This window comes from Halogranum rubrum, from assembly GCF_900114455.1.
Lineage (GTDB): Archaea > Halobacteriota > Halobacteria > Halobacteriales > Haloferacaceae > Halogranum > Halogranum rubrum.
This window is the reverse complement of sequence record NZ_FOTC01000010.1, coordinates 1-57,671: the sequence shown is the minus strand read 5'-3', so window position 1 is coordinate 57,671 and position 57,671 is coordinate 1. Positions and strand designations below refer to the sequence as shown.

Genomic DNA, 57,671 nt, shown 5'->3' with positions numbered 1-57,671 from the left:
CGATGGGCTGGTCGTCAAGCCAGCGTGCAGCATCATCCAGTATCGCGACGAGCGTCGCAGCCTCGCCTTGCTGACCGCGACCACGATACTGCGTACTCCCGCCACCACCGCCACTGCCAGTTGTCCGCGTCGAAGCGCTTTGCACCTCGAACCCTGCATCGAGAAGGCTCTCGGTTGAGAATTGCTGGCCACTCATGGCCGCAGACTGGAGGTCAGCAAGTGCGCCGTCTTGGTGGTCGGCAGCGGAGACCGTCGCTTCATCTTCCGGTAGCTCTCCCTCAAGGATATACCGTCGCAGCATTGTCTCCAGATTCGCTGTTTCGCTCGCGATAGCTCCGGAAAGTCCCTCGAGGAAGGGAGTGACGACCTGCGACCGGAACCGATCTTCGGGGGAATAGTAGAATAACAGCTCGCCGTCTGCGTCCTCATTCTGTAATCGGTCGGGGAGTCGGTCAACCCACTGAACGTTTGACTCCGTCGATAAGGTGCGAAGCCGCGACCGCCACACATCGATGTCGTTGAGTTCCGTCGTCTCCGTACGGTCCCAGACGTTCATCACAGCGAGCACACGGACGTAGGCGGACGGAACTGACTGTGGGAAACACGCTGTCGCGTCGAGCGCTCTCGCGTTCTTCGCCAGCCACTCAATCACATCCGATTCGCGGCCGCTGTCGGACTCCAAGATTATCTCCCGCCACGGTCGCCGATCCTCGCCAAAGAGCCGATCGAGAACGAATCTAAGATCGTGAGGAAGACTTTCCCGAACGTCGCGAACGAACGCTCCCTGGGGCGATGTCCCATCTAGAGTAGTGACTTCAAGGCCGCACAAGGCCCGCTTGAAGTCTTTGACAGCGATGTCCTCCTCGCGCTCGATTGCTTCAACGACTTCGTCGACGGTCGGAGCAACCGTGCCGTCGAAGTGCTCGACCAAGGTGACAATAGCGTCAAGCCGTTGCCGAAGGTCTCGACGTCGTCTCGTACCTAGTATCCGTGCGACGTCATCGACGGGGAAGGTTCGCCGCTGCCATCGCTTCGTGAGCTCTGCTGGTGAGAGATCACCGTCGAGTGCCTCTCGGAACGTCGCAATTGTCGTCGGTTGTTCGGCAAGCAGCGAGACAGCGTTCGCGAGCCCGTCGAGGGTGAGTCCGTCGTCGAAGGCTGCTGAATTGAACACGAAGGCTTCCTCACCGCTCCGAGGTGCATAGAGGCCCGATTTCGGGGCGTCGAGGTCGTCTTCGATTACTTCGGGGAACTGTTCAGCCACTCGCAGCTCTGCGATTGCGGCGTCTAAATCATCTGCAAATTCGCGGATTCGATCCTCACTCCGCTGCTCGAGTGATGCAACGAGGAGCACCATCCGATCACGGAGTGCCGAACGGAATTCGACGACCGACTCGTCCGTGAATGTCAACTCGTCCGCTTCGAAGATTGGCTTCGACGCGTCGACTCGCGCAATCCCGAGAGCGTTGGTGAGCCGGGTAAACGGCCCTGACGCAGTTCTGGCTAGGAGCCAGTGTCCGCCCTGTTCGACGGCACGGCGTTCCCACGGCTTCGGTGACTGGTCCTCGTAGTAGCGACCCTTGTCGGCGTTCTCTGCCAGCCACTCTAGCGACGCGACTTGCCACTCACCGCTACGCTTAATCGGGAGGTGAGTCAGGAACGGCAAGTCGACGTCTTCTGCTTCTGGGTCCTCTGCAGGTAGCTGGCGCAGAATCGGTTCTAGGAGCGCCGTGTAAGCCGCGTTCCAATCATTATCCCGGTCGTCAGGGATATCGAGAGCGACCGGTTCCTCGTTTGGGCCGTCGACGGCGAGGACCTCGAGGAGCCGGTGCAGGTGCCACGCAGCTTCAGTAGCATCGAACGAACCGACTGGTTTCACTCCCAGCTTTCGGAGCAGTTCTTCAGAGAGATCGAGGTCATCCGGATCGATGTGCGGGAAGAGTCGCGAGGCTCTAGCCCCACGCGACCCAGTCTTTACGACTGTGTAGGCAAATCGTGCAGCGTCATCTCCCCACCGGTCTTTGAGTTCTGGATTCGTTGTTACGGTCGCGTCCCAGACTTCCAGTTGGCGAAGCTGCCAGTTCAGGAGCGTCGGGACTGACTTCGACCATCCGTAGCCGTCACGCTGATGACCATGCGAGCAGGTCCATCCCGTCTCAAGTATCGACTTGGTGAACTGGCCTTCGTACCGGTGAAGAAGTTCGAGGAGATTCTCTTCGCCGAGCTGCTGAACTGCGTCGAGGTCGTCGAACCAGATCCACGTTGCGAGGAAGACGTCTCTGAGGACACCATCCGTCTTGACGTTACATGCGTTCGAGTGCTCGGCTGTCGTCTGGGGGTGTCTTCCCGGCGCCGTGATCCACTGTTGATAGACGTTTCCTGCATCTGCTAGAGAACGCTGGAGTGCGCCAGCACTCTCCGGGACGCCGTCGCCCGCCAGAAAGTCGCCTGCAGACCACTCGACGGGATCCCAGGATGCGTCGCCTCGAGTTCGTGGATGCCCGGACCCATACATCCATACCGTCCGGATATCGGGAAGTACCGAGACACCGAACAACGAGAGTGTTTTCGCGATTCGCTCGTGAGCGTCGTCAGTCTCAAGCGCACCGGCAATCGGAACCCACGCCTCTTCAGTCGGCGCTGGCCATGTCGCAGTTGCATCCCCATCGAACGTGTCCCAGTCTTCAGTCGCATCCTCTCCGTGGGCTAGCGCCAGGATACGCTGCCAATCATCGTCGAGTATCGTTTCCCGGATGGTATGGGTGCCTCCCTCTCGCGGGAGGGTGAGGCGATTATTTCGGAGATTCAGGCGTCGGCGGAGGTTTTGCCGCTGGTCACCTTCTGACCGCGCAACCGCGGATTTCACGTATTCAGTCGGAACAAACGAACCTTCGTCTGTCTGAAGGTCCGTCGACTCGCTCCCGAGCTTGTTGATCTGCTTCGCGAGGAAGTAGAAGTCCAGCGCCTTCACACGCGCCGAGTCATCCATCGCGAACGTGTCCAGGAGTTCGCGGAAATAGCTCGGCGTGCCATCGTAGACACGGACTCCCCACGGCCGACCAGCGAGGTCCAGAACGCGACGGGCGCGTTCGTTCTGTTCGACCGCTCGATCCAAGAAGTAGACTCGGAAACTCGACTTCTCACGCGGTACTTCTGGCGGTTGGGTGTCTCGTTCCGGAGAGTTGATGTCCCAGATGACTGACCGTGTGCGGCTCGTCCCACGCTCGTTCGGATTTGGCCCCGATCGTGCCTCGATGGGAACGAGGAGGGTACTATCCGCCGCATCACTCTCAGAGCGTGTTTCTTCGGCGACGTCACCGACTACTCCGTTCTCGCTCGTGCGACGGCAGGGGAGGAGGTATACGCCCTCCAGGTGCGAGGAGAGCATGTCGAGCGTTGCTGACAGCTCATCATCGTTCGAGCCAGAGCGGAGTATCGTCTCGATAGTACCGACAAATAGTGCCCGAGCAGTACCGGAGTCACAGACAAGATGTGACGCATCCTGCCCGACCATTTGCCGGTCGAGGTGGCTGCCAAGGATCGCGCCCCATGAGCGGGCAATCTCGGTTGAGAACTGTTCTGCATCGTCAACCCAGAGGAGCGCTTCGATTCTCTCCTCCCATGTGGCCGGGACGGAACGACAACCTTCGAGTGTTTTCTTCGTCGGAAAATGACGGTCGACGACAGCGTCGGAAACTGATTCATCAAGCGAGTCGGTCACATCGAACAGTGCGAGGAAGCCATCGCGCACGGTGCCGTCCCAATGGAGAAGCGACTCACCGGGTACAACAGGTGTCGATACCCCGTCTTCATCGCTAACTGTGGGAACGCACGGCCGCTCACGGAGTTCCTCATAGACTGCGGCACGGAACCACGTGAGCAAGCTCGCCTGTGAACTCGGGTCGTCCGGGTAGCTCTTCGGTGGTGACGGGAGGAGAATCCACGGATAGCGGTCGCCAAAGTTGCTCCCGCCTGCTGCCTCGGCAACTCGAGCAACGAGCTCCACTCCTCGTTCGAGGACTGCCTGGTTCTCATCGAGGCTGTTGAGACTGAGATCTTTCCGATTCGTCTCGACCGTGAAGTGCCCATGGAGACAGAACGGGAGCGAAACATCCCGTGTATTCTCAATCGGATAGTAGAGGTATAGCGGATATTCCTGTGGCCGCTCTCGTTTAGTTCTCGTCTGTGGAACGAGCAACTGCGTGGGTGCGTCGGCGTCAGCAAACCCGAACTGGTCAAACTGCTCGTCCGCGAACGATGCGTCCGTTCCCTCGACAGCCACTGTAACTGTCTCATGGCGCACTGTCTCGCTATCGAGTGGCCCAGGGGTACGGTCGACATCCCACCGCTCCCGGCTTGGTTGCTCCGTGCCGTCGACGCGTTCGAGCAGCAATGACTCTATCCCGCCAAACTGGATGAGCGTCTCGGGTGTCAGCGTTTCACTCGTCGCGCCTTCATCGTCAGCCTCCTTCGAGAGATACGACCAGAGCCGTTCGGCCCGACCAGCACTGCCTCTGTCGGACGATTCAGGCAGTGGAATATCGAACGCCTCGAGGAGATCGCGCCACTCCGTGTCCTCGTACTCAACGAAAACAGCCGTGCGGAAGGGCTCACCGTACCATTCGTCGACATCGCCAGTGAGGAGCGCCGATGCCCGGTCGGCAACGGGATCGTCTGCCCCAGAAGCGGTCGTCAGGGGAACTGGAAAATCGAATAGCGGGAGCTTGCCGATGTCCTCCCGAGCGTCTTGGGTCAGCTCCTCGGTTCGCTGATCAGCATTCGAAGCAGTGGTGAGTGACTGGATCGCTTCGTTCGAGACAGCCCCACGAAGATCGAACCCAGATGTATCGTATCCTAATGACGAGAGCAACGCAGCAGTGACGTACGACCGACTAAGCCTAACGCGAAGCGTTTCATTTGTAGCACTCTCGTGGCGCGTCCAGATCTCGAATGCATCCCCAGTAGCGAGTATTGACTTCAGCCCAACCCCCTTGTGTCCGATTTCCTGGTCGCTATTCCCCTTCGAGGATTCGCCAATCATCGTGACGGCGTCCTCGACATCCGGGTCGAACATATCGAAGGGATGGCCGGTGTTCGCGACGAGAACGCCTTCGTCGTACACTCCAACGTAGACGCGGCCACCATCAGTGTCTCCAGGGATTGCGTCACGGGCGTTCTGGAGGAGTTCCAGGATTTCTCGCCCTTCGTGACCGCCGGCGATTGCCCGCTCTGCATTCCCGCTTTTCACCTTGTCTCGGAGGCGTTCAGAAATCGTGCCTGAGGTCGACACCGCAGAAAAGTCATCGAGGAAATGGTCCCAACGATCGCTCCACCGCTCGAAGAGTTCCGCTTCCGAAAGGTGGTCAACAACCGCCGACTGACTTGCCATGCTATCGACAGATGCGTAAATCGTTAATAAATGCCATGGAGGCATTGTCGAGAACTGTGAAATGAGGCGGGTTGATCTGTTTCCGACGGCTGATTACTTGGGATCGACAGCAGTGAACTCGGTCAGATCCAACTTCCGTGTCTCAGCGAGCTCCCGTCGAATATCTGTTCGATCCCACCCGAGCGGGGAGAGGATGCTTTCGACAGCACGGACGAGCTGGGTTTCGTAGTACGACGAGTCGTACGTATCGAACTCTTCGTGGGCGAGGGCGACACGCTCCCGCGAAGTTTTGTTGTCGTCGACGACCACGTACCTGATATCTTGGCCAGGATGAACTGCGAGGTCCTGGTCGCGAGCACGCTTCAGCGCCGCGACGTTCTGTGTGTTCTGTGTATAGCCTTCGAGTGGTTTGGAAACACGATTCCGCTCGACGAGCTGCTCCACCGGCACCTCACCCGCTTCGAGGCTGGTGATCGCCCGTTTGAGACAGCCGAGGACGGCTCTTGGGGATCGAGTTGCGTCGAGCCGTTCGAGACACTCCCGCTGGACGTTCCCGATGAACGGCGGCGTCGACCGCTGTCGAGCCTCAATGCCACGGACTTTGAACTCGTCATCGCCAGCGACCTTTCCGAAGTACTTCGTCAGCGCGCCGACGTCACTCTCACGTTGTGGTACGAACGCCACCCAGTCGTAGTGAGCTTCGTACTCGAGCCGAATGTCGACTGCTTCGGTGATTTCGGTCGCGAGTTCCGTGAGATTCTCTCGCTGGTTGTCGTCGACGCCCGGATCCGGTGTCACCCAAATCGAATCGACGATGCCGTGGACGACACGCCAGCCACCGGCTTCGAAGCATTGCTTCGCCGTCAACAGAATTTCGCGAGCGAATGCGTTGATTGCCTCATGGCACTCGATTCTCCCATATTTCGCGTTGTTGAATCCTTGATACCCAAAGCAAGCGACGAGGATCCATTTCAGGGCTCCCGACCGCCCTTCAAGTTCTTCGAGGCGTTCCTCGTCAGGGTCGTCGCGTTCTTGTTCGCGACGGATCGCGGCCTTGATCTCGTCACGCGCATCGATGATCGGCTGGAGGACGTCGACGAGATAGCCGCGTTCGTCACAGATCGAATAGCCGAGGTCGGGGACATCGTCGCGGCCGCGATGGCACTCACACCGGATCACGTCGGGAGACACGTTCCTCGTACAGATGATGTTCGGGTACAACGACGAGAAGTCGAGTTCGTGGACGTCCTCGTGTAGGCCGACTTCCGGCGCGAAAATGAACCCACCACGGTCGGCGTCGTGGAGCGTTCCCATCGATTTGTACTCCTCGTGCCGCCAAGAGTTCCACGGGACGAGAACTCCTCGCTTGTGGGCTTCGCAGATCTGGATGGCGGTGAGTATGTTGCCAATCGATGCCCAGGCTGCCTCCTGAATCGGTTTGCGCGACCGCGAGACGAGGTCGAGGACGCCGTCGATGTTGGTCTCACCGAAAAAGAAGGTGTTACTCTTGTCGATAATTGCTCGCCCGGGCACATTGTATCGCGCTGGAGAGTGCCCGACTCGTCCGTAGCTCGCGTAGGTCGATCGGCTCGCAAGCTGCTGGTAGTCAACATCGGCCCACCGGCTCAGCGAGAAGTCGTCGACGCCGGCGCTGGCAGCCATCCCGTACAGGGTCGGAATGATTTGGCTTGTCGAGCACACGAGGACATCCGGGTCGTGTTGGTCGAGCGCCGCCTGTACTGCCGTCAGGATGTCCGCTGGCGGGCCTGTAACCGTCTCGCCGGCGACGGACAGTTCAGTGTACTCGTCGCCGCTCGTCTCCGTCAGCGGGACGCTGAGTCGGAGTGTGGAGAGATCCCTCGCTGGCGTCGGGTTCACATTGTTCTCGAGACAGTACCTGAACTCTCGTGAGAGGTCGACGTTGAAGCAGGCGAGATCCCCAACCGGGTAGTCGGACAACTGGCGTGCCTGCCGAGCAAGCGATGTGACTCGGTCGATGTGGCTGACGTCAACAGCGAGGACATCCTCGTCGCCGCGACGGAAGCCGGGCCGCCGGGGGACGACCTCGGTCGCGACAACATCGGGGTGACGCTCGTAGACCGTTCGAAGGTTCGTGAGGTCGATATCTACGTCGGGGGAGCGCGGGGCGACGTAGAAACGCGGTGTGTAGTCGTCATACTCGGTTACGACGGCACCGTCGGCTCCCGTCTTCCATTCGAGGATGCGGCCGTCATCGAGATAGTCGATTGTGAACGGCATGGCTACTCGTTTCCATCGCGCGGGTCGGCCTCCGGGTCGTATTCGGCTTCGCGTGCTTCCTCGAGATTCTTGAGGCGATCTTCGAGGCTTTCGAGTCGTGCTTCCTGTTCGAGATCGATGCTGAGGAGCGCCGGCAGGAACGGGTTCTGGTGATTCAATAGCCCACTTGCATCGGCGTGCTCGCGAGCGTAGGTGAACAACTGATCGAACCGTGGTTGGTCGCGACGACGAAGCGCACGACGGAAGTCCGCCCACCGGTCCTCGATGGCTCGTAGTGCGTCCCGGTACGTCGGATTGGTCCGCCCCATCGCTATTGGCCTCCAGCACCGACAGTGCCAGTCCACGCATCGAGGAGTGGGTTTGCGGTGAGCGATGCGGTCGATCCGTCGGCCGTCACGCCCAGTCCGATGCCGTCGGTGGCATCTGTCGGGGTCGGGGGCGCGGCCGGTTCCAGTCCGACCTGTTTCGCACGAGCACCGAGCAGCTGCCGCCAGTAGGCAAACGTCGTCTGGTAGTAGGCGCCGCTGTCGACGGGATAGACGAGCGTTTCGAACTCGTCACCGACGAACCGTGGCCCCATCCGCGTTTGCTCGCACTCTAAGTGGTGCTCAGCCGCCGTGGCGACAGATGCCGTGAACCCATCGGGCTTGGTTCGGGTAACGAGAACCGGGATGTCGTAACCTTCGGCGTAGGTCGCGAGCCGTGCGAGCGTACGCGCTTGGAGTGTCGCTGCATGGGTTTCCCCAAGCGTGTCGTCGGCACGGTATTGCGCGTCGACGACTGGGGCGACCATGAGTGAAGGGGTGTACTGAGCTGTCTCGTCGTCGCGTCCAGATGACTGGGAATTCGTCGCGCTGGCCTCTGTTGCCGTGGTCTGTTGGACGTGCTGATTTACCGCCCTTGGGAGATCGCAGACCGCTCCAAAATGCTGATAGGCAGTGAAGCCCCGCGCAACGTGGATACGGTCGAGCAGCCGTTGGCTAGGCGATATCCGCGCGAGCGCAGTCGTTGTAGCGTGCCCGTAAGCATCGACCCAGAAGGCGGGCCCGTCGTGCATGAGCAAATGATCGAGGACGATGGACTGGAGTATCGGGACCCCACGACCACCCTTGATATCTAGAAGCGTGATGCCGTCGTCGAGCGAGGGAAACAGGATGTTTTCGCCCCCCGGATCGGCTTTGTCGACGAGATTCTGATTCCGATCTGCCCCCCGTGATGGTGGACTCACCGCTAGCTGCTTCGACGACGTGCTCGACGTCGACGTGGAGTCTTCGAACATACTCAACTAGATGCCGACCGGGCCGATAAGCCGCGGCGTGTCGCTTCCGCGTTTCAGGAAACGGAACTAATAGGGTGAGTACGGCGGTTCTGTCACCGTGTTTTGAGTTCCAGTGCGACGTTTCCAGGAAGGGTTCCTGAATCATTCCTACCTCAAAACTATTAACCAACAACTGCGGACGAAATGGAGGAATGTTGGTTAAGTCCGATGGGGGATTTTCACCGCTATACAGTCAAAAAGCGAGGAGTACAGCCGAGGTTGCTACTGCTCTTCAGATGGTGTATCTGAGTCGTTTGAGAGTGGCTGGGTCTGTAAACGACCAGCAGGATAGTATTGCCCATCGTCTTTGTTGAAGAGGTAGGTCTGGATCGGCCGGAGTGTATTCGATTGTTGGCCGAATAGAAAGGCAAGCCCCATGGGACCCGCCATGAAGAGATGTATGGTCGATGTTTTTGGCAGCTGTTTGATTGCGTTCCGAACCTCGGTACGGAACACATCGGCAGCATGAACTGCCTCTGCTGGGGTTAATTCTATACCGGGGCCATCCTCGGGTGTCAATTTGAGAACTCCGTTGAAATCCGGAAGCTGATCGTGCATCTGATCTATCTCGGGCTGTACATCGGCGGCAACATTGACGAGAACAGCTAGCTCGGACCCGTGGTTCGGACGTCGTTGAAGAGCGCCTTCCACTCCACTATCCTCTCCATCGATTTCAAGCGTCCATTCTGTACCTCCGTCAGTACCTCTGGGTTGCACCCACGATGCTGGGATACGGCGTGTGGTCGGGAGACAGTACCCGGCTGCGAATGCAGCCGGAAGATGCGTTCGACCGCGGAACCGGAGGCGGCGGCCTGACGCTTTCTGGCTGAGGCAGTCGGTGACCGTAGATAACGCCGGGATCAGACGTTGATTCCACTCCTCTTCTGAAGGCAGTCCTTGTTCGAAGGAACTGGACCAGTCGATAGCAATCGCGGGATCGATATCATGAGCTGGTGATTCGTAGGTGTCGAGTGAACACTCGATAGGCTCACCTTCTGGTAGATATCCATCAATACGCTCTATACGCTCTGATAATACTGAATCGACGATATCTGCAGCTTCGTCAGAAGTGGTCGCTTCAAGGGGGACCATCTTCCAGGCAGAGAAGTCGTGTAGAATCGGGGCTTCATTGAGAATTGATTTGGCTTCACTAACTTTGATGTCGGGACACGGCACGACGACCACGAAAAAGTCGTCATCGGAGTCCCATCGATTTTTGAACCCTGGTAGCTCGTCGTTGAGGATGATGTCAGAGTCAGACACTTCTTCACTGACGAGCGCGATGCCACTGGCCGTTCTCGGGTTCTCCAACTGTTCGATGATCTCATCTCTGAGTGGCTCCGGCTTCAAATCGAAGATATCCCGCCAAATCGGGACACCGTGTCGCTCCAGTTCTGATTGCAGGAAGTTGGCGACGTCCGTCTGTTCGTGCTTATAGCTGAGAAATACACGCCCAGTTGGGTCAGTCATCTGTCATCACCGACATCGAGAGTTGTAGCAGCATCTGGGTTGTCAATCTGTTCTAATTGTTCGTATTCCTTACTATCGTGGAAGAGATAGGCGTTGATCGTGAACTGGCTATCCTCGTCCTGACCAACGATGAAAAGGAGGGGATGAGGGCAGTCGTAGCCGTCGTCGGTAGCAATCTCATTCATTGCTTTGCGATCTTCTCTACTGATCTCGGGCGGGGCGTCGGGATGGAAGTGCCATTCGCCGAGATATTCGATGCCGATGCTCTCCCTGGCGTCTTTGAGCCATTCCTCGACTTTGTCGGTTCCCCGGAGGAATCGCGTTGGTTCTTGAATGGAGTCCCGCGGTGGGTCTCGAGCATTGACTACCAGTGCTGGTCCATCGATCCGGTCGGTTCCAGCGAGAATACCGCCCGTCTCACAGGGATGCTCTTTTCGGCAGCGATCGTACATCGATTCGAGACAGGTGGACGGAATCTGTACGGTGATTGGCGATTCTGGCGCCTGCCATATTATTCCGTCTTGGAAGGGTTGTGCTGCCCGCGAAATCGTCGGCAACTCGTCGTCACCACCGGTCTCGAGCACGGTGAGGTTATTCTCGCGCAGACTCAATGTCGTCGCCTGATCGAGGAGCCGTGTCACTGTTCCAGCCCAGGTCATCACCCGGTCAGTTCGGATAACCGATGCTGGGTGCCAGCAGCCAACTCGCTCGGGAATCGCATCCTCGTCTTCGTCCCATTCGATCTGTTCTTGCAACCGCCATGGATCGAACGCTTCGTTATAATCGCTGTACGGGAAGGTATGTGAGTAGGCAGTGAAGCAGAACAACCGATTTGCTCGCCGTCCCATGGCAGCGGAGCAAAACACGACCGGGTGATCCCATCGAATCTCATCGAGAGCGCGCCGAACTCCCCGTGAAGCAGTACAGTCAATCACTACCTCTGCGTCTTTAACTGGCTCTGGAAACTCCCCGCTCGGTGGAAAGGCGCTATCTACATCGATGACCTGCGCGTACGGCGCAACTGACTGGAGCCGGTCTGCTATTGCTGACGCCTTGTTTCGCCCCACGTCATCAATTGTTAGCGTGTGGCGAGCTACGTTGCCGATCTCATACTTGTCGTTGTCGACGATGGTAAGCTGCTGACAGCCGGCTCGAACTAGATTTTCAGCAACTGCACTGCCGAGCGCTCCCGCCCCGATGAGCACGATACTGCGATCCAGAAACCACTCCGTCATATGTCCGCGTCGGGTGAGCTGCTCATGCGACCAGTTGTCCGAGTCCAGCCACCGAATCTGTTCCTCTCTCGCTTCCCGCCGTTCAGCTATCTCTGGTCCCTTTCCAGTATCTCGAAATCCGCCGGAGAGGTCATTCGGATCTTTGAACCCCTGTATCTCGATTGGTTGCCAATAAATAATCTCAGGATCGCCGTCGACCGTTGCTGGGATGGGGAACCCGATTAGAAGGATCTTGACCGGTTCATCGTCTAACACGGGCTTGATATTTGCCCGTAGTTCGTACGGGTCGGTCTCGGTGCCATCGAAAAACACGTCTAAATCTTCCCACGTTTCCGGAGCCTGCCACGGTGGTTCAATCGGCACCTCTTCTAACAGTGCCCACGCCCCGGAAATAGAGTCATCAGGATTCGCATCGATGTATCCTCCCCATTGTGGCTGATAGACGACTCCATCGTCGCAGTCGTTGAACGTTCCAGTCGCGTATGTCTCTTCGGCGGTCGGCAACGAGCAGAGATTGACCGTACCCCACTGTCCATACCTCTGCTTCCAGTCTGAGAACGCCTCCTGCGTCTCGTTGAACGCGATGGTCGGAGCCGAGTCCGAACTCGTATCGAACGCCGGGATTTCAAACGGTTCATCCGGTTTCCGAAGTTCCCCTTGGGCAGCATTACTCAACCACCGCAATGCTCGGTCCATGTGCCAGCAGAGGCGATCACGACCTGTGCTGGGTTCGCCGGTGGCTCCCGTTTGACTGAGAGTGTGTCCATACCGAGCAACGCAGATATCTCCTCTTCGCCACGGGGTATCGTCACTTCCAGCAACGTTCAGCTTCTGGTGGGGGAATGTGGCGGTAATGGTGTTCTCTTCTTGATCCGCAGGATAGATCCCAATTGAGCCAGCGGGGTACGTATCCCGCAGATGGAGATACCACTCCGTCTCGCGTGGCACCTCCGGATGGGGTTCTAAGTCGTCTGGACAAAGCCGGATCTTAACAACCCACCGTTCGTTGCTATCGTGTCGATATGGGTCATTGAGGACGGTGACACCGTCCTGTTCGGCAATGGCTGCGACTGCTTCTGTAATTTCGCGGGGAGGCATTTATCGAGTCAATTGTCCGTCTCGGCGAACTGGTGGTCCGATGGGTCGTCTACTTGCGACGACGACCCCAATGACATCGCTTTCTCCCCTCCATCGTCAGAATCGTCGTCACTCCCGAATGGAGGGAATTTCTCACCGAAGAGCTGAAACCAGTATTCTCTCGACGTTTCTTTGTCCTCCTCATTCAGTGCCGTTCGCGCTAGCTCAGCGGCATCCTCTACCTCATCGTAGAACGCCGCGAAATCTCCCCCGTCGATTTGCTTGAGGGCGTTATTCTCTGGAGTCTTTGGGAGACCGTGAGCAGGCAGGGTAGGGGTTTCCTCAGTCAGTGCTTCGGTCTTGAACTGCCGTGTGATTGCTTCGAGCGTTCTCGTCACGCCCTCGGCGACGCTGTCGATATCATCAGGACAGCAATGGCCAACGATGTGTTCGAGGGGATAGCTCGTCGGTCCCTCAACGTCGGGAGTCTTCGTTCGCCGCCACCATTTGATGGCCTTGACGACGTTCACGTAGTGACCATCCGTGATATCGTTCTTATTTACAGTGAAGGCGATAGTCGCGAGGGGATGGGTATTCTCCCACTCGTTCTCATCTCGATGTGGGATCTTGAGCGGTTCGTCCTTCCACTCGTCGTCGCCATCTGCCGAGATATTGAGGGCCTCTGCAACCGTCGAAAGGTCGTCCGGACTCAGTGCTGTTCCTACGTCCAGTGAACCCAGAGATTTCACGACTTCGCGTGTTGCCTCGCTGGGTGCGGCTGTCAAGACGAGATCGATTTCAACCTCTTCTTCCTCGATCTTGTAGGAGTGCGCATTTGGTTCCCACTGTCCCTCATAGTGCTCCTTCAGGAACGGTTCACATTTTTCCAGCGCTGCGTCGGCATCGATGTCGCTGTTGAGGTCTGAGACGAAGACGACGTCAACGTCGGATTTCTCGTCTTCCTGGGGTCTGAGGGCCGTCCACCGACGATAGCTCCCTTGGAGGAAATCTGCAACGTAGAACTCGTCGATGTCGTCGTCATTCTGCAAGCGATCGCGGAGAGTTTCGTGGCCCTCCTTGTAGGCGTCTTTGTGATTCTCCTGCGGCCGGATGTCTGACAGGAACGTCTCGAACAGTGTGGGGAGTGTGGTCATGATGTTGTTGATGTTCTGTGATCTTTTAAGCGGTTGCTGAAGCAACTGAGGTCGTTACGATCGAGTATTCTCTATCTCGACTCGTGCCCTCCGCCTTGAGGAGATTGTACTGCGCCATCTTCGAGAGATACGTCCGGACGGTCCGTTTCGTCCGGGGGTCATCGACTTCCTCAGTGTAGCGGTCGTGGATGTCGCTTGGCCCAAGCGGACCGTGTTCGCGAACGATGTCGTAGACAATCCGCTGGTGGGGCGTGAGCGAATCGAGGCTCTTCTGCTTGATCTGGGCCCGAGCATCGGTTGCAGCATCGAGGAGAATGTCGTCGGTGATTCTCTCACTGTTCTCGCGGTCAGCCTTACTGGCCGCCGAGCGGAGAATCCCGATGGCGAGACGGGCATCACCAGCGGCCGCGTCTGCAATCCGGTAAAGCTGATCGTCGGCGATGACGTCTTGGTCGAGGCCCCACTTTGCACGAGCCTGCAGGATGTCGTACAGTTGCTCGTCGTGGTAGCTGTCCATTCGGACGTGCTCGCTGGAGCGGAGCCGACTCACAAGGCGATCGTCGACGCGGCTGAACAGCTCTTGTTCCTGATTGGCGATACAGATGATCGCAAACTGAGGGAGACTGTGCAAGTCGTAGATGACGCTGGCATCCTCGAGTTGGTCGGCCTCGTCGAGGATGACGACTCTCCGGGGACCGTCGTACTGCTGGAGCCGGTCGACCAGTTCGTCGTGGGGTGTCGACTGGCGATGAATGTCGATGGTTTCTCCGAGCCCATCGAGAATCTGGTAGAGAGTGCGGAATCTAGTGTAGTTGCGCCAGCAGTTGACGTAGGTGGCTTCGACGTCGAGCACCTCTTCACGGAGGCGTTCGGTGACAAACTGGGAGATGCAGGTTTTCCCGGCTCCGCTGGGGCCGGTGACGATCGCAGTGTCGGCAGGCTCCTCGTTCGTGATCGGTTCGAGAACGCTGGAGAGGTGGTTGACCTCCTGGTCGCGATGCTCGACTTCTCTGGGAACAAACCCGGCACGAAGGACGCGAGCATCGCGAATCATGCGGTAGTGACAGACTGATTTCTCGTCAAGACTTATAAGCATGACCGGGTCCTTTCCGGAAAGTAGCTAGTGTGTCTTCTGAGAGTCGTGACGACCGTACGCAGTCGAGCGGTTTCCGTCTCTGCACCCGCCTGTTTCCGGAAACTTCCAGAATCACCTTCCATCCCGACGGCTGAGAAATCGAATACCGCTGTGAATTCACGTAGTGCGGCCTGAAGACCGCCTTTCTCCAAATTAGACTCATTCTCGATCCCCACTCAGACACTCACTTGTCAATCAGCGATACACTCAAATCCATCCTTTGAGTGACTTTCAACAACGTGCCCTTCCGTGCGCTGCAGAACGGTACCGTCGTCGTACCGGCAATGATCCCGGATCAGGAGGCCGTCGAGTGTCCGGAATGCCGGGACGTAATGTATCCACGCGACGGCGACGGACGTGCTCGCCACTTCTACCATCCCAGTACAGACGCTCGGACATCTTGCTCGATCGCCGCGACAGGAGAGTCAGACACCCATGCTCGCTGTGTCGCCCTCGCAGTCGCAGCGCTTACCGAACAGTTCGGCGACCAGGCCGCACAGTGTGCGCCGGAGGTGACACTCGACGTCTCCGACAGCGGGAGTGAACACAGTACTCGACGGGCCGACGCACTCTTAGAGTTCAAAACGCCGAACGCTTTCTTCGGTAACGGCGTCATCATCGAAGTTCAGCACAGACACCACGAGAAGGATATCCGAACGACGACCCACGACTACCTGACCGCCGGGTACTCCGTCGCGTGGCTCTCCTCCCAAGACTTCGGAACTGAGCAGCTCGACTACTCAATCGTTAACGACGCCTTCGCTTCGAAGGACGCCCCCGGATACAGCGTTCGCGACTACTCGGCGAGGCGATTCATCGAGTGTGAGAGCTACCAGTATTCCGGCGAGCACACCTGGGGAACTGTCCCTGGGTACGTCCTCACCTGCGAGGAAGACTACGAAATCTGTACCAGCCGTCCCTGCACCCTTCGCCGTCAATACGATGAGAACGCCGGCGAGTACGTGTACAATCCGGAGTCGATTACGACTCCAGACCTACCATTACGCGTGCTCCAGAATACGCTGGTCGTCGAGTACACCTCCGATTTCGAGGAGCCACTGACCCAGCGCTATCATGATGCAGTCTTGGAGAAGGCACTTGCTGACCGGCCTGAAATCGATCGATGCCGCGGTCCGAAAGGGTTCCACGAGTGGGAATCAACGGAGGCGGTTTGGACGAATTTCGATGATCAACCGAAGATCGAGCTTCGGGAATGTCAGCACTGCCCGGTTCGCCTCCTCACGAACCTTCGAGGCTACGCAGACGAGCGGACGGACATCTTCTTCGGTGGACCGCCGGATCCAGACCTGAATCTCGTGACACTCGAAGAGAAACCAGAACGCTGCCAACACAGAAGTCACAAGGAAGGAGCGTGGTTCGAGTATTGTCCGGATTGTGGCGAGACGAATCCGTGATTCACTCAACGTCTGCTATCTGAATCGCCAAACCTCCAATAGTACGCTATTCTTTTTCTACCCGGAGGAAGTTCAGCATACATTCCTGTGGAAGGATCCCACCGTGGTAATATCTGGCGTCGGTTAGCCCGCTTTTGCTGTTGTACTGCCGAGGTTTGGCGAGCAATCGAACTGACGTATTCAGATATTCTGTCCCGGGTGTCTGACCCGTGACTCGGACGCCTGTCCCTGCGTCTTCAATGTCGTCTCCAGCGATTCGTCGATATTTCACTTCACCATCGCCGTTGTAACTGGAAATCGATTCCATCGTAGTCCCTTTCGGTAACAGGACAAACCCGTGATCCGTCACGACGTAAATTCGATCCCTGTTCCCGTTCTCAAGTTCCTCAGTGATCAGATCATAGAGTTCGTCGATGTAATCGGTGAAGTGGCTCTCTGGGTTGTCGAGTTCGTTTTCCCCAATGTCGTCGATGTCTTTGTCGTAGTAGGCGACTTGGTTACGCTGCCACCCCGAATCGCTGTCCTCCGGTACGTCCCATCCCTCTCGCTCGAGGACTTTCACTCGATTCCCTTTGTTGTCGAGGCGCTGGCCACCCCGTTCGACAGATAGCTTCCCGTTCCGGAGTTTGATACGGAACCTGTGAGCTCGTCCCGGCGTGAGTGCAGCCATTCCGAACTTGGTTTCCGACGGAAGCGTGCTAACCCTGGTATCTTCGGTGATCGAATAGTCTTCTCGAAGACGGTTAGCCAGCTCCCGAGCGAGGTCTAACCGCAACGCATCGATTAGGAACAGGGCGACTGTCTCCCCTGTTGCGAGCTCATTCTCGTTGTCAGTCCACCACTCGTAGGCAGCGTCTTTCCCCGCCAAAGGAGATCCAGTACTGAACGAACTGATTACGGCCTTACTCATCTCCTCGAGATAGTTTAGATACCGCGTCTCTAAGAGCTCGGAGCGAAGCTCGGGGAGTGTTCCCGTCGCCGGATGAGAGTTGAGCAGCCTATCTTGTTCGGGTTCGCCAGTTATCTCGAGTTCCAGTACACCGTAGTCGATCTTCCAGGTCCCATCATCCTGTGCGGAATACTGGTCGAAGGGGTCGAACGATTTGGGACGTTCTTCCCAAGCTGTAAACCGCGATTTCAACTTGGCCACTTGTTCGGCCTGTTTCCAGAGCGTCGTCCACGGAATATCGTCCGGATACACCTCAAGGGCTCGTTGGCGCTCGTTCGCTCTTTCGATACATTTCGTGTACTCCTCCTCTTCTAGTGATTCGAGCCACGCATCCCACAGTGCTGCGTCAAGCGCCCCATCAACTGGACACGCTGCGAGTTCCCAAGCATCGTCGTACGCTCCGATTACGCCTTCCCAGTAGCTCTCGCTTAGATAGCGTTTTGCCAACCGCGTGCTCTGTCGGGTATCGACAATTCGTTTTAGCGGGTTGATGTCGCCGAGAGTGCTACCCACGTTTCCATATCCCTCGGGGAATGCGTCGACGTCTATTCCTTCGGCGACGAGCCAACGGGCAACGGCCCACTTCCAGACGACGTCCTCGATCTCTTCCGGTGTCTCAGCACTGTCTGCAGGAGCGACGTGCCTGTCTTTCAGTGATTTTTGTACCCGGGCGATCGTCTCGTCATCCTTGTCGATTTCTGGCCATCCTCCCTCGAGGAGGTGCTCTAAAATCTGGCCCTCTCCCTTGGTGATGATCTCACCGATTAGATCTCCGTAGCGTGGGATTCCACCGCTCGCAAACTGATTCTTGATTACATTCGCTGCAGTTTCGCGATCGGACTCCGTTCCTCGTTCAACATCGTAGATGTCCCAGGGATTCACCTCATACAGCTCGGCAGTCAGCTGTTCGATCGTGAGTTCGATTTCACCGCCAGTTTCACGAATGTCTCTGAACCAGTCCCGCTCAATCAGCCCCTCCTCTGAATCTTCGACTGTTTTCGCTTCCGGGATGTACCAGACGTGGGGTGATTCCGGCTCTTTTGCTGCGGTTCTCCTCAGTTCGAGAGGGAACCGTTCTGCCTCCGAGAATCCTACTCCAATCTGATCGGCAGCAGCACGGACAACCTCCCGGAGGTGCCCGCCCTCGTCCCACCAGACGACCCGAACAGCCGTTGCGTGTTCATCAGGGAATTCATCCTCGAGATGGGCTTTCGCTTGACTTTCGAGTGTCGTAGTCGGTTGCGACTTCATCGGTCTCTCTCCTCTGTATCGATAACCACGATAGTTCCGTCACCTGGTTCTGTTACCTCTGCCCAGAGCTCGTCGACTGATGGTCCATCGTCCTCTTGATCATCATCGTCTTCGTCGTCCTCGTCATCGTCTTTTGACTGGAGCTTTGCATCGGCCTGTTTTACCAGCGCTTCTGATCGAGACGGTGTGACGAGGTCTGGCCCGCTTAGCGCACGCTTCACCTGCTTCGTAATGAACGCATCCGAGTGTTCTGCCTTGAGTTTCTCGTACCGAGATTCGAGCTGGTCGTAGAGTGACCCGTCTGGTTGGTCCTCGAGTAGTCCTCGTGCTTTCTCAAGCTGGCCAGCTTCGCTGACTGCGTTCCCCGATGCGATATCTGATTCGGAGATGTCTTCCGCGGATGCCGCAATCTCCTCGAGTTCTCTGAGCGACTCGAAAGTCACTCCTGAAATCGTCTCGGTGGCAGCATCGATATCCACGATTACATCGTGATCCAGGAATACTTGCTCGACCGCTGAACAGAGGTCAGAGATCGAATCTGCTTCAGGTGTGGTTCCCGTGAGAAGATGATGGAGTTCACTAATCTGTGACGCGCGGAAGTCATGAGCCTTTGCCTGGAGTGTAGCGAGGCTCTCCTTGGACGGGATGCGTGACCCATCGACGGCGTCCTCCATCTTGTAGGTGATCGCAGCATCAGGGTACAGTGACCGCATCGTCTCGAGTGAACTTGTGAACTCGTCCCAGAGCGGCTCATCGCCCTCGAATAATGGTTCTGCTTTGTGGAACCACTCTGCCTGCGTTGGTACTGGTGATTCAGTCAATACTGCATCGTCAAGCTCGCCACCAGCCATCCCTGGTTCTAACGCGTCACGAAGTGCATCCAGCGTGATTTCCTCGTCGAATTCGAGATCCACACGAGCACAGGTATTCCGAATGTCCGAACTATTCTTTTCTGCCCAGGATGCTAGATTGGAGAGCCAAGCGGTTGGATCATTCCCTTGCGGTGCGAATCCTCGGAGTGATTGATAGACCGCTTTTAGATTGCTACTACCCTCAATGTCCACCGGATCGAATCCAATATCGATGTCACGGATATCGGAAAGGCGTATCATTGAACGACCGATCTCACCAGGGTCCTCAATGCGGACACCATCGCGTCTGATTTCGATTTTGTTTGCCGCGGCGAGCGTGATCAGAAGCGCGGCAAGTGCTTCGCGTGGCGTACCAAGATATTTCCCACGCCGACCCGCGATTTCTTCGAGGACAGTCTCTCCGCTCACTAATTCCTCTCCAGCGTAATCGTTGAGGAACTCTTCAGCCCACCCATCGCTAATCTCTCTCGGAACTGTCTTTACTCCGAGCCTTTCTGCATCGTCGGCTGAGAACGGCCACGTACCGTTCCCATTGAAGAACTCGAAGAGGGTGCGAGCGTCGTCGACTTCCTGCAGCCGCGTATCGAGCGTCTTCCTGTTCTTGAACTTATCCCTGACCGCATCAGCGAGCACACTATCGATGTTGCTTAGATAGGTCCCTCGCGTCGTGTTATGGTCTGGCGTATAGAGCTTCGCACCATAGAGGAGCTCCTCGATCTCGTCTTCGACAGTCTCCTCCTCTTGTTGTTGCTCGATCCGGAGCTCTGCGCTCGCCCCTGGTTCCAATAACGAATCCAACGCAATCAGATGCCGAATACTTTCGCGAAGCCCCTCCGAAAGCTCAATAACGACAAGGACGTCTTCAACTCCTTGTTCACCAGCGTTTGCTTCCTGCCATGTCGTTCGCGATTCTTCTATTGTATCCGAGTCTGCTGCGAGTACTCTGGCAACCACACCATCGAAACGAGGTTCCGGTGATGCGTCGACTTGATCTAATACGGTGTAGCGGAACGTGTACGGGGCGTCGGAGATCCCGTCGATGTTCCGCGTGCGGAGCGAATCATCGGCGGTCAACCGACCACGGTCCGCCTCTCTAAGAAGATCCTCGATATTGTAACGAACTTGGTGTTTGGGGAGTCCTGCGGCCTCTCGATGGACCTGATCCCAGAATTCGACGATCTCCTTCGACAGAATTCGGTACGTCTGCGGTTGGACACTCTCGTCAGTTCGGACGAAGTTGTCCTCCATCAGCGCTTCGAGGGCTTCCTCGACATCGCTTTCGAGCTGATCGATGTCAGTATCTACTGAACCAACCAGAAGTCGCGTGATGTTCTTCTTCGTTGTCGGGACGGCGTCGACTTGACCAAGGAGATAGAGGACCTTCGCGACGCTCACTCCCATCTCGTTGGTCGTGTTCTCGACTTTCTGGATTTGGTCCTTTGCCCACCCCGGAATGTCCGTCGTTTCACGCTCAATTAGGTCATAGATTTCATCCCACGCAACGACCGCTCCCGGTTCCTTCTGGGCCCAATCGAAGCTCGTGAAGAGAGAACGGACGAGAATCAGCAGTGCGCGTCCCTGAACATACTCCCTGTCCACTTCCAAGTCTTCTTTCTTGAGGCTCTGCATGACCTCGCGGAGCAACCAGAGGTCGTGTTCACGGAAGGGGTACGCCTCTAGGGGGTCTCCAACGTCGGTGTACTCGGATGCGTCGGCAAGTTCTGGCTCGAAATCCGGAGTTCGGTCGAGCAGGTCGTGCACCGTTTCAGTACCGGAATCTGACTTTCTGAGCCACCGCTTTCTGACGATGATCTCGGTGTCAGCACCACGGAGCGGAATTTCGTTCGTGTACCACGCTTCAGGATCGACCTCTCCCATGAAGTCCTGCTGCATGTCCCGCAGCGACCACTGTCCTGTCCCCAGAATTGGGGGATTGATGTCGGCGATGAGCGTATCGACTGTTTCTAAGAACTCTCGATAGCGGTGTTGCTGGTCACCAACGTAGATGGCGACTTCGTCGAGTCCAATGAGGAACTCGTACGTCTCGCCCGATTCCTGTAAGTAGCGCTTCGTTCGGTCCAGTCGTTCTACGAGTTCATCGGGCGTGAACGCTTCAGTACTGATTTGGCCCGTGGCTTGCTGGATCGATTCCTTGACGCCCTCTTCCGTTGCGTAGGGCGTGCCATCAGTCTCGTCCATCTCGGGAAGAGCTTCATAGAGCCAGGGACGAAGCGCAGCCTTGTCTTGTGCAGCTTCCTGCAGCGACATACCGTTGTGCTCTACTGAGCGTACGGCTTCCCAGAGCCCGTGCTCGATTTCTAAGGTCCATATCCACTCGAGTAACCAGAGCGGGTCAGTCGGGTAGTTGAGCTGATTCCCCAGCTCCTCGTAGATCAGGAGCGAGAGCGTTGAGTCACGAACCTTGTCCCGGTCGAGGAGGTTCATAAACAGAGGAACAAGGTGGTCAATGTGGGACGAATTGAGTCGGTCTCTGAATTCCTTGAACCCGGAGAATTGACTCGAAAGCTTCGGGGCTACGGTTCCGAGTCCCTCGATCTCGCCAGTCGCGATTCCGATTAGCTTCAGGAGGTGTGTTTTCCCAGATCCGAAGGTGGCATGGACGTACCGGAATCGAGGCTGTGATCCTGTGCTGTTGACAATCTCTCCAAGTTCTGTGAGGACCTTTCGAGCGCTATCAGTCTCGTAGAACTCGTCGATGTCGCGTTCGGCTTGGCCGACTTCGTTGACTTTCTGTACTTCCTCGAGTTCTCGCGTCGGCGAGCGAGCAAACAGTGATTCAAGTGTTGTATCAGTCATCGAGATACACCTCAGTGATTTTCTCGTCAATTCGGTGGGCTGGGTAGTAGTGGCGTGCGTCCTCGTTGAAGAAGCTCAATTTCCCTCCTCTGATCCGACCAGGGAACGGGATTCCGATTGTGGAATTCACGTTTCGGCGATCCATCTCATCGAGCAGCTCTGAGGCGCGGGTGAACGGATAGAGGCTTCCGAGGTTCAGCAGCAGGAGGATATGTTGCTGCGCATTCTCACCTTTGAGTTGTTCATCGACGAGTTTCCCGATGAGTTCGTCAGCAAGACTCGTTTCGAGCGTCTCCGTCACTGCTTTGGTGGTGGTTCGCTCAAGCGGCCCGAGGTCGAGGGTGGTCTCGAAAACGTGCGTTTCAGGCATCAGATGGTCTAGCCGAACACACTCGACTTTGAGTTCGTTGCCGGCCTGATCCTCGACGTCAACCCAGTTTGTCAGTGTATCTGGTGTCTCGGGATCCGCCCATCGAATCAACCGTTCGGTCACGCGATGTTCAACGGATGGTTCGACCGGAACCATGACGAAGGGATTTCGAATTCCCCGTCGTTCGCCACTTGCGAAGTCGACCAACTCTTTGGTGAATCTCTTGAGCGGGTTTCGCGTCGACGTCATTTGATAACCACACCTCCATCGACCTGCTCGATCGTCGGCTTCCTCGACTTCACGATACGCTCAAATTGTCCCTTGAGTGCAGACTCATCGCCGAACAGCACTCCTACCCCTTCAATTTCGTCGGGTCGAGTTCCACCGACTAGCTGTTCTACTGTCTCGTGCTTTTCTCGATATGTGTCAACTCGGTCTTCAGTAAGGCTGTCCCAATCCGTCGTCGAGGATACCGTCCCGAGTGCTCGTTTCAACGCGCGCTCATCATGGGTTCCAGGCTCTCGGTTCGTTAGCGCACTAACGCAGGCTTGGATATCATCATGGGTATCCCTGAAGTGCCGTAGTGGGCGGAGATATCCGGACTGAAATCCATCATGAACGCTATGCTCTGGAAGCTGTAACGGCGGAATCAGCCATTGATGCCCCTCGAGGTCTGTCGCTAGTGATTTCGCGTCGGTCTCCGCTACCTGAGCTGACCAATCCTCTTCAAGTGCCGCGATAGCAGTCAACCGAGCGTCCAGTGACTGATCAAAGGACTGCCATCCTTCCTGTGTCCACCACTCCCGACCAGATTCTTCGTTGAGTTGTTGGGTTAGTTGGTTCAGTGCGTCGTAGAACGATTGGCTAAGCCATTCAATCTCCAGTTCGCTGAACCGTAGCAGACCGTCGAGTTGTAACAGGTAAGGTTCTCTGGATTCCCATCGCTCTTCCACTGCAGATATCCATTCTTCGTCACTCGCCACCTGGTCGATTACGTCCTCCCAATCCGTATCGTCTGCAGTGATTGCTTCGGCGCGAGATTCTGCAGCATCCGCCAGTTCGGAGAGGGTATTACTGAACGCCGCTACCAGAGAGATGAGCGCATCGTTCTCCAGTTCAGTCTCTGTACTGACTTCTGTCGTCTCTGTTAGCGTTCGTGCTCGTCTCTTTATCGACTCGTTCAGTTCTTCGAGGGCAACAATTCCCTCGTCGACCGTCTGAATCGGTTCGATGATTCCAGCATCGATGAACTGCTCTTTGAGCGACGTGGACGACGGTGCCGTGCGCAACTTGATTTCCATCTGCTGTGAGAGCGTTAGCAATTCATCCGCAGCAAGAGCTTCTCCGTCTTCTGCTACGGGACGGAACTCTCCGGCTCGACACAGCCCCCAGAGGACCGCCGTTACTGCGGGTTTAACTTCTCCATAGAACGGCGTCTCCTCCGTGATTTTCTCGAAGAGCGCTGGCAGCCCCATCTCGTTGTCATGGGCGACTAGCGTTCGACCGACAGCGCCTCGAACCTCTTTCGCAATCGTCCCCATCGTAGACACCTCCGCATCTGGTCTCGGGACATCGATTTTCTGTGCCCACTCTGGATACTCCTCGTCGTCGCTGAGCCGCTTAAGCTCTGTCAGGTAGCTCTGGTCCACCTCAAGCATGACGGGGTGGAAGAACGAGGGATAAGCACGGTTGATGCACTCTTTGACCGCAGACTCTAGTCCACGTGGTTCCTGAGATTCGACCTTGAACGAGCCATCCTTGAGTGCGCTCGCGAGTTTACTCTTTACCCTCTCTGCTGCATCGTCGACGTCTCGGGCTATCGTATCAGGCGTCTCCGTCTCGGCCGTGGCTTTGTGGAACGACCACCATTCGATGAGCTGGCTTCGGAGATCATCCAGTCCATCCTGCTTGACCGACCAGTAGATGGTTCCCTCGTTGATTTTCTTGGAGTCGATATCAGGTCGCACTCCTCGGATAACAACGGATGCTTCGAGCGCACTCTCGTGCTCGTCAGCCCCATCTAGTGATTGCCCATCGATGGAGAAGCTGTACGAGATGGGGTAGTTGTCGCCGTCCCCGCCGTAGGGAACCGACGTTGGCAGGTTCAGGCGAGGACGGATGTCTGCCCAAAGTTCGTTGTCGAGAGCGGCGATAATCTCGTCCCAATCTGGGTTCTCGCGGTTTTTGCGTGCCTCTTCGATGATCTCTCGTTCCTCTCGATCCGTGATTCGGAGTAGAGGCCCGTCCTCGGCCGTGTTTGGTCTGATGTACTTGTCGAGGTTCTCCAGTGAATTCTGGACTTGGTTTCGGACAGTCGTCCGCGGCTGGCCGTTGAGGTCGTCCATCACCGCAACCGCGATGTTGGCGTCGTTCTGTGGGACTGAATCGGGCACGTACGAGAGGAGCAAGACTGCTTTTGCGACCTTGAGGTCGAATTCAGTCGTGTCCTCGTCGTCTTCAATCTCTTCTAGAACTTCGATCTCGTTGGGGATGATGTCCTCGAGTTCGTATTGAATCAGGTCATAGAAGTCGACGAGACTGATGAGGGACAGCTCGTCTTTCTTCTCGTCGCGCATCCAGCGGTCCCGGAGTCCGGCGACGATGGCGAGAATTGCTCTCGCTGTTCCTGAGAAGATCGACTTCGTCGAGTCGGCCAACTCGTTCCGAAGATTCGAGAGAATCTCTAGGAAGAGCGCCGGCTGATAAGGTAGGAGCGGATAGAACTTTACGAACTTGTCTTCGTCTACTCGATTGAGAGGCGGCTCTGTGTTCTGTCCAACCTCTGAGTAGACGAACGTGGAGGTCGGATGCACCCGCGCCGTTAGTGCTTCTGACTCAACCCAGTCTACGCCCTTTTCGGTTTTCTCGAGAAGGCGACGCTGGACGATTTCCCCGACGTGATGACTTGGCAGGTGGTACTGGTGTGGGAACCGATCCTTGAGAATCCCGAAGTCGAGTTGCTTCGCGGCAAGTCCCGGTCGGACGTCCTCGATTTCGGACTGCGCCGTCGCGACCATCTGGATGTCTCCATCGCCGATCGTATCGATACTCTCCGCGAGTGCGTTGAGTTCCGAGAGACGCTGGTAGTTTCCACCAATGAACAGCGTCACCTCGTCGACGAGGAGGACGATCTTGACTGGTTTCTCCGACTTCGCTTCGAGTTCTTGTCGATACGCCTCGACGGCTTCGACAGCCATCCGCTGCCCGATATCCTGCCGTTGGATGTCTGCCAACCCATCTGCGGTGCCCGTCTCTCGTTCGACGAGTTCCTCCAGGACGAGGTCAGAAAGGATTCGGTACTGTTGGACGTCGTCCCACGAATACTGATCCGCGTTGGGAACGTCTTCGGCTTGGAGGATCTCTTTCGTGAGGTCATCGCGCTGGCCCCACGTTCCCTGATTCTGGTACCACTCCTCGAAGAATGCAACGTCAAGTCGGTTCGAGAGGCCTCGTGCCTGATAGACTGCTTGGAGGATGATCTCACTGAAGCTCTGCTCCCGGACGCTCTGGTACTTCAGGAGGTTGATCGGGAGGGGGACGAGACGGTACTCGTCGAGCATCGAGGACCACGTCTCGAAGAGTTCGGTGTAGGAACCATCCGAATCCAGCCGATTCCAGACCTCCTCTCTGTCCTCCTCTTCGAGATCTGCAGAGGCTGTGAGGAGGTTGAGGACAGTCAGCAGGTGACTCTTCCCGCTCCCGTAGTACCCGTAGAGCCAGTGATTGGCTCCCTTCCGCATCTCTTCGTCGTGGCCGTGGATTCGAGTGAAGAAGTCCTTGAGATAGTTTTCTGAAGCTTTTGTGATGTGGTAGGTGTCGAGGTAGTGGCGGTAGAGCTGGTCGCGATGAGCGGCTCTGTCTTCGTCCTCCTCGAACTTCCGGTCGATGCGAATTGATTCCTCGAAGGTCGCGTCCTGCTTCTCGAACAGGTCCTTCATGGAAGTCATGCCGACCCCTCCGCGAGATTCGTGTAGAAGTCGTCGACGGGTTCGAACCAGACGCGACTCCGAGCTTCGTGGTGCGTCCAACCCTCATATCCGGCCAGCCGCTTGCTCTGCGGTTCCCAGTACTCTTCGGACTGGAACAGATAGAGCCAGCCAATCGGCTTCGTGAGCCATTCGTCGCCGTTCTGTGCCCAGGAGTAGTAGGCCGCGACCTGGAGAGGTACATCGCCAACCTTCGGCGGTTGACCTGATGTCTCGGTTTTCCCTTCGAGGACACCGATATCCCGGAGTGCAGACCGGAATCCCTGTACCCATCGCTTTTGGGTCGACTCAGAGTAGTCTAGTGGTTCACCAGCTTTGTCACGGAACTCGTCGAGTATGCTAAGAACGGTGTCCATCTCAAAGTCAAGCATAGAAGGTCCTTGCTTCATCAGTCGGCGGAGATACTCGTGAACGACATAACGGGCCAGTCCATCGTGGTTGATGAGATAGAGGAAGAGGACCTGTGCTTGGTCGCGTTCGTTTCGACACTGATCCAGAATCGCTGGGAGTTGCGGGACTGATGGGAGTCCGTCTCCGGCTGATTGGAGACGTGCTCGAATTGCGATGAGCAGGGATTTCGAACTATTTCGACTACTCCGATTCGCCACGCGTTCGTCGTACCATATCTCTTTCACCGAAGTCCAATCGAGCTCGTCCGCGTAGAGAGAGGAGATCTCGTGCGTTCTCTCGGTCTGGAGACCACACCGAGTCAAAGCCATCGTGATTTTCGATTCGGGGAACTTCCCAACGAGAGATGGAAGCCATGAATCTAATTCCCCGTTTCGACCTGTAGCCATACTATGACGAGACTGTGGTATCTACTTAGAAGTTCTTGTGGGAGATTTGGGAGTCATTGCGGGGAACTATATGAAATTGGTCAATCTATCCCCGATATTCCGAAACCCTAATCTGCGTAATAGGAAAGGACCACGGCTGGAATTTCCAGCCGTAGTGCCGCCCTGAATTGGTCCCCGCTGACGCTTCGGCCCTCCAAAGCGAAGCGTCAATTAACGTGTTGCGCACAACACTGATAAACCTAATGGAGGCACTTCGGAGTATCTGGAGTTCATTCCCTGGCTTTGGGTCGGTCATGGATCTCGGAATTAGTGAATCCAAGATGTGGCTGAGGTATCAAGCCTCTCCCACCGAGTAGTATATGAGGGACACGCAACTACTCTGCTACAACGAATACACTACCATGCTTTCGATTGCAAACATCGTTGCATCTGGGAAATTTGACTTAGAGCTTGAATTAGCAACATTGTCTAAAGATCTACGGGCTCTTAGTATGGTGTCGGAAGTAGAACATAGTAAAAAGAACGGAGATCGATTACTGATCCGATTTTCTGAATCTAATACCAGAGGGATTCTCACTCGAACTGGTGTTTATATATTCACGGGCGCAAATTCGTACGATGATTTAGAGACAGCGAAACACCATCTATTTAATTCTCTTCGCAGTCTGGGAATCCTTTCTGATCGGTTCCCTACCGATTCTGAAGTTTTGAAACCACTTAGTATACAAAACATCGTTTTTACAGCAGAACTTGATACTGAAGGACCGCTTGATTTGAATAATGTTTGTATTCTTCTCGGGATGGAAAAAACAGAATACGAGCCAGAGCAATTCCCGGGTTTAGTTTACCGGCCTGATGGAAGTAGTTGCACGATTTTAATCTTTTCTTCCCGAAAGGTAGTATTCACAGGAATAAATACAGAGCAGGTTGCCCACGATGAATTCGAAAAACTACAGGATGAATTATTGGTTTAAATTTTCTATAATTAGCTTTCAGTTGCTCATGAGACTGACTTCGGGAGACAATAGGGCCAAATCGGGAGATGATGTAGCAGGTGGGAAGTTTGATGTAGGTTCATTTTGAGGTAGGAACTAGAGCAACGGATATCATGTCGAATCAATCTACTCCTTTGACGAAGGCTCAACTAGATAAACCAGAACGCGAGCATCTAGAGAAAGTTGTTACTGAATTGCGTGAAATCGTCGAATCAGACATCCAATATCAACTTGAGCACGCGTACGAGCTAAATAGTGCCGATGGGGGTGATGAGCTCTCTGGAGAAGTCAAGACTAAGCGAAGAGATCTCGAAAAGGCCGTGGAGCGAGAGGACGATGATGGTACGTGGGAGGAGAAGTTTGAGCGGTATGTGATGGGGGTCGGATATACGATAATCAATCGGCTTACTGCTATTCGATGTATGGAAGTGCGAGGATTCATCGATCGACCAGTGACTCAATTTGGAGCTTCCGGAACTACTCCTGCTGCGGAGAAACTTGAGAATGAGAAATACCTTAGTCCTGATGAGGCAAAAATTGAAGCTTACAATAAGGTGTGCGACAACCTTGCGAACGAAATTGAGATCTTGTTTGATGCAGATTCTCCCTACAGTATCATTGAACCTGATGTAGATATATTCGAGGAACTTTGTCGGAAGCTCGATAAGGTACCCGAAGAAGTCTGGCGTGCTGACGATGTTCTTGGTTGGATTTATGAATATTATAATTCATCTAAGCTAGAAGAACTGCGCCGAAAAGGAGACTATCAAGGTCTGGACCCAGAAGACGTGCCTGCGGCTAACCAATTTTACACTCCCCACTGGGTGGTGAGGATGCTGACTGACAATAGTCTCTCCAAGATGTATCTAGAATCTAGAGGTGACTTAATATCTACAATTGAAAGACAAGAATCCCTTACTCCTGAAGAGAGAAAATCACGTGACCCGTCAACCTCGGAATCACCATCTCTTGCAGATTTCAGTACTTATCTGGTACCAACTGAAGAACCAGAGTCTACACCAGAAATTAAATCCCCTGAGGATATCCGAGTTATTGATCCAGCTTGTGGTAGTGGGCACTTCCTTCTATATGCTTTTGATGTTCTTGAGCGAATCTGGCGTGAAGAATATCCCAACCTAGACAAAAAATCCATCCCAGAGAAAATACTCAAACACAATCTCTATGGTGTTGATTTGGATCTACGCGCCTGTCAACTTGCTACGTTTAATTTATATCTCAAAGCTCGTAGCCGTGCAGAAGCGGAAGGAATTGATGAGTTCCATATGCCTAGTGTTGGGATCGTCTGCGCCGATGCTAATATTGCAAATATTGAGTCAGCACCGGAAGTCTTTGATGAAATTGCTGGTGATCGACCGGATGTCCGAGCGGCTTTAGAAGAAATCCTTGATGCCTTTGAGGAGGTGCATGGGCTAGGTTCCTTACTTGATGTAAGGGGCACATTGAAGGAAGAGTTCACTACCAAAGAGCAGCCAACAATTCAGGAGTCAATCGATGGTCCCGGGAGTCTCACCACGTTTCTGGAAAATCTCCATTCTAAGGTAGCAAATCGCCGGAGCGGTGATTCATTTATTGCACGCGATTTGAAAAGTTTCCTCCGAACTCTGGTAATTCTATCCCAAGATTATGATGTCGCACTTATGAATCCTCCTTATGGTTCTGGGAATCGGATGCCAGATGAAGTCCATAACTATGTTGAAGACCATTATAAATACAAACCCGAGTTCTACATCAACTTTTTTGAGGTATGTGAAAATATAGTGAGGGACAATGGACGAATCGGAATGATTGTCCCCCGGACATTCATGTTCAAACGGACATTCGAAGATTTCCGGGAGGACTTTATTGGCGATCGTGGTTCCTTTGATTTCCTCGCGGAATACGGGATTGGTGTGCTGGATAAAGCTACGGTACGGACTGCTGGTACTGTTGTCAGAACGAAACAAGCTCAAGATGCCACGGCTGATTTCTACCGACTTCATGATGTGAAAAAAGGGGAAAAAGAATCGAAATTCACCGAATCAGCATTCTCACAATCTAACGGAGATTCTGAGATTCAACGTAGATACCGTCGTGACATCAATGAGTTCTCTATGGTGCCAGGGGCTCCATTATCATACTGGGTTCCGAAAGAAATCCGCTCGATATACAAACTGGATACGTCCTTCGATGCTAGTAACGCAAGAACAGACCAGAAGAGTCTAGGAGCGGTCAAACAAGGGTTAGCGACCGCGAATAATGCTCGATATCTTCGACAATTTTGGGAAACATCGGGGGATGGGTGGGTCCCATTTGCAAAAGGGGGCAGCGATGCTTGGATCCTTCCCCGAGTCACTCGAAATGTATGGTGGGGTGAGAATGGAAAAGACGTCAAGAGATATGATGGATCATATCCGCGAAGTGAGGAATATTATTTCAGTAATGCATTAACATACACTAATATAAAGGAAGGTGGGAAAAGATTCGGTTATCTTCACGAATCTTCGATATTTGGGACCGCTGGCCAAGCGTTTTTGCCGGATAGAGCAATCTGGGAGGCATTGGCATACTCAAATAGTAATCTCGCCACTTATCTAATGCTCACACTCACCACGGGACGCCATTGGCAGGTGGGGGAAGTCTCAAAGATTCCGTGGGATACGGAACTTGAGCAAGTTGATCGTCTTGGTGACCTCGCCAGAGAAATTCTCGGTCTACTGCTGACCCTTCGTGAAAATGATTTCATTTCCCCATATTACACCGGCCCACTCTTACTCAATCTCTTGGGTCATGAGGAACCGCTATATGCCGAAGACCACCCACATCGAGCGCTGAAGGAGGAAATCACGATTAGTCAACCTACGGTGAGTAGTAATAGCCCATCTATTCCAGAATTGGGTGTTTCTGCGGCTAAATTCGAATCGAAAATTGAGAAAGAGATACATCAAAAGGCGAATCAGATCGATGACCTCCTATTCAATCATTTCGGTATAAATAAGAACCGCAGAGAGGAGATTCTCAGAGAGATTGCCCTTAGAACAAACGAAGATCCCAGAGAATCTTCTGACTTTGATCCTGAAGCAATAACGGAGCCTGGAGACAACTTCGAGGAACTAATAAAAGATCTATTGCTGCATATTGTTCTTAAAATCGTTCGCGAGGACGATGACGGGATTGTTCCTTTGAGTACGGAAGATAGTCTCGAAACCCCGCTTATCTCTCGTGTTGAGGATGAATTTGTACAAATATTTGGAGAGAAGGCAGAAGACAGGCTTGCAGAGGTTGATCAAGTATTGGGTGAAAGACAGCCAGATGAGGGGGCATACCCAAATGTGAAATCCTGGCTGAAAACCAATCTCTTCGAATATCACCTCAAAAAATTCAGCAACCGTCCAATCCTATGGCGACTTACGACTAAACGGCTCGTCTCAGACCCGTCAGTCGAAGGGTTTGCTTGTCTAATTGACTATCATCAGCTTGACTCGGGTGTATTTGATAGGATTGAATCGAGGTATCTTGAACCGCTTAAAGCTGAATACCGAGATCGAAGGAACGTCGCTGATCAACGAAGGACTGACAACAATTTAACGACCACCGAACAAGCAGAGGCTGCGGAAGATTATGAGCGGTACGAGAGTGCTCTTGCACAAATTAGCGAGTTTCAGGAAGCTGCACTTGAACTGGGGTCGCCCCACAGTCCCGAACGGGATGAGGATGTTGCATTGTTAGCAGATGAGTTAAAACCACAAGTTGTTGAGTTTCGAAAACGAACCACTGAACGCCTTGAGACGCTCGATAAACTCGTTAAAGAAATGGACCGGGAAGACGTAGAAGACCATTTCAGTCCAACATTCCTTGAACGAGTAAACGAGAATCGAGACGAATGGCTTGATGCCCTTAAAGAATTAGAAACAGCGTGCAAAGCTTATAGTCAACAGAGTGATGAAACTGCAGAGGCTCATCTCTACGATCTCTTCCCGTACTTCAACGATCTAGTTGGCTCTACTCACTACGGAAGCAATGGTATATTCTTTATGAACTACTATTTCAGCAAGGGGGAAAGCTTCCTTGATGCTGGCGAACCTCGCAAAGGACTCGAAGGAGAGGCTCGTCTCTTAGCTGAACTTGCTGCTGAGACTGACAATGACGTCGAATTGGGTGAAGAAATCATGGTGAGATGTAACGAGCTTTCGAAGGCCCTACCATCGGAATGGCAAGAACGAGCCCTCGAAGAAGTGCTGTCATCGGGATACTCCCCCGTTAAAAACCATGGTGTTGTGATTAATATACGGCCTCTTGCGGAACAGAAAATAGTTCCTGAAGTGGTTGAAGACAAAGTTCTGTAGGTCAATATAATCATTGCTAATTCCCTCTCTCACGAGTTTGAGAGTAATACCTAGGGAACGTTTAAAGAATGCACTACGACAATACACTAGGGAAATGAGAGCTGGCATATTTACGGAAGGCTCGACGACGACGAGTGAGTCTATGGAGTCATATTCGGACTACTTTGAGGGTTCTTTTTTACCTGTGAGTACACTCGCAGACGATCTCTCAGACTATTGCAAAACTGAGATTCATATCATATCTGATAAGTATGGATATGTTAAGGGATCAGACTCAGTGAACATAAAGCGACCAGTCGACTATGAAAGGTCTACTGAGAGCTTTGAGGAGTCTCTTCTTTCTCAGGTCGGTAACCTGGACGTTATTGTTGTTCTTCTTACTACTGATAGATTCAAGCAGATTGTAACTCCAAACTGGAACGAGATACTTCGTCATTCAAAGACTGATTCGATATGGTGTCTTGGAACCTCCCGTAGTGCTTTGAATTCAGTAGATCTTGAATCGCTGGAGAGTCAGCATCCCGTTCTGGTTTACCAACGTCGGGGTGTTGCACGCGTTGGAACAGAAACGCGGGAAGAACTAATGGACTACGTTCGAACTCGATAGATGAATAGAGAATTCGAACCAGGTGACCGCATCAGACTCAACGGCGATCCAGCAGAAGTCATCCGTACGTACGAGGTCGGGAACCTCCCGTACCTCCGAGTCTACGTCAAGGGCGGTGGTGCGAAGACGGTCTGTCTCGACCACGTCTCTGTTGAACCAAGCAGCGATGCACTCGATACTCTCGAAAACCGGGTGGCAGAGCTCCACCCCCGACACGAAGCAGTCTCCTCGGAGTGGTTCGACCTCCGAACCGAGGCCCTCCAGCTCAAGATGGCCCACGAGCAGGGGCAGCTCCTGAGCATCTCGAACTCGCTCGTCCGCCTCGAACCCTACCAGCTCGCCTGTGTGAATCAGGTGATGCAGAAACTCCGCCAGCGAGCGCTCATCGCCGACGACGTCGGTCTCGGGAAGACCATCGAGGCGGGCCTCATCCTCAAAGAACTCGAAGCCAGAAATCGAGCCAACAGCGTCCTCTTCCTCGTTCCTGCACACCTCCAGAAGAAGTGGATCCGGGATATGGAGCGGTTCTTCGATATCGACCTCACCGTGGCAGATCGCCAATGGGTCGACGCCGAACGCCGACGCCTTGGTGAGGAGGCGAACATCTGGGATCAGGAAGGACTCCGTTTGGTCACCAGCATGGCGTTCCTCCGTCAAGACGAGTTCCAGTCCGAGATCGAGAACGCCTTCTGGGATGTCGCCGTTATCGACGAAGCTCACAAGGCCAGCAAGCGGGGCGAGTCCCCCAGCAAAACCTCCCTCATGGCCGAACGCGTCGCCAATCACTGTGAGTCCCTGCTGTTGCTCAGCGCGACGCCGCACGACGGCAAGGGGGAGGCGTTCCGGTCGCTGGTCAGCTATATCGACCCGTTCCTCGTCGCTGAGGACCAGGATCTCACTCGGGAGACGGTGAACCGCGTCATGATTCGGCGTGGGAAGGAGACCATCTACGACGACAACGGCGAGCGCATCTTCCCCGAACGAGATGTACAGACGGCAACCGTCTCGATGTCCCCCGCAGAGGAGCAACTGTACGAGCGCGTAACTGAGTACGTCCGCGAGGTCTACAACCGATCTGACCAACTGAACGAGCCCGCTGTCGGCTTCGCGATGGCCCTCATGCAAAAGCGGCTCGTGAGCAGTGTGGGAGCCATTCGAGAGACGCTCCGGCGTCGACTTCACGGGCTGCTCGAACCCGACGAGCGGAGTCTCTCGACCGATGCGACGGCCTATCTCGAAGGTGAGGACTTGGAGGACTCTGACCGCGAACAGGCGGAACAGGAACTCGAACGCCTGACGGTCGCCCAGGGTGACGAAGCACTTCAGAAAGAGATCGACACCCTGCAGGAACTCGTCGCCATGGCTGAGGACCTCCCAGTCGACACCAAGGCCCGGAAGGTCAAACGCTACATCGAACAGCTCTTCGAGGAACACCCGGACGAGAAGCTCATTCTGTTCACCGAGTATCGCGACACACTGGACTATCTCCTCGATCTCTTCGCCGACGAACCGTGGGCAGACGAGATTCTGACCATCCACGGGGATGTGAGCAAAGACGACCGAGCCCAGATCGAAGACGAGTTCAACTACGGGACGTCGCGACTACTGATGGCGACCGATGCGGCCAGTGAGGGGATCGACCTCCAGCACAGCTGCCATATCATGGTCAACTACGAACTCCCGTGGAATCCCAACCGCCTCGAACAACGTATCGGTCGGATCCATCGCTACGGCCAGGATAAGGAGGTCAAGGTCTGGAACTTCCAGTTCGATGGCACGCGGGAATCCGAGATCTTCGAGCTCCTCCAGGACAAGGTCGAGGAGATTCGATCGAAAGTCGGCGCGACGGCGGACGTCCTCGGGATGCTGGACGACGTCAACATCGACTCCCTCCTGATGAAATCCGTCCAGAACCAGAAACCAGCCTCGGCCACGAAAGAGGAACTTGAGGAGTTGATGGAAGAGCGTGAACAGACACTCCTCGAGTGGTACGAACGGAGTCTCATCGACTGCAGTACGTTCGACGCCCAGAGTCGACAAGAGATTCAGTCGATCGTCGACGACTCAGAGGACGTCTTCGGGAGTGAACAGGAGATCCGCGAGTTCTTCACCCGAGCTATCGAGGCGTTTGAGGGCTCTGTCGAGAAACGCGGAAACCAGCTGTACGAGGCAGAAGTCCCACCTGAAGTGACTGACAGTGGACAGCCTGAGACGCTGGGTCCGTTCACCTTTAGCCGCGATTTCGCCATCGATCACGACGGAATCGAGTACCTCTCTCCGGACGCGGATGTTCTACAGGCCCTCCGTGATCTGGTTCTCCAGCAGGAACAGCACGCGGGGAAGACCGGAATGAAGCTCCTGCCGTTCGTCGATCAACCCGGCATCACATTCGTCTACAAAGTCGCCTTCGAAGATGCGACCGGCAAGACGATTCGTGAGCAACTCATCCCCGTCTACGTCGACCTCGCTGGACTCGACGCCCAGCGTTCCCTCGGCCAGCGCGTCCTTGATGCAGAGACGATTCACGCTCGTCCAGATGAGAGTACGGTCTCTCGCCTGCTCAAGCAACGTGATGAACTCGAAGACGCCGCTGAAAGGTACATCAGTAGTATGGTCGCCGACATCCGTGAGGACCTTCTCGAAACCCGCCAGCAGGATGTCCAGCAGGAACTGTCTGACCTGGAGGCATACGAGCAAGCAGAGCGAGATCGAATTCAGTCGTTCATCGATTCGTACGAACAAAAAGCGACTACGGGGTCGGATATGCGTATCGCGATTCGGAACCAAAAACAACGTCTTGAGCAGCTGGAAACCCGAATCGCATCTAGGAAGACGGAGCTACGGAAGCGAGAACAGGTCATCTCTCTGGCGCCTGATATTGAGGCCTACTGTCTGACTCTTCCCGTATAGGTGAGAATGACGGTTCAGTGGCTTCGATCCCCGACACTCTCCCGGAGGACGGCGGTGCGGTGTATCATGAATATGCTCGTGAAGAAATGCCATCAGCACGAGAAGCGTTCTGGACTAGCCTGTTCGGATAACAGATTTCAGTCCTCTAATGCAGTTTGGAGCTCTGACCCTGGGGAGCCAAAGATTTCGTCGAACTCATCAGGCTGTATCTCCGCAAAAGTTCGGAGGTCTTCTTTGGACGTGATTCCGTATTCAAGAGCGAGATAATCCTTAGTCGCTGCACCGATGTGAGGTAGTTGCGCGAGATCGTCCTCGTATTCCAGCTGGTGGTTCTCTAACCAATCGTGAGCCTGTGTGAGCGCATCCTCTGGTGTGAGTTCATCTTCTGGCCCAGCCTCGATTGAGTAGCCCTTTCGATACCAAGCGGTTCGGCCGGCGTCTGGGGCGTTACACGAGACCGTCGTACTTCCGTCTGGTGCAGGGCTAACCGTGAGGTTGAATCGTCCTGCAGAGACCCACCGGATGCGGTTCGACGATGACTCCACAAGTTCCCATCCTGCGAATGAATCGCCGGGAGTGAGATCTGCAAGCGGCCCCGTGTTTCCGAACGAGCTGCCGGTCGAGAACCCATCGAGATGGTTCGTCGCGATACTGGAGACGACATCGCTGTCAACACCGGTCTCTTTGGCGATATCCATCGGGTCTGCTGTTCCGAGAAAGTCCTCTACTGTGGTGTAGTCCGCATCGGCAAAGGCGACGAGCCGCTCGCGGTTCATGAGGTTCTCGTGATGGAGCCGATCGTCAATCCCCGTCTCTGTAAGATGGTGGAGGTAGTCGCGGGCGGTCGAATCAGCAAATCGGACGTGCCCTGTCTCTATCGTTCCGTGTTCGAGCGCGTCAATGAGTGTCGAGAGCGAATACGATGTCGTGAAGAGGGCATTCCACTCCTCCTCGTCGCCATCGAACAGCTCGAGGTCGGTTCCCGGTTTGAAGTAAGGGGGCCGTTGCGTGTCCGCAAATTTGAGCAGCGAAATGAGCGTCATTCTCAGTATTACCTGACAAACTAGTGGATAAATAGGTGCGTGTTGCTCGGAGAATTCACACGCCCTGCACAGAGAAAGGATATTATTCTGCACTTTCACTCACTATTCAAGAGATAGTCAATGCCGTTTCTGGCGCTACATCGTGGGGAGGAGGTGATCCCAAATCAGGTTCAGCGAGAAGACGCGCTTGAATGTCCGAAATGCGGCGATGCGTTGAAAATTCGCCGATCCCATCACCGGTCAGGGTCGTTCGTGGCGCGGCATTTCTACCACGCCACGGAGGAAGAGACGGACTGTGGAGGCGAATCACCGCCACATCTGCGGATGAAGTCGATTGCGTACTCGAAGCTCACAACGGAGTATCCAGACGCGACAATCGGGTTAGAGCAACCGCTCGGAGATCGCCGAGCAGATATCCTCGTTGAGTTCTCGGCCCCTCAGTTTCCCGAGGGGCGGGGAATCGGCGTTGAGGTTCAGCACCGTCACGAAGACAAGGATATTGAGGCGGTCACCGAGGAATATCTCGCCCAGGAGTACAGCATCCTGTGGCTTGACCAGAACGACTTCTCTGGCTTTGACGTCGATCTCTCCGGTATTCTCACAGTCTGGCCAAATAGCGTCCAGCACGACTTTTCAGACGGGTATCATGGCATCATTTACTGGCTACGGCAACCCAAGCCGGCGAATCCCTCGGTTGAGGTTGTCTTCCCGGCAGAGTATCTCGCTGAGATTAGTGGTCTTCTCCGTCGCTCATGGGAGTACGGGAAGTTCGAGCATGGTGGGAAGTCAGACTGGAATGATCTGGGATTCTGGTGGTTGAGTGCATCGTATGACCCGTTCCAGAAATGGGTCAAGCTTGTCGAGACGCCGGACGGTCGTACAATGCTCCAGTTGGGGAAGCAGGTGCGCGGAACAGAGCGTGTTCTCGCACCGGTTCAGACAAATCATGGACGAAACCGTGGGAAAGTCCATAGCTTGGCGTACGAGGTCGAGTCGGCCGAGGTCACGCCTCGTGGATGGCAGGACGTTAAGAAGGTCTGGCTTGAGAGCGGTCTCCAGAATACGTCCGTGCTGTTGAAGCTCGTCGGGACGCCGAGTGGGGATCTGGCGCTGTCGCTGGGGAAATTCAAGCAGCACAGTGATTCGAAGGAGTTCATCACGGTTTCGACCGAACACGAGCACAACCTGCAGGAGAGTCTCCACGAACTCGCGAATCTACTCGGCTGAGATGCACTACAGATCGGAGACTGGGTGCTCTTCGAGAGCGACTTTTGTTTAAGTAGGTGGGGTTAAGAGTCAGTAATATGGACGAACACGATTTCGAGATGGACGAGAGCGATTTGGAGGTCGGTCCTGCGCCGACGGAACCCGAGGCCCCGATGATTACTGACGACTACCAGATACGGCTCGCAGACGGCTGGGCAGAGGAATCCTTTGAACGCGGGACGTACGGGTCGGAGGACACGTCCGGCGTCGAAGCACGGTTCACTGCAGCCGAGAACACCGAGATCCATATCGACCCGGTCGAGTACGAAGTAGTCGGCCGTCGACGACGTATCCAGGGACTCGAAGCTGACTTCGAGTCGCGTCTACACAGCGACGACGTCGCCGCCGAAGCGAATGAGGCAGGTGGACGCGTCTACGACCCCTGTCTATTTGCAGTGCGTGCGTACTACGCGCCAATCAGCTCCCCGGAGATCTCCACGTACACTCTCACGACCGACGCCGACGACGCTATTGCAGCAGCCTGCTGGCTCTCCCACGCGACTGATCCGATGAGTCTCGGACAAGCAATCGAGCGGGTAATGCAGGCACAATCGGGCGACGACCCCGACCACTACGGCATCGACTATCCGACTGATGAGGAACGCGTCGAGGACGTACTCGTTGCGGATCCGAATCGATGTTTCTACTCCGGGAAAACAACCCGTAGTCATCTGCTTCGTCTTCCGTTCCGATACGCACCACTTCTTGAGGACTACCCGGAGAACGCTGAAGCGTTGCCCGCAGTTCCACCACAAGTCGCCGGATTTGAGGTCGCAGTTTCCCATACCGAGTGGAGCGAACGATCGCTCTCAGAGGGTGCGCTCGAAGCACCGATGGAACGAGTGGAGGGCGGAGTCTACCAGCTACCAACCCATGTCGCAAAACAGGCCGACGGGTTCCCAGTTGAGGCGATCGGATTCTCGCAGTGGTAGCTCCATCCAGACATTAGACAGTCTGGTCATCTCCTCCGTAGTCATGATACAGCACTAGGTTTATACTGATCGGAGCGCTTCCTTCGCGTATGAGCCTCGAAGAGACGGTTGATTACCTCGCTGAGGAACTTGACCTTGAGCGAAGTGCCCACGTCCGAGAGGTCGGTCAGTCGGTCGCAGAGCTTCGCGACTGATCAAAACAGGTCTTTGAAATCCCGTTCGACGAGCCCAGACTCCAGATAGTCGATGAACTCCTGCTTTGTCGGCCCCGTTTTCTTGAGGAGATCGTCTCGCTCTGCGCGCTCCAAGACTGCGCGAGCAAACTCCGTACAGTGGTCTTCGTGCCGAGTGGCGTACGTCGACAGTGCGTCACGCCAGTGCATATCCAGCTCGAACTCGTCTAACTGGATTTGAATCCCGTCTTTTCGCTCCACGCAATCGACGCAAAGCTCTTGCAGTTGCTTGAACCGAATGTTGTTCCGTCGAACCGTGATGAGGCGCTTCGAGTCGACGATATAGGGATCAACCCACTCCTGCCAGGTTTCATCATCGAGGTGAGTGCGAGGCATCTCGAAGTTTGGATTCACACTCTCGATACAGAACTGCAGCATCGCAATCCCCGTTCGATGATTCGCATTCGGCAGCGAATGCCGGAGAATAAGGTTCGACATCACCTCGCCAGCGACCCGTGGGAGTGGTGCTCCCCACGAGACGTGGTCGAGTGCCTGCCGAATCTTCTGTGGTTCAAACTCCTTGTAAAGGCGGAACTCCTCTTCTTCTCTCACGTCTACAGCCGCTTCGAGCAATTCCACTAATCGAAACGCGACGACCTGCCCCTCACGGGGGAGCTCGGCAATTCGGTCGCTGAGCCACTTCTGGTCGAAGTCAATCTCGTTTGCGTCTTTGATTTCCGTGCCGCTCTCATAGAGGACGTAGACGGGGGTATCAAACGGATAACCGATGAGCTTGGTCGCGCCGTCTGAACCTTCACGACGGGAAAGAATCTCGGATTGAGAGGCCGAGCTATACTTCAGCGAGAAGTTCTCGGCTTGGGGATGGTGATAGTAGACGACACGAGCCATCTGTGCAGAGGTGTTGGTGACACGTGCTTAAATCAACTCGGCGTTCGCGCTATCAGGATCCGGATGTGGCTTCGCATTTCCACCACCAGATCTGGATGCATGTAGTCTGGAGATGTCGAAGACCGGGACTTCTTGGGGCGGTTGTGATTATATCCACGAACGTAACGAGAAATACTGCTCCAACGGTCGGAGATTAACCAACAACACAGGTCTCTCTCGCAATCTGTTGGTTAAGAAGGTGCAGGAGAGATTCCTGTGAAGCCCCGGTCACTCGAAAATCATGACTTGACTATCGCGTCGGCAAACAAATTTGATTCACCGGTTGCTCATTCACCATGAGAAGCAATCATCTCCCGTACGAACCGGAGATACTCCTCTGCAACCCATTCACCTCGGCCAGTGAGGGAGTACTCCTTCCGACGCTTGTCGCTTTCCTTCGTCTGTTTACTGATTAACCCTGATTCGACCATCCGGTCGAGACTCGGGTACAACCGCCCATGATTGATGTCCTCCGGGTAGAGATCTTCGAGCGCATTCTGGAGGGTCACTCCTTCCACTGTCTCAAATCGATAGATGAGACAGAGGAGATAGGTCTGAAAGGCGGTGAGGTCGGTCGGGATATTATACGTCGAAAAATCAATCGAACCGGCCGGCGGGGGGTCCTGGTCGCTTGCCCCCTCCTCATCCGGTGGATCTGAATCAGCCATATTCACCCATCCTAGCACCGATGCTTAAAATTCTGTGCTTCAATTAAGACTGGACTCGATAGTTGTCATATCTTATCTAGCAGAAGCCAGGCGATTCACCGGAGTTTTTCAGCCGACTAGCTATGCTTATACCACTTCTATCTCGATCTAAAGCCGATGCGTCTGCGCTTCCCAGTGAATCCGGGCAGACTAGCGAAAATAGGCCTTTTAGCGGCAATGAGCCGGATTTTGATTCCAACGGGTCGGTCTCCTTGTAATCCGACCGTCTGAATACCAATGGCGAGATGGTACTGAATCGTCTCGAAACTCCCGCCTGAACGCAGTCTACTTGCTATTTTTGTGTGTTAGAAGCGCTATCTGTCGTCTAAGATAAATGCATCAATAGTCTTATCTAAGGTTTTTAGTGCCGTCACTATAATGAACTAACCATGCGCCATCGTCACGGTGTCGCACGATCCCTGGTCGTCCTGTTCGCGTTCACCGCAAGTACAGGCGTCGCTGCCGCCCAACAAAGCGAAATAAGCAGCTCACTCACGCAGATCGAGGAGTTCGTCGCCACAACCCTCGGTCAGATCGGCGTGATCGTCTTCCTCGTCGGCGCTGCCGTGTGGTTCGTCTCCAGACGCAGTGCCGACCGCGCCCAATGGGGCTGGCGCGGCATGTGGGGCGGCGCCGGGATGATCGTCCTCTCGGTCAGCTACAACGTGTTCGTCGGCCTCTTCGAGAACCTCGCCCCGGGAATGATCGTCCCAGTCCTACCCTGAGCAGTGTCCTCGGGTGAGGCGAGAGCGGGCTACCGCTCTCTCCACCCCCATCACTCTGACCTATGACGGACAGTCTCCCCCTCACGGGGCTGGTGGTTGTTGCCCTCCTCGCGCTCCCCGTCGTGAGTGCGGTCACAGCACCGACTGGCACCGCGCCGAACAACGGGACGCGTGCGTTCATCTCCGACGACCGCGATCCAAACGCCGGGACGCTTCCGCCGTTCGTGCTCTCCACTCTCGACGATGTCGTCCGTGCGGAGAACGTCTCTGTGGCGAACATCAGTCGGATGCGCGATTTCTCCTACGCAACGACTCAACCACCGTATCGCGTCGGGCCGAACCAACAGACGCTTCGTGAGTATCGGCTCGCCCAGCTGAACTCGATTCAGCGCAACGATTCGACGAGTCTCTGGCTCCCCGACTCGCAGCGCTCGAACGGAACCGTCGTCAAAGACGCCCATATCACGATCCTCGGGACAAACGAGGGAGTGCGTACTGGCATGGGAGCCAGCGAGGGCAATCGATCTGAAAACGCAAGTGGCCGACTGCTGATTCCTCGGAATGGCACGGTTTTGACGCAACTCGATTACTCGACGCTCCTTCCAAATCAGACGTGTACCGTTGCCGGCGACACCAAGACCTGTCTCTCGTACGATCTCCTCGAGCAGCAGGTCGACCGAAGCGTCCGAATCGGGAATCAGACCTGGGAGAGTGATTCAGCACCGCCTCGCCAACTTGAGTACGACGGGGCGAGCGCAACCGAGCCGACGACGATGCAGGTCCGCGCGACAATCAACTCAACCGTCGCTGTCACGACGAAGACCTACGTCCGCGACGGCGGTGGCTGGCAGCTGTCGAATACGACTGCCGATGAGACGCTCACCCTCTCACACACGGTCCAGGACAGCGCTCCTGTGGTCGTCACCACGAATCAGGACCTCAGCGTCACACAAACGATCGTCCGCTCCGAGGACGGGATCGACCGAATCATCCTCCGGTTCGAAGGGCCACAGACGCTGTCTGACCGCCGACTCTGGAGCTATGCTCGGTTCAAGGGGTCGGCTGGGCGCGTTCAGAACGTCTGGGGCGTCTATTCCCAGCGCCGGTACACGAATGCGACACGGGGTCGACGGCTTCTCACGACGTCGAACACCACCCTCTCACCAAGTAACACGACTCGACTCAACCAGACGCTCGCACAGCAACTTGCGGTCACAGACGGACGGCAGCGTACCGTCCCATTCCCGAACGTCCTCGAACTGCGGCTCACCGCTCGCAGTCGGCAGCCCACGCTCCGCTGGACGCAGAACACGAGTGTCACCGCTGCTCCAGAGATCACGAGATTGAACGGCTTCAATATGTCTGGCAGCGCGGCCCCGCTCGACCGGCGTGTGAATCTCTCTTCGGCGCCGCCTCGTGGCTACACGACGATCGTCATTACGAACGTTGACCAGCCGATTACGGAGGTTCGCGACATCCACAACGACTCGATTCCGCTGACCACACAGACCGTTCGCGAGCAGAACGCGAGTCTCTCCGCGACGACACTCAACGAGACGCACGCCCGGATCCAACTCACCGACTCGAGTACTGGCCAACCACTAGCGGGTCGAACCCTCTGGCTCAGCGGGGCTGCCCAAGGACGAGTGATGACGAACGTCGACGGCGCAGTCGTCGTCGAGCGGCGTGATCTCTACGTCACTGCCTCGTTCACGGGCGCGACCAACGTCTCCGAGAACGTCTACTACGGGCCCGCACAGACGCGAGTCGCGTTCCAGCCGGAGCCATTCAACATCTACCAACTCCTGACCAGCCTCGCAGGTGCGCTCGTCTCGGTGGCGGCGTTTCTCGTCTTCTTCGCACCGTTCGCGTACATGCGGAGGGGAACAGGCTAGTACTCGTGATGCACTTACTTGGGTTTCCACTCTGAAGCTCACGCACCAAACGCACACCACCAAACTCAGAACAAACGATGACTGGATCGAGATTTCACATCCCGTTCGACGTCGTCCACGACAGCATCGGTCCCGATACACTGGCGTCCGTCCAGCACGGCATCGCGACGCTGCCGACTGACGCCACGCTGGTTCCGCTCGCCGCCGTCTTCACCGACTGGATCGCGAACTTCTTCACCTACATCCTCACCGGGATTCTCGGCTTCATCGGCGAGCTCATCGCCAACGGGATGCGGACGTTCATCATCTTCGACAGCCCCTACTCCGACCCCACCATGCAAGCGGCCTTCCAGCACAATCTCGATATCTTCCCGCAGCTGCTCGTGATCATGTTCATGGCGGGGGTCGCAACGAAACCGTTCGCCGACCAGCGCGAGGTGACGAACTTCATGCTGGTCTGGAAAGCGCTGAAGGTGATCATCTTTGTCGCCGTCGCCCGTCAGATCATGCACTTCGGACTGCTGCTGACGAACGCGATCATTCGCCACATCTTCACCGCCAACTACGGCGCCGCATTCGGACCTGAAGTTCTGAAATCCAGTCTAGACGGAGCTGCGGCGTCGGGCGCTGGAGTGATCATCGGCGCGCTCATCCTGAGTATGGTGTCCGTGGCAGGTATCCTGCTGGCGCTCGGGGTCTTTGTCCTGCGGGAGTTCCTGTTCAATGCGACGTTCATCCTCCTGCCCGTCCTCGGGGCGATGCTGTTTCTGGACTTCGGGCCGCTCCGTTACACCTCGGAGATTGCGAAAACCGCCCTCCGGGCGACGGCGTATATGCTCCTCGCCGGAATCGTGATGGCCGGTCTCTTACAGACGGGCGCCGCGGCTGCCGGTGCGTACGCGGACATGGCCGGGCAGGGAGCAACAGCAGCACAGGCTCAGCAAGCTGGTGACCCTGGCTTCGGGGAAGTCCTCGAGGCGTACCTCTTCTGGCTGATCGGACTCGTCGCACCCGCACTCGTCGGCATCAAATCAGCAGCGATGGCCGGGCTGTCGCCGCGGCGGATCTCGGGTCGTCAAGGTGCGAAGAGCAAATCGAGTTCTCAGAGTTCGTCGTCAACTCAGTCTGGCGAAAAATCGACGCGCACAGCCCTGATAGAACAGGCAAGGCATGGAGCATCTGGCGTTGACAGGTGGGCAACTGGCGGGAAGGGTGGTGCTGCTGTTAACAAAGCTGGGTCAGCTGCGACACGAACGAAGGGAGCTGTTGGAAGCGCAGCTACGACTCTCCTTTCAGAAAAGCGGGTTGACGACGCAAAGAAGGGAGGTCAAGCTTTCAAGAAAGGTGGAAAGCGTGCGGTTAAGGACGCCAAGTCCGGCACAGACTATGCGACACGGAACCTTCACCAATCGCCCGTTGATTGGGCTGAGGCGGGTTTAGAACGCTATCGGGAGAACCCCGTTGTGGATACGAGCCAAGAAACTAGTCCGAAACAACGGGATCTGAGTGACTACGCAGACGAGTCAGAGAGCAGAGGTCGATCCAAATGAATGTCCGCTCGGCCAGATGCATATATTGGAGGATACCTTAATCTGGGGCAACTATGGACGGTAAAGAACGCACTACGTCCACTACTACCCAACGAGGTAGAGGCATGTTTCGAGCCGGAATTATTCTGGCTGTCTCTACGGCGGCATCCTCAGCTTGTTACCTACTTGTTCCAATTGGGGTACTCCTAGTGGGTGGTGAATTAGCATCTCACCTTGGTATGCTCATTCCCGCGCTTCTCAGCGTAGTTGCTGTACCCCTCGCCCCACTGGTAATCGCCATTTCAGTATTCACGGTTATTGACAAAGTATTCGGCGAAGATCACGAGGGAATTGATAGTGGATGGACCTTCGGAATTATTATCGGAGCGGTTCTCCTGACCCTCGTCTGGTTTCTCCCTCTCTGGGGACAGAGCTGGCCTATCCTTGCAGAGAAGCTACGCCCACTTCGAGCGTCTGTTCCGTTCAACGATGCGTGGGTGATGGGCCTCACTTGGATCGCATATGTTCCAATGATGCTATATGCCAATCTCGGAGCTATAGCTACTGATGGCACCAGTTCCTCTGTTAAACAAGAGAAACAACGCGCTGGCTCAAGTTCCGTGAAGGATTCATCTGAAACCACCAATCAGCCGACTCTCGATAAAGAAAAATTCTCGAGAGAGGATGCAGATTTCACCCACAACTGGAACACAGCACCAGAGACGCGATTTACAGATATTGGTGGGATGGAGTCGCTGAAAACGAAGATCGAACGATCGGTACTCCGACCACTTACTCGAATCGACGAAGCCTACGAGCGATTCAACGTCTCACCACCGAATGGGATCCTCCTGTACGGCCCACCCGGAACCGGGAAGACTCTATTCGCCCGAGCAATCGCCGGTGAACTCGGCCATCCATACCTCGAGCTGTCCGCAGGGGATATCAAATCCCGGTGGATCAACGAGTCGACCGAGCAGGTCAACCGACTGTTCGACGAAGCCCAGCAGTTCGATCGGTGTGTCATCTTCATCGACGAAATTGATGCGCTGCTCGCTGGTCGCGGAAACGACCTCCATCGTGAGCACGCCCAGGTCGTCAACGAGTTCCTCGCGCACTTGGACGATGAAGAGCCGAATTTCCTCGTGATTGCAGCGACGAACCGAGCTGACCTCCTCGACGAGGCCGCCACACGCCGCGGGCGGTTTGATCAGCAGTACGAAATCGGCCTCCCTGACCACGACGCTCGTGAGGCGATCTTCCGCGTCCGACTCCGCGAGCTTCCGACCGCCCTCGACGAGGACGACTACCAAGAGCTAGCCGACCGCTCTGAGGGGCTCAGTAGTGCGGACATTGTGGGGATCGTCGACGACGCCGCAATGCATGCTGCCGAGCGTGATGCAGAAGCGATCACGCTCGATGATCTTCACGAATCGTTCCCGGACCCCTCTACGGACACAAATACCTAACAAATCACGAATACAATGGAAAACCGATACCCCGGGAAAACTATTAACTACCTATCTTTGTAAGGAAATAATTACATGGAGACCTTCCCCATCGCAGGCCGGATCATCAACACGAAGTTGGTATTTGGTCTCACTGCCCGCGAAGTCGGCGAGGTCCTCATCATCCCATTCCTCGCCCTCGGCATCGCCCAGAGCCTCGGGTTCACCGGCACGCTCTTCCTGATTGCTGGCGGCATTGGTCTCACCCTCGGCATCCTCATCCTCCTCGTTGCGCCCGCTGGCCAGCGACCGATCAGCTACGCCCGGGCCGCAGCAGACTACTATCTCTCATCGAACTCGTACTACAATCGCCGCACTCGACCCGAGGCAGAGACGCCTGTCATCCAGGACGTCGTCGGCGTCCGGCAGGATGGACTCGACGTCGAAACGATCGAAGCCGAACAGGAGACCGAATCGAGGTGACCGCGAATGGGCTCTGCCTCCTCCGACGAGACCAACGACGGAACAACCGCCGACAGCGACGGGGAACACGAAGTAGACGAGACAACGAACGGGAACGCTGCACCCGATAGTTCAACCGGACAATCGACGACGAGTGTATCGGCGGATGATTCCACTTCGCCGCTGAGTTCCGAGTCACAGAACGGTACCCAGCCGACCTCGGCGACTCAAAACGGAGCCCCCGAGTCCGACCTCGAAGTCCTCCGCGCACTCGATAACTTCCTCGACGACATCGACGAGGATCTCCCGACCGCTCGCGAACGGGCTCGGGCTCGCGACCACTTTGACCTCGAGAATCGACTCGGCGAGTCTACGACCACGCAGGAGAAACTCGGCTTTGACTACGTTCGTGACGACGGCATCGCTGTCGACGAGAACAGCTACATCGGACTGCTGAAAGTCCACCCCCAGAACTGGCTCTCGCTCAGCGACCAGGCGAAACGCGACACGATGAGTGCGTATATGTCGTTCCTGATGTCGCTCGAGTCCAGCGTCGCGGTCCCCTGCTACCCGAAGACCTTCGACCTGACCGGCCACCTCGAACGTTTCTATACAGCCGGCGCGAGCATGGCCTCACGCGGCCAGACGCCCATCCTCCAGTACGGACGCAAATTCTACATCCAGTGGGCCAACACGAACATCGAAGACGAGGACCTCAAACAGCGCGATTTCTACATCGTCACGCGCGTCGATGCTGACCAGGTCCACAAGGACCTCGATTCGGGGAGTGTGTTGAGCCAGCTAGGAACGCTTCCGGTCATCGGGACGGTCTTTTCGGGGATCGTCGATCGAACACCACTGGGCGACTCCCATGAGGGGGCTCGAACCGAACTCTGTATCCGCGAAGTCCGGCAGCGACAGCGCCGAATCACGAACAAACTCGGCCGGACAGACGTGTCCATCGAACGTGTCACCGACCGCCAAGAGACGATGGAGATCCTCTATCACTACTACAACCACGTCGACCCGAAGTTCGAGAAGTTCTCTCACGCGACGAAAACGGAGGGTGAGCACTAATGGCGGGGCGTTTCGACCGCCTTCGCTCGTGGCTTCCCGTGGGGAGTAGTGAGCCAAGCATCGACGACATTGACGACGAGACATTCGACCGCGCTGCGGAGATCCTCGAAGCGAATGGGGACGACCTCACGAAGGAGAACATCCGCGAACAAGCCGAGTACCTGCTTGAGGTCGAGGACGTCGACGAGGGAGAACTCCGACTCGGCATCGTGCAGGACGAGACCGAGCAGACGCTTGCCGACCGGGATGTGATTGCTCCGCGCCAGCTCCAGGAAGTCTCGAACCTCTTCGAGTCGGGATATATGGTTCGCAACGACCAGTTCGTCCGCACCCTCACCATCCACGGCTATCCCGAACGCGTTCCCCTCGGGTGGCTTGAGAACCTGTACACGACGAACGACCACGTCCGCGTTACCCAGCACATCGAGCCTCGCGACACGGGATCGGTTCTCCGGAAACTCCAGAAACGTCTCACGCAGTTGCGAGCCCGTCTTCACAAGAAACACGAGAAGAACCAGACCGACACCCACGAGGCTGAGGCCGACCGCGACATGGTCAAAGACCTCATCTGGGACATCATCCTCGGTGAGACGAAGCTTTTCGACTTCGCGATCTACATCGAGATCATCGCCGACACCGAGCAAGAACTCGACGACGCCACCGAACGCGTCGTCGAAACGCTTGGCGCTGCGAATGCCAAAGCGGTCACCCTCGACAAACGCCAAATCGAATCTCAGGACGCACTCGCGCCGCTGGGTGATGACCCGATCAAGGCTACCCAACTCATGCAGGAGACCGCGGTGGGAACGATGTTCCCATTCATCGAGCCCGCGGTTGCGGACCCTGAAGGCGTCTTCTATGGGTTCGACGGGACAAACACGCCCGTTCTGCTTGACCGCTACCGGCTCTCATCGTACTCGAAGGCGATTGCCGGAAAGATGGGGTCTGGGAAGACGTTCGCCGAGAAGCACGAGATGTACCATCGGCTGATGATGGACCCCGAAATCGAGATGCTCGTCCTCGATCCACTCGGGGATTTCGTCGACTTCGCGAACGACCTCGGCGGGCAGGTCATCCGCTTCGGCGGGCAGAACACGGTGAATCCGCTCGAGATTCGCCGTGGCATCGACGACGTCGCCGACGACCCGTTCAAGAAGAAGTTCCGCTCGGTGATGGAGCTGTTCCGCACGCACTTCTCGGCCGTCGCCGACCAGTCGCTGAGCAAGGAACAGGAGGGAATTCTCCGTCGGGCTGTTCGGCTGGCATACCTCAAGTACGGAATTACCCCCGACCCGGCGACGCACGAGAATACGAGCCCGACGATGCAGGATGTCCTCGACATCCTCCACGCGCTCACGGACGGTGACCAACCGTCGGAGTTCATCGAACTGCACGAGGATGCAAACGAGGAGCGCGTTCGGCCGGAGATTGAACAACTGGAGATGCGATTCAAAGAGGCCGACGAGAAGTACGCCTACCAGCTCCTCCTCGGTCTCGAAGCGTTCCAGCACGGCGGCGAAAACGACAATCTGAACGGGCGAACCAACGTCGAACTCGACAATCGGCTGGTCGTCATCGACATGTCGATGTTTGCCGATACCGGGCAGGCGCCGCTGTTCATGCACGTCATGTTCGACTGGATCTACCAGCGCGCCCAGAGCAGTGACCGACGGACGCAGGTCACCATCGACGAGGCCCACTACCTGTTACGGCGGGCAGCAACGACGGACATGATCGACCTGTTCATCCGCCACAGCCGCCACTTCAACACGGCAATCACGCTCATCTCACAGACGGTCGACGAGTTCATCGCGAAGTCCGACAAGAAGTCCGAGGAGGCCGTCGAGAAAGCGCGGAACGTCTACAACCTCTGTGACATCAAACAGATCTTCCACCACGAGTCGGTCAGCGACGCCATGATCGACTTCCACGGCCTCACACCCTCCGAGCAGAACTTCATCGCGACCGCGCAGACCGGCGAGGACGGCGGTTACTCGGAGTGCCTACTCGCCGTCAACGACTGGACGAAGTCGCTCGCTCTCCACGTGAACGACTACGAGATTCACGTCCTCGACGACGATCTGGATCCGTGGGAGTATCTCGTCGACCAGCGGTACATCGACGCCGGCGACGTCGAGTATCTCGCCCAGGAGGGTCGCGTCGACGACTACGACATCCCGGACTCGCTGCTCGCTGAGGCCGGGGTCTCGACAGCACCGCAAGAGGCCGATGACTGAGACTCGTCGCTACGTCCGCATTGAGCCAGCGCGGGAACGCGTCGACTCAGCCGATATTGTATCCCGACTCGCTGGGTTGCGGAAGCTCCGCACCGGCTGGAAGGTCAAATACGACCCACGGAAGAGTCCGCCCACATTCGAGTTCCTCGCACTCACGCAAGGCGAAGACGCGCCGGTACGGTTCTATCTCGGTGTCGACGATGAGGAGATGCTGCCGACGGTCGAATCCGAACTGCAGACTGCGTACCCAGCAAGCTACGAGATTTACGAGGAGACGGTCGACCTCCCCGCAGAACTCTGTCGTCCAGACACGGACGAGGAGGAGTCCCAACTCCTGGCAGAGGACTCCGACACAGAGGAGCAGGAGGTTTCACTATCTGAGCGCACGCCATTCGCTGCTCGCTGGAGCGGCGTCGGTGAGCGGAGCCGCGACTGGATGACGCCGATCAAGCAGTACTCGCAGGTCCAAGAGGAAGGTACCAGTTCGGGAAACCCAGCACGAGCGCCACTCGCGACGGCCGTTGAACGACTCACAGAGGCCACAGCTCCCACCGCGTTGCAAGTGTTGTTCACACGGTACAGTAGCTGGCAGAAGCTCGCTGAAGGCCGGAAAAAGCAGATCGAGACGAAACACGATGGTGCTCTCCAGTCCGCGCGGACTAGCCTTGCCGACATGGTCTACGGCGCCGACCAAGAGCGTATCCGAGATCGGCGACGTGGTCGTGATCCGCCTCACGTCGGCGAGAGTACCCGGCAGACGTCGAGTGCGGCCAGCGGGGAGGTTGCGTCACGGCAGGCACTCATCGACCAGAAAGGCCCCTCACAGACGTTTCTCGTGAACGTCCGGACGGTCGCCGTCCTCTCGAACGAGCCTGATGAGGCAGTCAAAGCACAGGCGGCGAACAATATCGAGACGCTGGCGAACGCGTTCAATCACCTGGATGGGTACTTCTACCATCTCGACGGTAGCCGCGTTACGAAGAGCCTGACCAACATTCGAGACCCCGCCAAGAAAGAACTGAACCGATTGGTCAACCGTTCGTTCAACCAGTCCTCGATGGGAAAGCGCCGGCCCCAGCTCATTCTGAACGCGGATGAATTGGCGAACTTCGTGGCGGTGCCGAGCGCACAGACACTAACCACCGAGGGCTCACGTGGCGCTCGCGGGAAAGAGCGACTCCGCCAGCCACTACCGCTCCCGGATCCCGATCTCCTCGAGGAGTTCGCCGGAACGGGCATGACGGTAGGGAAGCCCCTCCGGAACCGGAACGAACCATTGGACCAACCGATTCGTATCCCGCCGGACCTCCTGACGACGAGCTACATTCGGGCAGCGTCGACAGGGAGTGGGAAATCAACAGCCGTGCAGACCGAGATGCTCTCACTCCACGAGCACGTCGACGGCCCGACCGTCTTGCTGGAAGGGAAGGGCGATGGAATGGCCGAGAACTATCTCCACGCCCACTACGCCAAGAACGGAAACCTGAACGACGTCTACTATTTCAACGCGCCGGAGACACTCCCGGCGGTCTCGTTTTTCGATATTCGCCCCGCACTCGCGATGGGGCGTTCCCGCCAGGATGCCGTTCAAGACAAGGTCGAGCACTTCCACGAGATCATGCGGCTCATTCTCGGCGAGGAGCGTCACGAACAGGCGTATGTCGCCAACGAGATTCTCACCTTCCTCATCAAGGCGCTGTTCGACCGGGAGTACGGCCAGGACGCGTTCAGCCTCGAGGACCTGATTCAGGCTGTGTTCCGGATGAGTCGTGACCGGACGCTTCCCGAACTCTGCGAGGCGAACTCGCATATCGAACAGTCGCTGGTGCAGAAGTGCCAGGTCGACGACCACCAGTTCCAGCAGACGATGGGGGCCGCAGCGAATCGCCTCGACAAGATCGTCGAGCACGAGCACCTCTACCAGATGTTCACTCACGTCCCCGAGTGGGACGACGAGGCCGAGGAGTACGTCGGGAACGCCTTCGACTTCCGCGAGTTCGTCAACGATGACGCCGTCATCCTGTTCGACCTTGGTGAGTTCCGGGCTGAATCTCAGCACGCCCTGACGATGATTCTGCTGAGCAATCTCTGGGACGCCGTCCAGGGCCGTCGTGGCGGTGGGCGGTCGCTGAACGGTGGGGCTCGTCAGAGCGAGAGCGACGCCGACGATTCGATTGTGAATATGATCATCGAGGAGGCGGCAGCTGTCGCGACGTCCTCGCTGGTCTACGAGCAGTTCATCCCTCAGGGCCGAGCCTTCGGTGTGAGTCTCGGTCTGATCCTGCAGTACCCCGAACAGGTCGCGCAGTACAGCACGTCGGACCGGGCGTACACGGAGATTCTGAACAACGTCAAGACGAAGCTCATCGGGAATATCGCGACGGACGCGAAGCTCGCTGAGTCGATGGCCCACGAGAATCTCAGCACGACCGAGTTCCGCAATCGCGTGAGTCGCCTGCCAGCCGGTGAGTGGATCGCCCAGTTACCGAGTCCACAGTTCGGACAGACGGGTCCGGCGCCGTTCTCACTTGCATCGCTACCGATCCCCGACGGCCACCCCGAGAGCGATGCACCACTGTCGGGTGACGACCGGCATCTCTTCGAGGAACAGCAGATTCCCCGGGTGATGCGACGAACGCAGGACGAGTGCAGTTTGCCGGGCCGGACGAATCAATTTGCCCGCGAAGAGGTTCGGGAGACGCTTGACGAGGTGGGCGATGACGCTGACGCGGAGGCGGCATCGTCGAGCGCGAGCACAGCGGGCGCTGGAGCCGCCGACGGCGGTAGCCCATCGGATGCACCATTCTTCGGTGCGAATGGCGAGAGCGACGACACAGGCGTCTCTGCGAAAGACGAGGCAGCGAGCACAGCCGACGACACCGGCACCTCATCGAGTGACGAACGAGATATCGGGAGTGCGCCCATGTTCGGCGCTACTGCAGACGAGCAACAGGAAGCCGAGGGAAGCCAACAACTCTCGGCTGCGGGACAAGCAGCGTCAGAACACCGTGAGGAGCGCAGCGAGGCTTCAGGAATCCAAACTACGGACAGCAACGAGGACACAGAGGATTCGGCGGAGACGACAAGTGGGAATTCGCTGCCCGAGCACGTGAGTTACGACACGGACACCGAGTGCTACGTCTGCGACATCTGTAGGTCCGAATATACTGCGTCCGAGGAGCGGAAGGCCAGTGCGTGCTGTCAATTCGCGTCTAAAGACGACGTGTTCGTGGCCGCCAAACGCGCTCGTTCCACCGCTTCGACATCCAGTGAACTCTTCACTCGACTCGGGACCATCACCGAGCACGCCGAATCGTACGGGATTGAGGTAACTATCCAGGACTTCGCATCGCTTGATGACGCTTCTGAGGAGTCCGTCGCCGCTGCTCCCAACGGTGGGTCAGAGCACCAACAAGATTCAGAGGTGAGTCAGAATCCCGATGCGTCACACTCGACCCGTTTCAAGGACGCGACGACGAGCATTCCGGATGAGACGCTCCGCGAGGAAGGCATCACGCGTGACGAGGCCGCCTTCCTCGGTCTCGTACTGGATGCGATGAACCACCAGGTCGAGGAGTATTCGCTGCTGGAGAGCATGACCGTGCTCAAAGAGCCATTCTCCAATCTCGACCTCGAGACGCTCAAAGAGAAGGAGTTCATCGAAGAACACCGCTCGTTCTGGCAGACGTACTACACAGTCCTCCCCGCCGGGCGACGGTTCCTCGATCGGTCGCTTGACGCCAGCCCAGGTATCGGCGATCTCGGTGAGAAAACGCCACACAAGGCTGCCGTTGTGTTCCTCGAAGCATGGCTCACCCAGCAGGAAGACGTTGCTCGCACGGCCGTCTACCATCAGCATACGGAGGATATCGTGTTTGACGTTGCTGGGTTCGACACCGACGACGACCTCATCTGGGTAGGGGAAGTCGAAACCCCGAGCAACAATCCCGACGCGCTGCTCTCGGATTACGAGAAACTAGCGAGCGTCGACGCGGCTGCTGTCTGGGCGTGTGAAGACAAGGACCTCATTCTGGAGATCATCGAGTCGCTCACAGACACTGACACAGTCGATATCTCGTTGACGTCCACGCAAACCCGGACGATTAGTTCGCTTCGCGCAGCGATCAACGACCACGGCCTGCAGGGAATGGACGCTCTCCACACGTTCCGGAGCCTGAAAACGGAGGTCGACCAAGAGCCGTGACTGGAAAATGGCGAGAAGCGACTCGCGAGGAACTGCACACCTACTACACAGAGACGTTTCCGGACCACCTCGACGCCCTTCCGTCATTCCTCACAGCCAGTGGCCCTAAGCAGTACGCCATCGCCTTCCGCGAGGCATACCCGATCCGGAAGCAGAACGCTCCCGATCGATCGTTCATCCGCCGCAATACCTGGCAGACCAGCGACTCCGGCGAACGAGCCATCCAGCAGTTCGGCTCGGTGGAGGACCTCGTCGAATTCATCCAGTACCCCGCACGCTACGACCCCGCTCAAGGGAGCAACTACGCGCTCGCAGATCCGGATCTATTAGAACGACCAGAACCACGCCCTGATGCAGTCTACTACGCGCTCGAGCACTGGGAGCAACCATGGGTCCTCGCGGTCGATATCGACGCGAAGGACATCGCCGCACAGCGCGCTTCCAATGAATCAACCAATGGGAGAGCCGACGATGTCGGGACTGAGCAACTTCGTGCCACAGGTGTCCTTGACAGCCCACCTGAGGGATATCCCTACGCGTTCGAGGATATCGAGCAGGCTCTTGAGTACGGATTTGCCGTCCGGGACATCTTCGAGGACGACTTTGCAGCCGACGAGACGATGGTCGTCTACTCGGGGCAGGGCTGTCACGTCTACTTGCTCGATACGGATCTCGAACACCACTACGACGAGCAAAGTCGCGAAGTCATCAACGATCTGCTCCTCGACGAGTACGAGATTCCTATCGATCCAGTCGTTACGGCCGACCGGCGTCGGGTGATGCGGCTGCCGTACTCGATACACGCCGACGTCTCGCGTGTCGTCCAGCCCATCGACGATCCGGGATTCGACTTCCGAACCGAAGCGACGCCCAACTTCCTCGAATCATGAGCCGAGACACGCCCACAGACGACGAGTACACGGCGTATCGAGTCGCGGCCCTCCCCCGAGACAAAGGAGAGTTACAGCTCACGCAGCTGTTCGAGCGTGGGTATCAGCGCTGGACGGTCGATGGCGAGCAGCAGACCAAGAAGATGCTCGCAGATATCGAGCGGTTCACTATCGATGCGTTCGCGCCGAGCACACGGGAGGAGGCGGCGGAGCGCCCCTATGTCGACGATCCGGGAGCGCTAGCCACCCTCACGACTCTCGGGGCGGTCTGCATCATGGACCATCCGAAACTCGAGGATACGCCGCCCCGTCATCTCGCGCTCCTCGGTGATCTCCGCGAACTCTACGTCAACAATATCGCCTCACTCGTTCGCGAGTACGAAGACTGGTCGCTCCACCAGGAAATCGCCGAAACCCTCTACGCGAAAGATCCCGGCGAGGACGGTGTCCATCCGGGGCGTGTCTGTACGGACATCACCGAACGCCCCGAGTTCGGAGAGGGGTATTACCTCGAAATCCCGCTCGTCGCCGCCTCACGAAAGTGCCTCGCTCGTTCGGAGGGGGATGAGAACCAGCAGGGCGAGATCCAGGCCCACATCGCGGACAACCACCTGTACGTCCCCGTCTCGGATTTTATGGCGAAGTACCGCGAGTACGCAGAGGACGCCTTTGGCCGGCTGCTCGCAGTTCAAGAAGAGGTGCTGACCGCAGACCAACGAAGCTGGCTCACCGCGAACGAATCGGCGATCACTGACCGTATCGACCGGTTCTTCCAGGCCGGACAAACCCATCGCGTGTGGGAGAACTGGAGCCGGCAGAAACGTGACCTGCTGACGATCATCAACGCTGTCTCCGACGCAGACGACGACGTCGCCCAACTCGGAGAGACGCAGACTGCACGCGACCTCTACGAAGCGGTTGACGCATACGAGCCGGACCGAACGTGGGAGCGACAGGTCTGTGAGTCCATCTCCTCGCCGCGAAGTCTCGGGACGGTGCTCTCGCGGAATCGCGATCACGCGAGCGTCACCGTTGAGAACGCGCGCTTGAATCGGTACACGCTCACCGAATACAGTGACGGTGCGCAACCCCTCTACGTCGATGAACTCGAAGATCTGTTCGAGTTGCCCTGCATGGCGGCGATGGACGAGCGCCTGCAGGAGAAGAAACCCGTTCGGAAGGATCTGTTCAATCTGGTGCGGATGGCGTGGTGGCTCCCACAGTACCGGGACGCGAGTACGGAGGAATTTATCAGCGACGTGAAAGACCTGTTCTCGCGGTGGCCCTGGTACGACGACGAGGTGACTGAGTACCAGATTCGGTACGAACTCGACAACGACATCGGCGGCGAAATCCCCCTCCCGATGAATTGTGCGAATGATGATATGCAGCGGTACTGCATCGGGCGCGACCAGTGTCCGTACTCGATCTATGGGAGCCTCCCCTTCCCCGACGAGATGTACGAGCAGATCGATGACCAAGGAGCGTCTCCTTCACAGTAACTGACCGGGTCGAGTGGACACGCGGTCACGTTTGACAGTTCGCGTATCTATTCCTCGTCGGTATATCGTGAGTGTTCAGGACTGCGGTTTGCAAATACGAATGAGGGCTTTTCCGTGGATAATTGAGCAGTCTTAGCGGTTCTCCCCCTCGATTTTCATTTATCGTCTGGACTTGCATTCATATAGGATAGGTAACCTTATTCGCCTAATTTCCCGTTTCGCCGATATTCAGCGGGTAGCGGCCGTCACACGTTGCATATATCGACGAGAATCTCGAGTCTCGT

General features: G+C 56.2%; 32 protein-coding genes (1 of these 32 running past the window's edge). 16 read left to right on the top strand and 16 right to left on the bottom strand.

All coding sequences use genetic code 11. The features are described from left to right. The 8 genes from BM083_RS21620 to BM083_RS21585 form a co-directional block, all read right to left on the bottom strand. Positions 1-5,389: the 5' portion of a sacsin N-terminal ATP-binding-like domain-containing protein gene (locus tag BM083_RS21620; protein ID WP_089872554.1), read on the bottom strand. The gene continues 584 nt to the left of window position 1, outside the view; the window shows 5,389 of its 5,973 coding nt (coding positions 1-5,389); its start codon is at positions 5,387-5,389; its stop codon lies off the left edge, out of view. Positions 5,390-5,482: 93 nt separating this feature from the next. Further along, entirely contained in the window at positions 5,483-7,648 is a 2,166-nt protein-coding gene (locus tag BM083_RS21615; protein WP_089872552.1) for a type B DNA-directed DNA polymerase, read from the bottom strand. Positions 7,649-7,650: 2 nt separating this feature from the next. Then, entirely contained in the window at positions 7,651-7,956 is a 306-nt protein-coding gene (locus tag BM083_RS21610) for a DUF8156 family protein (RefSeq protein WP_089872550.1), read from the bottom strand. A gap of 2 nt (positions 7,957-7,958) precedes the next feature. Then, entirely contained in the window at positions 7,959-8,927 is a 969-nt protein-coding gene (locus BM083_RS21605; RefSeq protein WP_089872548.1) for a hypothetical protein, read from the bottom strand. A 261-nt stretch (positions 8,928-9,188) separates the two neighbouring features. Beyond that, positions 9,189-10,436 carry an SAVED domain-containing protein gene (locus tag BM083_RS21600; RefSeq protein WP_143085795.1) on the bottom strand — a complete coding sequence of 416 codons (1,248 nt, stop codon included), beginning with the start codon at positions 10,434-10,436 and terminating at the stop codon, positions 9,189-9,191. Then, the gene (locus BM083_RS21595; RefSeq protein ID WP_089872546.1) at positions 10,433-12,367 is read right to left on the bottom strand and encodes a ThiF family adenylyltransferase; all 1,935 of its coding nucleotides are present in this window, start codon (positions 12,365-12,367) and stop codon (positions 10,433-10,435) included. The genes BM083_RS21600 and BM083_RS21595 overlap by 4 nt, the downstream gene beginning before the upstream one ends. 410 nt (positions 12,368-12,777) lie before the next feature. Continuing rightward, a complete protein-coding gene (locus BM083_RS21590) occupies positions 12,778-13,902 on the bottom strand; it encodes an SMODS domain-containing nucleotidyltransferase (protein WP_089872544.1) in 1,125 nt (374 codons plus the stop codon). A gap of 25 nt (positions 13,903-13,927) precedes the next feature. Beyond that, on the bottom strand, positions 13,928-14,956 hold the full coding sequence (locus BM083_RS21585) for a Cdc6/Cdc18 family protein (RefSeq protein ID WP_089872543.1): 1,029 nt from the start codon (positions 14,954-14,956) through the stop codon (positions 13,928-13,930). Between the two features lie 413 nt (positions 14,957-15,369). Between BM083_RS21585 and BM083_RS21580 the strand changes: the two genes are divergently transcribed. Next, positions 15,370-16,452 carry a hypothetical protein gene (locus BM083_RS21580; RefSeq protein WP_143085794.1) on the top strand — a complete coding sequence of 361 codons (1,083 nt, stop codon included), beginning with the start codon at positions 15,370-15,372 and terminating at the stop codon, positions 16,450-16,452. Positions 16,453-16,498: 46 nt separating this feature from the next. Here the strand turns inward: BM083_RS21580 and pglZ are convergent, their stop codons facing one another. Genes pglZ through BM083_RS21555 form a run of 5 tightly spaced genes read right to left on the bottom strand, consistent with a single transcriptional unit; the run spans position 16,499 to position 27,494 of the window. After that, a complete protein-coding gene (pglZ, locus tag BM083_RS21575; RefSeq protein WP_089872539.1) occupies positions 16,499-18,652 on the bottom strand; it encodes a BREX-5 system phosphatase PglZ in 2,154 nt (717 codons plus the stop codon). Then, entirely contained in the window at positions 18,649-22,341 is a 3,693-nt protein-coding gene (locus BM083_RS21570) for a hypothetical protein (protein WP_089872538.1), read from the bottom strand. Before BM083_RS21570 ends, pglZ begins: the two co-directional genes overlap by 4 nt. Then, the gene (locus BM083_RS21565; protein WP_089872536.1) at positions 22,334-22,960 is read right to left on the bottom strand and encodes a BREX protein BrxB domain-containing protein; all 627 of its coding nucleotides are present in this window, start codon (positions 22,958-22,960) and stop codon (positions 22,334-22,336) included. The genes BM083_RS21570 and BM083_RS21565 overlap by 8 nt, the downstream gene beginning before the upstream one ends. Further along, complete coding sequence (locus tag BM083_RS21560; RefSeq protein WP_089872534.1) at positions 22,957-26,658, bottom strand: hypothetical protein; 3,702 nt, start codon at positions 26,656-26,658, stop codon at positions 22,957-22,959. The genes BM083_RS21565 and BM083_RS21560 overlap by 4 nt, the downstream gene beginning before the upstream one ends. Further along, entirely contained in the window at positions 26,655-27,494 is an 840-nt protein-coding gene (locus BM083_RS21555) for a BrxA family protein (protein ID WP_245756970.1), read from the bottom strand. Before BM083_RS21555 ends, BM083_RS21560 begins: the two co-directional genes overlap by 4 nt. 401 nt (positions 27,495-27,895) lie before the next feature. Here BM083_RS21555 and BM083_RS21550 point away from each other — a divergent pair, with 401 nt between their 5' ends. The 3 genes from BM083_RS21550 (at position 27,896) to BM083_RS21525 (ending at position 36,349) form a co-directional block, all read left to right on the top strand. After that, positions 27,896-28,468, top strand: a complete 573-nt coding sequence (locus tag BM083_RS21550; protein ID WP_218149006.1) for a TATA-box-binding protein — start codon at positions 27,896-27,898, stop codon at positions 28,466-28,468. A gap of 134 nt (positions 28,469-28,602) precedes the next feature. Next, a complete protein-coding gene (gene pglX, locus BM083_RS22990; protein WP_143085793.1) occupies positions 28,603-32,832 on the top strand; it encodes a BREX-5 system adenine-specific DNA-methyltransferase PglX in 4,230 nt (1,409 codons plus the stop codon). Positions 32,833-33,439: 607 nt separating this feature from the next. Continuing rightward, positions 33,440-36,349, top strand: a complete 2,910-nt coding sequence (locus BM083_RS21525; RefSeq protein ID WP_089872523.1) for a helicase-related protein — start codon at positions 33,440-33,442, stop codon at positions 36,347-36,349. A 137-nt stretch (positions 36,350-36,486) separates the two neighbouring features. Here the strand turns inward: BM083_RS21525 and BM083_RS21520 are convergent, their stop codons facing one another. Continuing rightward, entirely contained in the window at positions 36,487-37,392 is a 906-nt protein-coding gene (locus tag BM083_RS21520; RefSeq protein WP_089872521.1) for an immunoglobulin domain-containing protein, read from the bottom strand. A gap of 120 nt (positions 37,393-37,512) precedes the next feature. Between BM083_RS21520 and BM083_RS21515 the strand changes: the two genes are divergently transcribed. After that, positions 37,513-38,619 (top strand): competence protein CoiA family protein, encoded by a 1,107-nt coding sequence (locus BM083_RS21515; protein WP_143085792.1) that lies wholly within the window; start codon positions 37,513-37,515, stop codon positions 38,617-38,619. A 77-nt stretch (positions 38,620-38,696) separates the two neighbouring features. Continuing rightward, the gene (locus BM083_RS21510; RefSeq protein ID WP_218149005.1) at positions 38,697-39,590 is read left to right on the top strand and encodes a hypothetical protein; all 894 of its coding nucleotides are present in this window, start codon (positions 38,697-38,699) and stop codon (positions 39,588-39,590) included. A gap of 194 nt (positions 39,591-39,784) precedes the next feature. On the opposite strand, the gene BM083_RS21505 is transcribed toward BM083_RS21510, so the two are convergent. Together BM083_RS21505 and BM083_RS21500 are read right to left on the bottom strand one after the other, a co-directional pair. Next, positions 39,785-40,672: a DUF8172 family protein gene (locus BM083_RS21505; protein ID WP_089872519.1), complete on the bottom strand. Its 888-nt coding sequence runs from the start codon at positions 40,670-40,672 to the stop codon at positions 39,785-39,787. 326 nt (positions 40,673-40,998) lie between these two features. After that, the gene (locus tag BM083_RS21500; RefSeq protein WP_089872518.1) at positions 40,999-41,379 is read right to left on the bottom strand and encodes a PadR family transcriptional regulator; all 381 of its coding nucleotides are present in this window, start codon (positions 41,377-41,379) and stop codon (positions 40,999-41,001) included. 428 nt (positions 41,380-41,807) lie between these two features. Here BM083_RS21500 and BM083_RS21495 point away from each other — a divergent pair, with 428 nt between their 5' ends. The 10 genes from BM083_RS21495 to BM083_RS21450 all read left to right on the top strand — a co-directional run bounded on the left by BM083_RS21495 (position 41,808) and on the right by BM083_RS21450 (position 57,387). Continuing rightward, positions 41,808-42,143, top strand: coding sequence for a hypothetical protein (locus BM083_RS21495; protein ID WP_089872516.1), 336 nt, complete (start codon positions 41,808-41,810; stop codon positions 42,141-42,143). Between the two features lie 62 nt (positions 42,144-42,205). Beyond that, entirely contained in the window at positions 42,206-44,038 is a 1,833-nt protein-coding gene (locus BM083_RS21490; RefSeq protein WP_218149004.1) for a DUF8186 domain-containing protein, read from the top strand. 77 nt (positions 44,039-44,115) lie between these two features. Next, on the top strand, positions 44,116-45,588 hold the full coding sequence (locus BM083_RS21485) for a TrbL/VirB6 family protein (RefSeq protein WP_089872514.1): 1,473 nt from the start codon (positions 44,116-44,118) through the stop codon (positions 45,586-45,588). 218 nt (positions 45,589-45,806) lie between these two features. Beyond that, complete coding sequence (locus tag BM083_RS21480) at positions 45,807-47,036, top strand: ATP-binding protein (RefSeq protein WP_245756969.1); 1,230 nt, start codon at positions 45,807-45,809, stop codon at positions 47,034-47,036. A gap of 75 nt (positions 47,037-47,111) precedes the next feature. Beyond that, positions 47,112-47,498 (top strand): hypothetical protein, encoded by a 387-nt coding sequence (locus BM083_RS21475; protein WP_177197739.1) that lies wholly within the window; start codon positions 47,112-47,114, stop codon positions 47,496-47,498. Positions 47,499-47,504: 6 nt separating this feature from the next. Next, the gene (locus tag BM083_RS21470) at positions 47,505-48,554 is read left to right on the top strand and encodes a TraC-like domain-containing protein (protein ID WP_218149003.1); all 1,050 of its coding nucleotides are present in this window, start codon (positions 47,505-47,507) and stop codon (positions 48,552-48,554) included. Beyond that, entirely contained in the window at positions 48,554-50,791 is a 2,238-nt protein-coding gene (locus BM083_RS21465; RefSeq protein ID WP_089872510.1) for a VirB4 family type IV secretion system protein, read from the top strand. Before BM083_RS21470 ends, BM083_RS21465 begins: the two co-directional genes overlap by 1 nt. Beyond that, positions 50,784-54,995 carry an ATP-binding protein gene (locus tag BM083_RS21460; protein ID WP_089872508.1) on the top strand — a complete coding sequence of 1,404 codons (4,212 nt, stop codon included), beginning with the start codon at positions 50,784-50,786 and terminating at the stop codon, positions 54,993-54,995. Before BM083_RS21465 ends, BM083_RS21460 begins: the two co-directional genes overlap by 8 nt. Beyond that, positions 54,992-55,885: a bifunctional DNA primase/polymerase gene (locus BM083_RS21455; RefSeq protein ID WP_089872506.1), complete on the top strand. Its 894-nt coding sequence runs from the start codon at positions 54,992-54,994 to the stop codon at positions 55,883-55,885. The genes BM083_RS21460 and BM083_RS21455 overlap by 4 nt, the downstream gene beginning before the upstream one ends. After that, positions 55,882-57,387, top strand: coding sequence for a primase-associated protein (locus BM083_RS21450; protein ID WP_089872504.1), 1,506 nt, complete (start codon positions 55,882-55,884; stop codon positions 57,385-57,387). The genes BM083_RS21455 and BM083_RS21450 overlap by 4 nt, the downstream gene beginning before the upstream one ends. Positions 57,388-57,671: the final 284 nt, after the last annotated feature.

Excerpts from the sequence above, each read along its gene's own strand:
- BM083_RS21615 (WP_089872552.1), bottom strand. The coding sequence starts at position 7,648 with ATGCCGTTCACAATCGACTATCTCGATGACGGCCGCATCCTCGAATGG.
- BM083_RS21610 (WP_089872550.1), bottom strand. The coding sequence starts at position 7,956 with ATGGGGCGGACCAATCCGACGTACCGGGACGCACTACGAGCCATCGAG.
- BM083_RS21605 (WP_089872548.1), bottom strand. The coding sequence starts at position 8,927 with ATGTTCGAAGACTCCACGTCGACGTCGAGCACGTCGTCGAAGCAGCTA.
- BM083_RS21600 (WP_143085795.1), bottom strand. The coding sequence starts at position 10,436 with ATGACTGACCCAACTGGGCGTGTATTTCTCAGCTATAAGCACGAACAG.
- BM083_RS21595 (WP_089872546.1), bottom strand. The coding sequence starts at position 12,367 with ATGGACCGAGCATTGCGGTGGTTGAGTAATGCTGCCCAAGGGGAACTT.
- BM083_RS21590 (WP_089872544.1), bottom strand. The coding sequence starts at position 13,902 with ATGACCACACTCCCCACACTGTTCGAGACGTTCCTGTCAGACATCCGG.
- BM083_RS21585 (WP_089872543.1), bottom strand. The coding sequence starts at position 14,956 with ATGATTCGCGATGCTCGCGTCCTTCGTGCCGGGTTTGTTCCCAGAGAA.
- BM083_RS21580 (WP_143085794.1), top strand. The coding sequence starts at position 15,370 with ATGTATCCACGCGACGGCGACGGACGTGCTCGCCACTTCTACCATCCC.
- pglZ (WP_089872539.1), bottom strand. The coding sequence starts at position 18,652 with ATGAAGTCGCAACCGACTACGACACTCGAAAGTCAAGCGAAAGCCCAT.
- BM083_RS21570 (WP_089872538.1), bottom strand. The coding sequence starts at position 22,341 with ATGACTGATACAACACTTGAATCACTGTTTGCTCGCTCGCCGACGCGA.
- BM083_RS21565 (WP_089872536.1), bottom strand. The coding sequence starts at position 22,960 with ATGACGTCGACGCGAAACCCGCTCAAGAGATTCACCAAAGAGTTGGTC.
- BM083_RS21560 (WP_089872534.1), bottom strand. The coding sequence starts at position 26,658 with ATGACTTCCATGAAGGACCTGTTCGAGAAGCAGGACGCGACCTTCGAG.
- BM083_RS21555 (WP_245756970.1), bottom strand. The coding sequence starts at position 27,494 with ATGGCTACAGGTCGAAACGGGGAATTAGATTCATGGCTTCCATCTCTC.
- BM083_RS21550 (WP_218149006.1), top strand. The coding sequence starts at position 27,896 with ATGCTTTCGATTGCAAACATCGTTGCATCTGGGAAATTTGACTTAGAG.
- pglX (WP_143085793.1), top strand. The coding sequence starts at position 28,603 with ATGTCGAATCAATCTACTCCTTTGACGAAGGCTCAACTAGATAAACCA.
- BM083_RS21525 (WP_089872523.1), top strand. The coding sequence starts at position 33,440 with ATGAATAGAGAATTCGAACCAGGTGACCGCATCAGACTCAACGGCGAT.
- BM083_RS21520 (WP_089872521.1), bottom strand. The coding sequence starts at position 37,392 with ATGACGCTCATTTCGCTGCTCAAATTTGCGGACACGCAACGGCCCCCT.
- BM083_RS21515 (WP_143085792.1), top strand. The coding sequence starts at position 37,513 with ATGCCGTTTCTGGCGCTACATCGTGGGGAGGAGGTGATCCCAAATCAG.
- BM083_RS21510 (WP_218149005.1), top strand. The coding sequence starts at position 38,697 with ATGGACGAACACGATTTCGAGATGGACGAGAGCGATTTGGAGGTCGGT.
- BM083_RS21505 (WP_089872519.1), bottom strand. The coding sequence starts at position 40,672 with ATGGCTCGTGTCGTCTACTATCACCATCCCCAAGCCGAGAACTTCTCG.
- BM083_RS21500 (WP_089872518.1), bottom strand. The coding sequence starts at position 41,379 with ATGGCTGATTCAGATCCACCGGATGAGGAGGGGGCAAGCGACCAGGAC.
- BM083_RS21495 (WP_089872516.1), top strand. The coding sequence starts at position 41,808 with ATGCGCCATCGTCACGGTGTCGCACGATCCCTGGTCGTCCTGTTCGCG.
- BM083_RS21490 (WP_218149004.1), top strand. The coding sequence starts at position 42,206 with ATGACGGACAGTCTCCCCCTCACGGGGCTGGTGGTTGTTGCCCTCCTC.
- BM083_RS21485 (WP_089872514.1), top strand. The coding sequence starts at position 44,116 with ATGACTGGATCGAGATTTCACATCCCGTTCGACGTCGTCCACGACAGC.
- BM083_RS21480 (WP_245756969.1), top strand. The coding sequence starts at position 45,807 with ATGCTCATTCCCGCGCTTCTCAGCGTAGTTGCTGTACCCCTCGCCCCA.
- BM083_RS21475 (WP_177197739.1), top strand. The coding sequence starts at position 47,112 with ATGGAGACCTTCCCCATCGCAGGCCGGATCATCAACACGAAGTTGGTA.
- BM083_RS21470 (WP_218149003.1), top strand. The coding sequence starts at position 47,505 with ATGGGCTCTGCCTCCTCCGACGAGACCAACGACGGAACAACCGCCGAC.
- BM083_RS21465 (WP_089872510.1), top strand. The coding sequence starts at position 48,554 with ATGGCGGGGCGTTTCGACCGCCTTCGCTCGTGGCTTCCCGTGGGGAGT.
- BM083_RS21460 (WP_089872508.1), top strand. The coding sequence starts at position 50,784 with ATGACTGAGACTCGTCGCTACGTCCGCATTGAGCCAGCGCGGGAACGC.
- BM083_RS21450 (WP_089872504.1), top strand. The coding sequence starts at position 55,882 with ATGAGCCGAGACACGCCCACAGACGACGAGTACACGGCGTATCGAGTC.